Annotated in this window: 52 protein-coding genes (1 of these 52 only partly in view); 28 read left to right on the top strand and 24 right to left on the bottom strand. The window is 57.5% G+C overall.

All coding sequences use genetic code 11. The annotated features are described in order from the left end of the window. Positions 1-200: 200 nt before the first annotated feature. Both MWU49_RS07155 and folE2 read left to right on the top strand, forming a co-directional pair. A complete protein-coding gene (locus MWU49_RS07155; protein ID WP_246969987.1) occupies positions 201-1103 on the top strand; it encodes a hypothetical protein in 903 nt (300 codons plus the stop codon). Between the two features lie 183 nt (positions 1104-1286). Further along, positions 1287-2246: a GTP cyclohydrolase FolE2 gene (folE2, locus tag MWU49_RS07150; RefSeq protein WP_246969985.1), complete on the top strand. Its 960-nt coding sequence runs from the start codon at positions 1287-1289 to the stop codon at positions 2244-2246. 234 nt (positions 2247-2480) lie between these two features. Here folE2 and MWU49_RS07145 read toward each other — a convergent pair whose 3' ends face one another. From MWU49_RS07145 to MWU49_RS07135, 3 genes are read right to left on the bottom strand one after another with little or no spacing between them, the layout of a single operon-like run. Continuing rightward, the gene (locus tag MWU49_RS07145) at positions 2481-4247 is read right to left on the bottom strand and encodes a GMC family oxidoreductase (RefSeq protein ID WP_246969982.1); all 1767 of its coding nucleotides are present in this window, start codon (positions 4245-4247) and stop codon (positions 2481-2483) included. A 49-nt stretch (positions 4248-4296) separates the two neighbouring features. Beyond that, entirely contained in the window at positions 4297-4722 is a 426-nt protein-coding gene (locus MWU49_RS07140; RefSeq protein ID WP_246969979.1) for a hypothetical protein, read from the bottom strand. Positions 4723-4742: 20 nt separating this feature from the next. Beyond that, positions 4743-5000, bottom strand: coding sequence for a twin-arginine translocation signal domain-containing protein (locus tag MWU49_RS07135; RefSeq protein ID WP_246969976.1), 258 nt, complete (start codon positions 4998-5000; stop codon positions 4743-4745). A gap of 433 nt (positions 5001-5433) precedes the next feature. Between MWU49_RS07135 and MWU49_RS07130 the strand changes: the two genes are divergently transcribed. The 11 genes from MWU49_RS07130 (at position 5434) to MWU49_RS07080 (ending at position 20995) form a co-directional block, all read left to right on the top strand. After that, complete coding sequence (locus MWU49_RS07130; RefSeq protein ID WP_246969972.1) at positions 5434-8064, top strand: LuxR C-terminal-related transcriptional regulator; 2631 nt, start codon at positions 5434-5436, stop codon at positions 8062-8064. Between the two features lie 302 nt (positions 8065-8366). Further along, positions 8367-11114: a peroxidase family protein gene (locus MWU49_RS07125; RefSeq protein WP_246969969.1), complete on the top strand. Its 2748-nt coding sequence runs from the start codon at positions 8367-8369 to the stop codon at positions 11112-11114. An 890-nt stretch (positions 11115-12004) separates the two neighbouring features. After that, positions 12005-12331, top strand: coding sequence for a hypothetical protein (locus MWU49_RS07120; protein WP_246969967.1), 327 nt, complete (start codon positions 12005-12007; stop codon positions 12329-12331). A 521-nt stretch (positions 12332-12852) separates the two neighbouring features. Continuing rightward, on the top strand, positions 12853-13305 hold the full coding sequence (locus MWU49_RS07115) for an ankyrin repeat domain-containing protein (protein ID WP_246969964.1): 453 nt from the start codon (positions 12853-12855) through the stop codon (positions 13303-13305). A gap of 55 nt (positions 13306-13360) precedes the next feature. Then, positions 13361-13804 (top strand): hypothetical protein, encoded by a 444-nt coding sequence (locus MWU49_RS07110; protein WP_246969961.1) that lies wholly within the window; start codon positions 13361-13363, stop codon positions 13802-13804. A gap of 113 nt (positions 13805-13917) precedes the next feature. Beyond that, on the top strand, positions 13918-14232 hold the full coding sequence (locus MWU49_RS07105; RefSeq protein WP_246969958.1) for a hypothetical protein: 315 nt from the start codon (positions 13918-13920) through the stop codon (positions 14230-14232). An 84-nt stretch (positions 14233-14316) separates the two neighbouring features. After that, positions 14317-15132, top strand: coding sequence for a hypothetical protein (locus MWU49_RS07100; protein WP_246969955.1), 816 nt, complete (start codon positions 14317-14319; stop codon positions 15130-15132). A gap of 116 nt (positions 15133-15248) precedes the next feature. Then, a complete protein-coding gene (locus MWU49_RS07095; RefSeq protein WP_246969952.1) occupies positions 15249-19073 on the top strand; it encodes a hypothetical protein in 3825 nt (1274 codons plus the stop codon). Positions 19074-19187: 114 nt separating this feature from the next. Further along, complete coding sequence (locus tag MWU49_RS07090; protein WP_246969949.1) at positions 19188-19511, top strand: hypothetical protein; 324 nt, start codon at positions 19188-19190, stop codon at positions 19509-19511. 368 nt (positions 19512-19879) lie between these two features. Continuing rightward, a complete protein-coding gene (locus MWU49_RS07085) occupies positions 19880-20458 on the top strand; it encodes an NAD(P)H-dependent oxidoreductase (RefSeq protein ID WP_246969947.1) in 579 nt (192 codons plus the stop codon). 153 nt (positions 20459-20611) lie between these two features. Then, positions 20612-20995: a hypothetical protein gene (locus MWU49_RS07080; RefSeq protein ID WP_246969944.1), complete on the top strand. Its 384-nt coding sequence runs from the start codon at positions 20612-20614 to the stop codon at positions 20993-20995. Between the two features lie 286 nt (positions 20996-21281). Here the strand turns inward: MWU49_RS07080 and MWU49_RS07075 are convergent, their stop codons facing one another. The 6 genes from MWU49_RS07075 to yidD form a co-directional block, all read right to left on the bottom strand. Further along, the gene (locus tag MWU49_RS07075; RefSeq protein ID WP_246969942.1) at positions 21282-21803 is read right to left on the bottom strand and encodes an outer membrane beta-barrel protein; all 522 of its coding nucleotides are present in this window, start codon (positions 21801-21803) and stop codon (positions 21282-21284) included. A 50-nt stretch (positions 21804-21853) separates the two neighbouring features. Next, positions 21854-22588, bottom strand: coding sequence for a metal ABC transporter permease (locus MWU49_RS07070; protein WP_246969940.1), 735 nt, complete (start codon positions 22586-22588; stop codon positions 21854-21856). Further along, the gene (locus MWU49_RS07065; protein WP_246969938.1) at positions 22585-23520 is read right to left on the bottom strand and encodes a zinc ABC transporter substrate-binding protein; all 936 of its coding nucleotides are present in this window, start codon (positions 23518-23520) and stop codon (positions 22585-22587) included. Before MWU49_RS07065 ends, MWU49_RS07070 begins: the two co-directional genes overlap by 4 nt. Positions 23521-23530: 10 nt before the next feature. Continuing rightward, the gene (locus tag MWU49_RS07060; RefSeq protein ID WP_246969936.1) at positions 23531-24838 is read right to left on the bottom strand and encodes a hypothetical protein; all 1308 of its coding nucleotides are present in this window, start codon (positions 24836-24838) and stop codon (positions 23531-23533) included. A 126-nt stretch (positions 24839-24964) separates the two neighbouring features. Then, a complete protein-coding gene (locus MWU49_RS07055) occupies positions 24965-25261 on the bottom strand; it encodes a hypothetical protein (RefSeq protein WP_246969934.1) in 297 nt (98 codons plus the stop codon). After that, on the bottom strand, positions 25258-25500 hold the full coding sequence (gene yidD, locus MWU49_RS07050; RefSeq protein WP_246969932.1) for a membrane protein insertion efficiency factor YidD: 243 nt from the start codon (positions 25498-25500) through the stop codon (positions 25258-25260). Before yidD ends, MWU49_RS07055 begins: the two co-directional genes overlap by 4 nt. Positions 25501-25933: 433 nt before the next feature. Between yidD and MWU49_RS07045 the strand changes: the two genes are divergently transcribed. Continuing rightward, positions 25934-26605, top strand: coding sequence for an START domain-containing protein (locus tag MWU49_RS07045; RefSeq protein WP_246969929.1), 672 nt, complete (start codon positions 25934-25936; stop codon positions 26603-26605). A gap of 606 nt (positions 26606-27211) precedes the next feature. Here the strand turns inward: MWU49_RS07045 and cysS are convergent. The 3 genes from cysS to thrS form a co-directional block, all read right to left on the bottom strand. After that, on the bottom strand, positions 27212-28594 hold the full coding sequence (cysS, locus tag MWU49_RS07040; RefSeq protein WP_246969927.1) for a cysteine--tRNA ligase: 1383 nt from the start codon (positions 28592-28594) through the stop codon (positions 27212-27214). Positions 28595-28607: 13 nt separating this feature from the next. After that, complete coding sequence (gene hisI, locus MWU49_RS07035; protein WP_246969925.1) at positions 28608-29033, bottom strand: phosphoribosyl-AMP cyclohydrolase; 426 nt, start codon at positions 29031-29033, stop codon at positions 28608-28610. An 88-nt stretch (positions 29034-29121) separates the two neighbouring features. Continuing rightward, on the bottom strand, positions 29122-31038 hold the full coding sequence (gene thrS / locus MWU49_RS07030; RefSeq protein ID WP_246969923.1) for a threonine--tRNA ligase: 1917 nt from the start codon (positions 31036-31038) through the stop codon (positions 29122-29124). A gap of 204 nt (positions 31039-31242) precedes the next feature. Here thrS and MWU49_RS07025 point away from each other — a divergent pair, with 204 nt between their 5' ends. Both MWU49_RS07025 and MWU49_RS07020 read left to right on the top strand, forming a co-directional pair. Next, on the top strand, positions 31243-32808 hold the full coding sequence (locus MWU49_RS07025) for an HD domain-containing phosphohydrolase (protein ID WP_246969921.1): 1566 nt from the start codon (positions 31243-31245) through the stop codon (positions 32806-32808). A 323-nt stretch (positions 32809-33131) separates the two neighbouring features. Then, positions 33132-33950: a M23 family metallopeptidase gene (locus MWU49_RS07020; RefSeq protein WP_246969919.1), complete on the top strand. Its 819-nt coding sequence runs from the start codon at positions 33132-33134 to the stop codon at positions 33948-33950. A gap of 439 nt (positions 33951-34389) precedes the next feature. On the opposite strand, the gene MWU49_RS07015 is transcribed toward MWU49_RS07020, so the two are convergent. Beyond that, entirely contained in the window at positions 34390-34815 is a 426-nt protein-coding gene (locus MWU49_RS07015) for an Rrf2 family transcriptional regulator (RefSeq protein WP_246969917.1), read from the bottom strand. A gap of 90 nt (positions 34816-34905) precedes the next feature. On the opposite strand from MWU49_RS07015, the gene hmpA reads away from it, so the two are divergent. Continuing rightward, positions 34906-36120 carry an NO-inducible flavohemoprotein gene (hmpA, locus tag MWU49_RS07010; RefSeq protein WP_246969914.1) on the top strand — a complete coding sequence of 405 codons (1215 nt, stop codon included), beginning with the start codon at positions 34906-34908 and terminating at the stop codon, positions 36118-36120. 519 nt (positions 36121-36639) lie between these two features. Here the strand turns inward: hmpA and MWU49_RS07005 are convergent. Further along, positions 36640-37869 carry a GGDEF domain-containing protein gene (locus MWU49_RS07005; RefSeq protein ID WP_246969911.1) on the bottom strand — a complete coding sequence of 410 codons (1230 nt, stop codon included), beginning with the start codon at positions 37867-37869 and terminating at the stop codon, positions 36640-36642. 80 nt (positions 37870-37949) lie between these two features. Continuing rightward, the gene (locus MWU49_RS07000) at positions 37950-38222 is read right to left on the bottom strand and encodes an Arc family DNA-binding protein (protein WP_246969908.1); all 273 of its coding nucleotides are present in this window, start codon (positions 38220-38222) and stop codon (positions 37950-37952) included. 311 nt (positions 38223-38533) lie between these two features. Here MWU49_RS07000 and MWU49_RS06995 point away from each other — a divergent pair, with 311 nt between their 5' ends. Then, positions 38534-39481 carry a LysR family transcriptional regulator gene (locus tag MWU49_RS06995; protein WP_246969905.1) on the top strand — a complete coding sequence of 316 codons (948 nt, stop codon included), beginning with the start codon at positions 38534-38536 and terminating at the stop codon, positions 39479-39481. Positions 39482-39594: 113 nt separating this feature from the next. Here the strand turns inward: MWU49_RS06995 and MWU49_RS06990 are convergent, their stop codons facing one another. After that, positions 39595-40503, bottom strand: coding sequence for a 6-carboxytetrahydropterin synthase (locus MWU49_RS06990; RefSeq protein WP_246969901.1), 909 nt, complete (start codon positions 40501-40503; stop codon positions 39595-39597). 213 nt (positions 40504-40716) lie between these two features. Between MWU49_RS06990 and MWU49_RS06985 the strand changes: the two genes are divergently transcribed. Both MWU49_RS06985 and MWU49_RS06980 read left to right on the top strand, forming a co-directional pair. Next, positions 40717-41055 carry a histidine triad nucleotide-binding protein gene (locus MWU49_RS06985; RefSeq protein WP_246969898.1) on the top strand — a complete coding sequence of 113 codons (339 nt, stop codon included), beginning with the start codon at positions 40717-40719 and terminating at the stop codon, positions 41053-41055. A gap of 31 nt (positions 41056-41086) precedes the next feature. Continuing rightward, positions 41087-41701, top strand: a complete 615-nt coding sequence (locus MWU49_RS06980) for an ACP phosphodiesterase (RefSeq protein ID WP_246969895.1) — start codon at positions 41087-41089, stop codon at positions 41699-41701. On the opposite strand, the gene MWU49_RS06975 is transcribed toward MWU49_RS06980, so the two are convergent. The 3 genes from MWU49_RS06975 to MWU49_RS06965 all read right to left on the bottom strand — a co-directional run bounded on the left by MWU49_RS06975 (position 41683) and on the right by MWU49_RS06965 (position 45102). After that, entirely contained in the window at positions 41683-42987 is a 1305-nt protein-coding gene (locus MWU49_RS06975) for a sigma-54 dependent transcriptional regulator (RefSeq protein WP_246969892.1), read from the bottom strand. The two genes, MWU49_RS06980 and MWU49_RS06975, sit on opposite strands and share 19 nt — an antisense overlap. Positions 42988-43261: 274 nt before the next feature. After that, positions 43262-44095: an SDR family oxidoreductase gene (locus tag MWU49_RS06970; RefSeq protein WP_246969889.1), complete on the bottom strand. Its 834-nt coding sequence runs from the start codon at positions 44093-44095 to the stop codon at positions 43262-43264. 59 nt (positions 44096-44154) lie between these two features. After that, positions 44155-45102: an alpha/beta fold hydrolase gene (locus MWU49_RS06965; RefSeq protein ID WP_246969885.1), complete on the bottom strand. Its 948-nt coding sequence runs from the start codon at positions 45100-45102 to the stop codon at positions 44155-44157. 27 nt (positions 45103-45129) lie between these two features. Between MWU49_RS06965 and MWU49_RS06960 the strand changes: the two genes are divergently transcribed. Beyond that, positions 45130-45567 (top strand): 3D domain-containing protein, encoded by a 438-nt coding sequence (locus MWU49_RS06960; RefSeq protein ID WP_246969882.1) that lies wholly within the window; start codon positions 45130-45132, stop codon positions 45565-45567. Positions 45568-46051: 484 nt separating this feature from the next. Here the strand turns inward: MWU49_RS06960 and MWU49_RS06955 are convergent, their stop codons facing one another. From MWU49_RS06955 to MWU49_RS06945, 3 genes are read right to left on the bottom strand one after another with little or no spacing between them, the layout of a single operon-like run. Continuing rightward, entirely contained in the window at positions 46052-46810 is a 759-nt protein-coding gene (locus MWU49_RS06955) for an SDR family oxidoreductase (RefSeq protein ID WP_246969878.1), read from the bottom strand. Continuing rightward, positions 46807-47739 carry an alpha/beta hydrolase gene (locus MWU49_RS06950; RefSeq protein WP_246969875.1) on the bottom strand — a complete coding sequence of 311 codons (933 nt, stop codon included), beginning with the start codon at positions 47737-47739 and terminating at the stop codon, positions 46807-46809. Before MWU49_RS06950 ends, MWU49_RS06955 begins: the two co-directional genes overlap by 4 nt. Beyond that, entirely contained in the window at positions 47723-49180 is a 1458-nt protein-coding gene (locus MWU49_RS06945; protein WP_246969872.1) for an NAD(P)/FAD-dependent oxidoreductase, read from the bottom strand. The genes MWU49_RS06950 and MWU49_RS06945 overlap by 17 nt, the downstream gene beginning before the upstream one ends. A 102-nt stretch (positions 49181-49282) precedes the next feature. Between MWU49_RS06945 and MWU49_RS06940 the strand changes: the two genes are divergently transcribed. After that, positions 49283-50311: an AraC family transcriptional regulator gene (locus tag MWU49_RS06940; RefSeq protein ID WP_246969869.1), complete on the top strand. Its 1029-nt coding sequence runs from the start codon at positions 49283-49285 to the stop codon at positions 50309-50311. Between the two features lie 128 nt (positions 50312-50439). On the opposite strand, the gene MWU49_RS06935 is transcribed toward MWU49_RS06940, so the two are convergent. Then, complete coding sequence (locus MWU49_RS06935; protein ID WP_246969866.1) at positions 50440-50901, bottom strand: LEA type 2 family protein; 462 nt, start codon at positions 50899-50901, stop codon at positions 50440-50442. Positions 50902-51424: 523 nt separating this feature from the next. On the opposite strand from MWU49_RS06935, the gene MWU49_RS06930 reads away from it, so the two are divergent. The 3 genes from MWU49_RS06930 to MWU49_RS06920 are packed head-to-tail and all read left to right on the top strand — an operon-like array spanning position 51425 to position 54456. Further along, the gene (locus MWU49_RS06930) at positions 51425-51922 is read left to right on the top strand and encodes a hypothetical protein (protein ID WP_246969863.1); all 498 of its coding nucleotides are present in this window, start codon (positions 51425-51427) and stop codon (positions 51920-51922) included. A gap of 3 nt (positions 51923-51925) precedes the next feature. Further along, positions 51926-53809 (top strand): tetratricopeptide repeat protein, encoded by a 1884-nt coding sequence (locus tag MWU49_RS06925; RefSeq protein WP_246969861.1) that lies wholly within the window; start codon positions 51926-51928, stop codon positions 53807-53809. After that, positions 53806-54456, top strand: a complete 651-nt coding sequence (locus MWU49_RS06920; protein ID WP_246969859.1) for a hypothetical protein — start codon at positions 53806-53808, stop codon at positions 54454-54456. Before MWU49_RS06925 ends, MWU49_RS06920 begins: the two co-directional genes overlap by 4 nt. Positions 54457-54471: 15 nt before the next feature. Here the strand turns inward: MWU49_RS06920 and MWU49_RS06915 are convergent, their stop codons facing one another. After that, positions 54472-55446, bottom strand: a complete 975-nt coding sequence (locus tag MWU49_RS06915; RefSeq protein WP_246969857.1) for an FAD:protein FMN transferase — start codon at positions 55444-55446, stop codon at positions 54472-54474. Positions 55447-55577: 131 nt separating this feature from the next. Between MWU49_RS06915 and MWU49_RS06910 the strand changes: the two genes are divergently transcribed. From MWU49_RS06910 to MWU49_RS06900, 3 genes are all read left to right on the top strand, one after another. Then, complete coding sequence (locus MWU49_RS06910) at positions 55578-56441, top strand: sigma factor-like helix-turn-helix DNA-binding protein (protein WP_246969855.1); 864 nt, start codon at positions 55578-55580, stop codon at positions 56439-56441. Next, positions 56425-57399, top strand: a complete 975-nt coding sequence (locus MWU49_RS06905; RefSeq protein WP_246969852.1) for a hypothetical protein — start codon at positions 56425-56427, stop codon at positions 57397-57399. Before MWU49_RS06910 ends, MWU49_RS06905 begins: the two co-directional genes overlap by 17 nt. Before the next feature lie 208 nt (positions 57400-57607). Then, on the top strand, positions 57608-57671 hold the start of the coding sequence (locus tag MWU49_RS06900; RefSeq protein WP_246969850.1) for a VWA domain-containing protein. 1577 nt of this gene lie beyond the right edge of the window; only the first 64 of its 1641 coding nucleotides appear in the window; its start codon is at positions 57608-57610; its stop codon lies off the right edge, out of view.

Genomic DNA, 57671 nt, shown 5'->3' with positions numbered 1-57671 from the left:
CAAAGTAACTGACGGGTGCAGGTTGGGAAATCAGGCTGAAAGGCCCGTCAGCAAAGGGCTTCAGGGTGATGCAGGTGCGTATCGGGATTGGTGGTTTTTTGATCAGCGACACGCTCTTCACTCTGGTAGTGTTTCCCTTTATGGCGAGGTTTGATTCCCCGCCGAGATCATTGTCAAACCTGGTAGGTGGAGGAAAAACCTTGCGGCAACTGGCCAAGCGAATTCTGGTAATTGCAGCGCTGCTGGTATCGGCAGCTACCGCTCATGCTGCCACTGAGGCAGAACCTGCCCCCCGTGAGGAGGCGCAGAGCGAGATCGAGAAGGGCCCGGTGATATCCCAGTTTCGGGAAAACTGGATCCTCAGCGAGCTGCGTACCCTGCGTCAGGACATGATGGAGTACCGCAACCAGATGAACCTGCTGGTCACGGATCGGGAGCTGGAAGTGGCTGACAAGGCCATGGGGTATGCCACCAACACAGTGACCTACTTCTTCTACCTGATTGCCGGTGCGGCTTCGATTCTGGCCCTGGTGGGCTGGTCCACCATTCGTGATCTGAAAGACAACGTGCGGGTGTACGCGGAAAAGGAAATGGCGCGGCTGACCAGTGAATATGAAGCACGTCTGGCCGATCTGGAGCGCGAGCTGCGCAAGAAATCCCGCACCATTGCCGAAAACCAGGAAGAGATCGAGCGCACTAACGAGATTCACAGCCTGTGGCTCAAGAGTACCAAGGAGCCCAGCGCCCAGGCCAAGATCGAGATGTACGACCGCATCCTGGAGCTGCGCCCGGATGACGCCGAGGCGCTGGCCTGGAAGGCCGATGCTGCGCTGGAACTGGGCGAGCAGCGCTGGGCCCTGAGCCTGTGTGACCGGGTGCTGGAAGTGGATGAAGAAAATTCCCATGCCCTGTATCAGCGCGCTTGCGCCTGGGCCGGGCTGGGGGAAATTGATAATGCCCTGCAGGATCTGGAGGCCGCTATTCAGGCCTCGGAAACCCTGGTGCGCCATGCCCGTGTGGAGGAGATGTTCCGTCCACTGCGCGAGCTGGAGCGTTTTCAGGCCCTGGTGGGAAACGACAGTGATCCGGCGGTTTCCGTCTGATAGGCCCTTGCTTTCAACACGATAGGCGCGCTGGCGCCGGTAAATGGTCAATTTGCCGACGACTTTCTGCTAGACTTGCGCCCCCTTGTAGGAAAGGGTGATGACCCTCATATGAAGAGGGTGTGACTTCGGCGGCCGGTTCGACTGCCCTGAAGCATAGTTGTCGCCCCTGTGGAGAATCCCATGACACGTGAAAACGGTGCTGGTGGCACCAAGCAAATGCCCGACGTGGCCTCCAACTCCATGGTGGATCACATCCATAGCACCCTGGACTGGGTGGGCATGAGCGAGATCCATCTGCCTGCCCGGGTGAGCGATACCCTGGCTGGTGAGCGCCCGGTAAGCACCTCCATCCAGGCTTATGTGAATCTGGCGAATCCGGATGCCAAGGGTATCCACATGTCTCGCCTGTTCCTGATGCTGGAAGAAACTTTCGGGGATCACTCCGTGAGCGCCGGCTCCATCGAGCAGCTGCTGCGCAATTTTCTGGAAACCCACGAAGGCCTCAGCACCCGCGGTTTCGTGCAGCTGGATTTTGAATACTCCATGCGACGCCCGGCGCTGAAGAGCAGCTATTCCGGCTGGAAGAGCTATCCGGTGAGCATCAAGGGCACCCTGTGTGAAGAAGGCATGCGTATTGAGATGTACGTGGAAGTGCCGTATTCCTCCACCTGTCCGTGTTCCGCCGCCCTGTCCCGTCAGCTGATCCAGGAGCAGTTCCGCAAGGATTTCAAGGAAGGCAAGATCGACGCCGATGCAGTGTTTGAGTGGCTGGGTACCGAAGGGGGTATTGTTGCTACGCCGCACAGCCAGCGCTCTGTCGCACAGGTACGTGTGCTGCTGGACCATACCGAAGGTGACGCCTTCCCGATCACCGCCCTGATTGATTCCATCGAAGGCGCCCTGAAGACGCCGGTGCAGACTGCGGTGAAGCGTGTTGATGAACAGGAGTTTGCCCTGCTCAACGGTCAGAACCTGATGTTCTGTGAAGATGCGGCGCGCCGCCTCAAGCAGGCCATCGATCCACAGTCCTGCTACAAGGATTTCTGGCTGCGTGTAAATCACCTGGAAAGCCTGCACGCCCACAACGCGGTGGCCATCGTCACCAAGGAAGTGGACGGCGGCTACCTGCCGATCCCCTGATCCTGGGGAGTGCAACAAGAGCATCGAGAGAGGCGGCCAATGGCCGCCTTTTTTGTGGGCCTGGAGCGAGAAGCGAGTAACGAGTTTCGAGTTGCGAAAACCAACCGTCACCAGCTTCCGGCTTTTGCTCTTCGCAACTCGTCACTCGTTACTCGCTTCTGACTCTTCGCAAGAAAAAGGGACGCCGAAGCGTCCCGTTTTTTTTTGCGTGTTGCCTGTTGCGTGAAGCGGCGCTTACAGGCCTCGCTTCTCGCACGCCAGGGTGATGCGCGGATCCACCGAAGTGATCGGCTGCCCCCTGGCATCAACCCAACCGCTGCCGCCGAAGTGCTTCTGCATGATTTTCTCTGCAGTGCGGGTGGCGATGGCCTGGGTGGTCAGGGTCGGGTTGGGGCCGCCCACTGCGTTAGCCAGGGAGGAGTTGTCGGCGATGTACAGGCCCTGTACGGCACGGGCTTCACCGTTTTCATCCACCACGGAATTGGCTGGATCACTGCCCATGCGCATGCTGGATTGCATGTGAATCAACGACGGTGGTGCCTTGGGGCGAATCACCTGGGTGGCGCCGGCTGCCTTCAGTAGTTCCACCGCCTTTTTGGTCAGGTACTCGCGGTTGCTGCGGGTGCGTGCGGTGAAATTCTGGGTCTGCGCGTTCACCAGTGGCACAGGGCCATTCTCATCCGCCGGTTGGCTGGACAGGGACACGCTGTTGCGAGGATCCACATCGTCATCGGTAAGGATCACGATACTGGCCAGGCGATCGATATCGCTCATGGTTTCCTTCAGTGCCGGGCCCACCAGGCGACCGACTACATCGGCGCCGGACTGATCCACCTCGCCACTGTGGTCGTAGATTCCTGCAATACCGGCTTCACTGCCCAGGAAAGCGTTGGCCGCATAGGCGCCGGGCATGCCGCCAAAGGATTCAAAGGAGCCATATCCGGGGAAGTCCGCGCGTACCGCAGAGGCCGGACCCTGGCTGCCTTTGGTCTCGAATGGCATCACACCGGTGACCACATCGGTGGCGTGGGTGGTGAGACCCTTGCCGACCCAGCCGTTGTCATTGGGCAGGCCGCTATTCAACCACAGACGCGGGGTTTCAATGGCGCCGGCGGCCATCACGACGACCCTGGCGGTTTCCACATGGGTTTCGCCGGTGGCGCCAATACGGAAGCCGACACCAACCGCCTTCATGCTGGCGCCGCTGCCTTCGGTCAGTACCTGGGTAACAAAGGCATCATCGACAATCTCGGCGGCCTTGCCATGCCGGGACCACAGATCGGCGGTCAACGCCATGGGCGCATAGCTGTTATAGGTGGAGCGTTTGGCTTTCAGGTTGCGCGGAGCCCGGCGAGGCATGCTACAGCCCTGATAGCAGTGACCGCAGTAGGTGCAGCCGCGAGCCTGGGGGAATTGCAGGCGTTGCGGGTCATCGGTACGACCGGCATGGCCACCGGGCTGCAGAATGGCATTCTGCTGCGGGCGGAAGCTGGCCTGGTCCACATCCTTGCCGCGCTCGTAATGCAGGCCAATGCCCTCGGCGCCGCGAATAAAGACTTCTTCCTTGGTACCCAGGGCAGCGGTCTGCACTGGCAGGATCTTTTCTACCCAGCGGTAATAGGGTTTCAGCTCGTCATAGCTGAAAGGGAAGAGGTAATTGTTGTCGTAAAGGTTCTTGTCGGCACCGTTGTAGCCGGCAAAGCTGCCCGGCATGGCTCGTGGAGAGTTGCCGAAGTATTGCAGTGTGGTGCCGCCGACGCCGGCGGTCTGAAAAGCGGTGGAGGCCTGGGCGTACTCGCGACGCCACGGGCCCATGGCCGGATTGGTCGGGCCCCAGCGCAGAACCCCCTGGGAAGCGCTTTCATACAGGGGCCATTCCTGCTCAGCGTCGCCGGTGTGGCGGCCCGCTTCGAGCATCAGTACGTCCAGGCCCTGTTCAGCCAGTTCCTTGGCGACTACGGCGCCACCACCCCCTGCACCGATAATAATTACGTCACGCATGGCGTTATTCCTTCTGAATTTTTATTGGTTTGCTTGGCTAGCGTGTCAATCAATGTTCGTGGGCGCGGCGCTGGCCACGGTAGTAACCCTGATAATCGTTACGGCCCACCGACACCCCCTCATAACCGGAAATCTGCCAACCCACTGGCTCGGCAATCAGCTCGCCGGTGAGCGGATTGAGTACCCCGGCATCGGAATAGCTCACCAGGCCGGTATAGAGCAGCAGTGCATTGGCCAGCGTGACCATCTCCGGCCCGGCCAGGCCGCTTTCCATGGCGCTGAATACCGCCACTTTTTCGTTCCAGGTCAGGTTGGCGAAGCGGCCCGCAAACGGCCCGGTGGGGGCGGGGTTGATAAAGCCGGTGACATTATCCAGAGCAAAGGTGATCAGTTCGGAGAGAGAATCGAACGGTGGCGGCGCCAGCCCGGCGGTGTTGAGGCCGAACTCCAGTGGAAGCTGGCCATTGGCTTCCACCCCGCCCGGCCGGGTGTCGGTCAGCTGTTGTTGTACGAGTAAGGGTCGCCTCCGGGCACCACAAAGGCGAGCACCGCATTTAGGGTATCGGTGATCATCGCCTGGGGCAGCACTCCGGCATGGGCGGTGCGGCTTTTCAGCAACGCCGGTGCGGCGGCCACGGCGGCGGTGACCACCGCCGAGCGGGCAAGAAACTGACGCCGGGAGAGGGCCGGTTGGGCATCGTCGGGTGACGCTGCTGCATCGTCGTGAGTGATATTATTATGATGCTTTATCATTATTTTTTTCTCCGAGAAAGGAAAAAAGTCGTATCCCTGATGACTGAACCTGATGAAAAAAATTGTCCAAAAAAAGGAAATTATTTTCTGCTCTTTGTTGATGTGAGTAACCACTCATGGACTGTCAGAAGCCCATTTTTTCAGTGTTTTCGAGGGCCAGGGCGAAAAATGCTGCGGTTTGGTGGAGAAAAAAAAGCAGAAAAAAAGCGGACGGGTGCCGGTAAATGTGACGTGTCGCACAGTTGGTGGTCGGTCTGGATTCGGTTTTTCACGGCACGAAAGTGCAAAAAGGAAACAGTTGCAGGGTGTATTGTGACCTTGTGCAACGAATGGCACTATCGTGTCGATTACATTGGCGCTGGCTCTGGGCGCTGCTACTTCCGCCGCAGTGCGGCTATAACAATAACAACGGATTCCCAGGCAGGGAGACGAGATGAGTTCGGGACGAACGATACGTCAGTTGTCCGGCCAGTTTTACCGGCGGGAACTGGTGGAACACCTCAATGGCTGCCATGACTTTCCCCTGACCTTGCTGATGGCGCCCGCCGGTTCCGGCAAGTCCACGTTGCTCAATCAGTGGCTGCAGCAGTTGGCCGCGCCTCAGGTCGTGTTCATGTCGATACAGCCCTCCGATGATGACCCGGTGCGCTTCCTGCGTCGTTTTGCCGAGCAGACCCGTGCCGTGGTGCCGGCCTTCGATACTTCCTGGTTCATGCCCTTCGATGTGTCCGAGTTGCCGCCGTCGTCTATTGCGGAAGCCTTGCAGGACGCCCTGGAGCAGATCCCTGACCCCCTCTATATCGTTTTCGATGATTTTCAGCACATCAGTAATGCGGAAACGTTGAAAGTACTGGATGTGATGTGTGCCTATCCGCCCACGGATGTGCACCTGGTGATAGCCAGTCGTACCCGGCCGGCCTTGAGCCTGGCATCCCTGCGGCTGGATGAGTCATTGCTGGAACTGGATGCAGGGGCGCTGCGTGTTACCCGGGATGAGGTAATCGATTTGAATCAGCGGCTTGGCGGAGAACCGTTGGAAGACAGCGCGCTGGCGCACCTCATGGACATCACCGAAGGCTGGGTGGCCGGGGTCAAGATTGCCCTGATGGGGGCGATAGGCTCCGGGGTGAATACCCTGCATGATTTTCACGCCAGCCAGCCTGAAATCATGGATTACTTCGGGCATGCCGTGCTCAAGGGGTTGCCGGACTACGCCCGTAAACTGTTTCTGGAAAGCAGCCTGCTGGACCATTTCAACGCCGACATTGGGGACGCCGTGCTGGAAACCACCCATTCTGCTGCCTTGATGGAAGAGTTGTCCCGCCGCGAGTTGTTCATCATTCCGGTGCCCGGCCGTCCCGGCTGGTATCGGTACCACGCGCTGCTCAGGGAGTTTCTGCAGACCCGGGTCGCCATCGATATGCCGGAATGCATCGCGCCTATCCATGCCCGCGCCACCGCGTACTTTCTGCATCAGGGGGATTACGAGCAGGCTCTCTGGCATGCCCTGCGTGCGGACGATGTGGAGCTGTTGCTGGATGCGCTGGCCCGGGCATTCGATTTCTGGCTGCGTGAGGGCTACGCCAGCCAGATTCTGGAATGGGCGGAGCAGATTCCGGATGAGGAACTGTTGGCGCGCCTGGATCTGGCGGCGCCGCTGATCAGTACCCTGACCCTGTCGCGACGATTCTTTCGCGCCCGTTTCTATCTGGATGCTTATCGTGATCAGGTCGCCTCGTCATCACGACAGGAAGAGGATGCAGCGCAGACCCTGACGTTTCTGGAGCTGCATTTGCAGTTGTTTCAGCACGATACGGATTTCATGGAAGGGGCCAATCTGTCGTTGCTGATGGAGACCAGCAGCCACCGGGATGTGCGCGCCTTCTCGCTGGCCATGGTGGCCTATTACCACCTGCAGCACGGTCGTCTGCAATCGGCGTTGGCGTTTTCCACCCAGGCTCGTGAAGTGCTGTTGCAGCTGGAGCAGCACTTCACGGCCGGTTATGCCGGGCTGATTACCGCGCTGGCGCATCATCAGCTGGGCAATATTGCCGATGCCGTGAGCCTGGTGAATGAACAGTTCAGTGTCACCCCGCGGGACTGCCCCACCTGGACCTTGTGGGCCACCGGCATGGTGGTAGTGCTGTATGACCAGAACCGCCTCGAAGAAGCGCGCCAGTTGTGCGAAGACTTGCTGCCGGTGGTGTCTTCCGCGTCGGCCACCGAAGTGATCTATACCGTTTACCTCATTCTGTCGCGGCTGCAGCATCACAGTGGCAGCCGCAAGAACTCCATTCGCATGCTGGACAAGCTGCACAGCATTCTGCAGCTGGGCAACTACGAGCGGTTTGTGAATGGGGCGGTGCTGGAAATGGTTCGCCAGGCCTATGTGAACGGCGAGTGGGCTCGACTGGAAATGGTGGCCGAGCGGTTCCAGTTGGGGCAGTGGGTAAATGACAATCTTGGCAGGGACCATGCGGATTACAGCCAGAGCTGGGAGCGATTGGGGCTGGCAGCGGTGTACTGGCTGATGGCATCCGGTCGCAGCGCGGATGCCGAATCGGCGTTGTCCTTGTTGCGCGATGTGGTCAACCGGGCGGGGATCCGCAGCCGCGGCGCCATCATGGAAGCCAATCTTCTGGTGCTGGCAGGCAAGCAGGCCCGGGACGCAGAGCAGGTGCGAGGGATCGAAACCCTGATCAGCCGGCATGGCTTGATGAATATCAATCGTTCCGTATTTGACGAAGCGCCGGGCCTGGGTGGGCTGATGAGCGATCTGTGGCGACGCGGTTTGCTCAGCCTGCCGGATTTTTACACCGAACTTTTTTGCGGTGTGTTTGATCAGGAGCCGGAGCAATCGCCGCTGGAGGTCGACCCCGCCTCCGTGCTGACACCCAAGGAACTGGAAATTTTCCAGCTGCTGCAGAGTGGTCTGAGCAACGCAAAGATCAGCGATCAGACCGGCGTCTCCGTCACCACCACCAAGTGGCACCTGAAAAATATCTACAGCAAGCTGGGCGTCTCCAACCGTACCGAAGCGGTACTGCGCGCCACGTCGAGATAAAAAAGCTACAAGCTACAAGCTACAAGCTACAAGGCGCGGACCAGGCTTTGCTGTTCTTGTTGGCCGTGCCCGCGGCAGTTCGCTTAAACGCGGGCAGAGCATGGCAGTAAACCCCCACTTTATTCGCGCCTTGTAGCTTGTAGCTTGCAGCTTGTTCCTGCTCTCCAAACCTTGAACCGGTTCGCGATTTCTCGCATCCCCTACCCACCCCCTCCCGGAGGAGGGGGTGGGTAGGGTGGTGGCATTGCTAGAGTCCCGTCGTTGTCTGGATTACCCCATAAAAACAATCTCGGAGACTACTCATGGCTATGTCCCCCTGGGTCACCTGGCCGGCCCTTACCAAATTCGGCTCGCTTGGCGTCATGGTCGCACTGCTGGTGCTGGCGGCTGAGCGTCAGGAATTGCTCGAAAACAACATGTTCGACACGGAAGACTGGCAGGAAAAGAATGCCGACATCGTCTGTGACGAGCGCAGTCTGACCGCCCGTATGGAAGACGGGACCTGTAACATTCTCGAGAATCCCGCAGAGGGTTCCGTGCACGTTAATTTTGGTCGCAACGTGGACCCCAGCGCGGTGTACGCAGAGACCAACAGCGGCAACCTGCTCAACCCCAACCCGCGCGAAGTCAGTAACCTGATCATGTCCCGCGGCGGTGATTTCAAGCCCGCCACCACCCTGAACTTCATCGCCACCAGCTGGATCCAGTTCATGGTGCATGACTGGTTCGATCATGGCCCCCGCACCGACGCCAACCCCATCGAGTTCCCGCTGCCGGCCGGCGATGTGCTGGGTGGTGGCACCATGTCCGTACAGCGCACCCGTCCTGATCCGGATGTGAGTGGCGATGAAGGCATCATCACCTACGAGAACATCAACACCCACTGGTGGGATGGCTCGCAGCTGTATGGCAGCAGCAAGGAAAAGAACGACGAAGTGCGTTCCTTCGTGGACGGCAAGCTGGAAGTGGATGGCGATGGTCGCTTGCCCACCGAGTTCTTCAGTGGCAAACCGGTGACCGGTTTCAATGAGAACTGGTGGGTGGGGCTGAGCATGCTGCACCACATCTTCACCCAGGAGCACAATGCCATTGCCGACATGCTGGTCGCCAACTACCCGGGCCAGACCGATCAGTGGTACTTCGACAAGGCACGGCTGATCAACTCCGCGCTGATGGCCAAGATCCACACCGTGGAATGGACCCCGGCGATTCTCGCCAACCCGGTACTGGAACGTGCCATGTACGCCAACTGGTGGGGCCTGGGTGGTGATCGCGACAAGCGTGACAAGTACCAGGATGACCTGGACATGCTCAACAACAACCTGGGTGAGATCGGTGGCCTGCTGGATCTGGTCGGCATCAACAACGACCTGGGCGACAACCCCACCGGCTCCCTCGAGCACGCTCTGGCTGGCCTGGTCGGTTCCCGCACACCGAACAACTACAACGTGCCCTACACCCTGACCGAAGAATTCGTGTCCGTGTACCGCATGCATCCGCTGCTGCGTGACGAGATCAAGGTGTATGACATCGGCTCCAACGTGGTGGATCAGGAAATCGCCCTGGAAGACACCCGTAACGGCAACGCCGAAGATCTGCTTGGTGATCTGGGCCAGGATCGTCTGTGGTACTCCTTCGGTATCACTCATCCGGGCGCGCTGTCGCTGAACAACTACCCGGACTTCCTGCGTAACCTGTCCATGCCGCTGATCGGTGACATCGACATGGCTGCCATCGATATCCTGCGTGACCGCGAACGTGGCGTGCCCCGTTACAACGAATTCCGCCGCCAGATCGGCCTCAAGCCACTTACCAGTTTCGAACAGCTGACCAGCGATCCGCAGCTGCTGGCAGACCTGAAAGCGCTTTACAACAACGATATCGAGCTGGTGGATACCCTGGTGGGCCAGCTGGGTGAAGAGACCCGCCCGGAAGGCTTCGGCTTCGGCGAAACCTCCTTCCAGATCTTCATCCTCAACGCGTCCCGTCGTCTGATGACTGACCGCTTCTTCACCACCGACTACACCGATGAGGTTTATACCGCTGAAGGTATCGACTGGGTGGAAGAAAACACCATGGTGGACGTGATCCGTCGTCACTTCCCGAGCCTGGCCACCAGCCTGGTGGGTATGGATAACGCCTTCAAGCCCTGGGGCCTGAACATGCCTGAGGAATATCAGGACTGGGATGCGCAGACCAAGCAGAACCACCTGTGGGTGAACGGTGCCCTGCGTACCAGCTACAACGAAGGCGAAGTACCGGCCATCGAGCCCATCGATATCGGCGGCCTGATCGATTCCATCCTGTGGAAGAAAGTGCAGGATGTCACCGACGTGGCACCTCCGGGTTACAGCAAGCCGATTCACCCCCGTGGTGGCTTGGCAAAAGTGAAGTTCGTGCCGAGCGCCGGTCACGATTTCACTGGCCTGTTCCAGGGCGCCGATCACGGCCTGCTGCGACTGTCGGTTACCGGTGATCCGTCTGACCGGGGTTTCGCGCCTGGCCTGGCACTGAAACTGTTCGTGGATGGCAAGCGATCCGAGAACGTCTCTGCGCTGTACACGCTGAGCGGCCAGGGCAGCAACCACAATATCTTCGCCAACGAACTGTCCAACTATGTTCAGGCCGAAGTGAACGAGACCCTGGGCACCACCACCCTGTTCTCACTGGTATCCACCAAGCCGACCCTGCTGGTGATGAGCGACATGGCCAAAGTGAATCAGGATGGTTCTGCCGTAGGTAGCCCGAAGACCCCGTCGCAGATCTACTTCGTGCCCAACAGCACCCTGCGCAACAACATCACCACCGGCGCCCATGATTTCCGTGACGACCTGACCGCCATTCCAGCCGGCACCAAGGTCTACGATATCTACGGCACCACCCAGAGCATCAAGACCTCCATCTGGCCCTGGGTCACCGCCCGCTATGCCCGTGAGCGTCGGGAGAGTGCAGTGAAGATTGGTGAGCTGGTGACCGATTCCGAATTCACCCTGTCCCAGTTCGGTGACACCGGTATCTTCTTCAAGCACCAGCGCTACGAAGACCGCTAAGCGCGACAACAAAAAAAGAGTGGGAGAGCTGCTTTGCAGCTGATTGATGCCCGGACAGCGCACGCTGTTCGGGCTTTTTTGTGCCGCTCCGCAGCAGCATCACGCTTCACGCAGCATGCAACACGCCAAAAGCTGTTTTACCACAGAGGTTACAGAGATCACTGAGTAAAAAACTCTCCATTCGGAACCTTCTGTGGCGAAGATCATCATTGTGAGAGTTTGCTTGCAAACGAAGCTCGGCCCAGCCATAAGCGCTGGCTTCGTCCATGGACTGGCCCGTGCTCAACAGATGGGGGCGTTCTTTTGTAGGATATGGCTTACAGAAAAAGCTAACTGATTGATATAGGGTGGATTAATTCAAAGGGGAAATCGGCATAACGGTACGATCGTACCGGGACTATGTCGAACCATTCGAGTTTTGTCGGATGGGAAGGATTATTGTTTGTTGGTCAACTTATTGGTAGGTAAGGGTTTTTCTTCGGGGTGATGTGTTTCCTCCTCAGAAATATGTCGAAAAAAGTTATGTCGAACCGTTCGACTGAATACGCTGTTATGAGTAGGTGGTCATGCCAGTAATGTTTCCTGATGCGGGTTGTGAAAAGTGCAGAAACTACTGGACTCATCCATTTATGGAAGGCCGAGCTAAAGTTATGGAACTGCTTCAAACAAATATGAAGCTTCAGGCGCGTCTATATAAGTGCAATCATTGTTCTGCATTTTGGGAAGAGTCGAATGGTGCATATCCATGTGGGCTCACCATTGAAGAAGTCGAAAATTTATATGGCGTCAAGGACTCATAACAAGCGGCAGCAAGCGGATCAAGTTTTCGCTCGTTCCTCGCTCCAATTTGCCCGCTGTGCCGGGCGTTATGCCTGAAAAAAGGAGGGATTGTGCAATTGCTTAATGGTCTTATTACGGCCGCATTCTTTGGGGCTGTGGTTTATTTTCTTGTGACGCTTAATCAGATAGCGAATATGTCCGGAGATGCGGGTAGAAAAACACTTAAAAGTGCGCTGTTATTCTTGGTTGTGATTCCGACGGTTGCTGGGTTTATTACTGGGTTCTATGGTATGTCTAACAAGACTGCTCTTGGCCTTTATATCGGTTATTTCGCATACATCTCTGGTATTGCCGGTGTGTTCTATCTGGCAAAGGGGTTGAAGCAAGCCTTTAATGAGGCTGCGAAGGGAAAAGAGAGCAAAGCAGAAGAAGCATAACAAGGCGCTGCTGCCGACAAGCGGCAGAGCGTAGCGTTAAATGGCTCTGCTCTTTTATGGCAGCGCAAGATTCCAAGTCGGTGCCATAAGTGACCATTCGGGTGCCGTTAGAAAAATAAGAGGTTGTGGCTAGGTTATCCCGTTCGTTGTGGGCGGCCACATTTCAGGTTGGGGGTGTCTTCAAGTCTTCATTTCTTGCGGGTGCCAAAATTTAGGTCTGGTTCGCAGGCTCACATCGTGGTCTTTGGGTAGGCTGGTGTGTCGCCACTTAACCAGGCAAGGCAGCGGACGCAAAAACACGCGCCGCTGCTCGCGGCGTTAAATGGCTCTGCTTTATTTATGGCATAGCAAGATTCTGAGTCGGTCCCATCATCAAAGTTTATGGTGCCGTTAGAAAAATAAGAGGGTGTAGCGAGTCGTTCCCGTTCGTTGTGGGCGGCCACATTCCAGGTTGGGGGTGCCTTCAAGGTTTGAGTCCTTGCAGGGTGCCATAAATGTAGTCTGGTTCGCAGGCTCACACCTTGGTTCTTGGTTGGGCTGGTGTGTCACCACTTAACCAGGCAAGGCAGCGGACGCAAAAACACGCGCCGCTGCTCGCGGCGTTAAATGCTATGAGAGACATCGAGGCCATACTCAAAGAGATAGAAGCAGTGCCTGATTTCTTTGGGCATAAAGTCATCTCTGTCACATATAAGAATGGGTATGGTGACATGCCGCTGCATATTGTTTCTGGTTGGGGTGATTGTGAGGCAATACAGGTGCTTTTCCGTGCTGGTGCGCCAATCGATGCTCAAGGGGAAGGTGGTTTCACTCCTTTGCATTATGCTGTTGAGCAGTCTAAACCGAATGCTGTGGCGTTATTGTTAGATCTTGGTGCAAAAATCAAAAGTAACAGCGACGGTCTTAATCCAGTTCAGTTGGCAGAGGCTCTTAAAGATAAGGCGTGTTTGGATCTACTTAGAGCACGCATTTAACAAGAAGCAGCAGGCCGACCTTCGGCGGCTGTGCCAGGCGTTATGAGAATCAACCATGAGACAGGAAGATGTTGTTTGGATTGACCCCCGAGACAAGCCCGGTCTCCTTAGGGCTGTAATGGAGGAATATGCAGCCAACTCAAAAATCTCGTTTGAAGGAGACTTGAAAGGCTTGTCTTTCTGCACTTGGGTGGATGCCACGCACGGAGAAACATCTTCTCTTAAGCGACAAACTAAGGAGCCGGAGTTGGATTTTGTTGTTCTTCCTTTGAATCCTTCTACGTATCCAGAGATATGGAACGAGCTTATTGAGAAGGACCACTTGGTTAATGAAGGCATCATTCATGTTCAGATTGAAATGGATGGGAAGCTCCTGTTTGGAGGTTATGATAACTTCCATCGCGAATGCACGGTGGCCTATTCGGGAATGCAGCAAGATTTTTTAGAGAAACTTAAAAGAAAAGGCATCATTCGTGGCTATCGAAAGAAGTGCTCATAACAATCGGCTGCACCGGATAAATTTCCGCTGTCACCCTTTGTGCATAAGGCCGCACAAAGGCCGCCATCAAAAATTTACCCGGTGAGCCGGGCGTTAGCTGCCTTAAGGAAGTTATGTACGATAAAACTAGAAAAGATCTAATCCTGATGATTGAGTTGCTTGAGCAAGATGAAAGTCGGTGGTCGCAATTTTTTCAAAAGGCTTTAGCGGCCTTTGATAGTGGTGAGTACCAGCGCTGTGCTGAAACCATACTTTCAGGTAGCGGAGGCATGGGAAGCCTTAATGATCTGGTTCTAGGTCAAACCACAGATCAGAGTGGTAAGTTTCAATGGAAACCAAATCACGAAGAAATTAACAATCAATTTCAAGAGTTGCTGTCTTCGTTGTATGCATTTGCTCAGGGTATGCGGCGTGCAGCTAACAAGTAAAGGCACCGGACGTCAAAACCGCCGCTTCGCTCTGGTTTTGCCGCCGGTGCTTTAGGCGTTATACGGGGTGCGAAAGGGGGAGTTGTGTCGCAATTTCTACGTGATATTAAGATAGCGAATATCAATGTTACAGAGCAGACCTTGGAGTCCATCAATCATTTTTTGATTGACAGGCTGGTTACCGCAAATTCTGCAATTGACGCCAAAAGTATATCAGAGAAAGAAAAGGCGGATCAGAGGCTGGCACTTTTCTATGTTATCCGATTCGATAACCGGGGCTACCGTCTCTATGACGCACAAGAAGCGTTCCGCTTTTACCAGCAAGCCGCCAAGGTTGAGAGAGTGATTTTTACACTTGATTCGGCTCAGAGCGAAAGAACCAACCGGATGTACGGAACCTATTGCGAGGTCAGATTCGACGCAAATGATCCCAATAACTGCAATATTCAGGTTTCATCGGATGATGGCGATGCTGTTGATGCGATCTATAACGGCATTCTTGAGATTGTAGGGAAGAGCAAAAGCCTAAGCGGATTTGCTCGCACAACCTGGACACAATTTCTGGTTCAAATATTGGGTGTCGCAGGCGGATTTATCTTGAGCCTAATCACGGCCATAAAGGCATCGCCGCATCTTAAATTCGAGAACTCTTTCGTTCTCACGTTCCTGTTCGCGTTTCTGATATTTTCCAACTCTTGGGGGTTCATTAATCAGCAAATCCTCCGCCTTATAAATTACTCGTTCCCAAATATTCGATTTTCACGCGAGGGAAAGGGGTCATTCACCTGGCTATTTCAGGCGCTTGTCGGCGGCATATTGGTTGCCTTGTTCTTGCTCATCTTCTCAGAGCTTATGGATTGGGTGGGAAATATATTGGGCGGGTTTATTGGTGACAATTAAGGTGTATAACAAGGCCAAGCAGTCAGGGACTCGCTACGCGAGCCCCTGTTAGCAACGTTATACGCTCTTTCAGTGTTACCGATATCAATTGGCAATATAGGGACTTTTGAAACCTAATGATATTTTTTGAACTTGAACCTTCTGATATTTCAAATCTCAATGATGCTGATCTAAGAGAAATGGTCGCTAGATTGTGTGAAGCAGAATTGATTCGCCAAGAAATTCAGACATCTTGTGTTCTGTGGGGAGGGGCGCAGGAAGCTGCTGACGGCGGTCTCGATGTTCGAGTTGTCAATGCTATCCCTTTACTAAAGCCAGGCTTTGTAAGTCGTGAAAATACTGGTTTTCAAGTAAAGAAAAACAGTATGAGTAAAGCGGCCTGCAAAAAGGAAATGCTTGATAAAGGAACGCTAAAAACTGTTATTGGGGATCTCTTAGAAAAAAAAGGCGCTTATATAATTGTTAGTGGCAAAGATGATTGTTCTGACAAAATGCTATCAGAACGACTTCTGGGAATGAAATCTGCGCTCGAAGGCTTACCAGATAGCGAAGATCTTCTCCTTGACTTTTATGGTAGGGATCGGCTCAGCGCATGGTTGAGACAATTTCCTGGGGTTGCCTTGTGGGTTCGCTCTAGACTAGGCAAGCCATTATCCGGATGGCGACCGTTTGGGAGATGGGCATCCACCCCAGTCGATAAAGATGATGAGTTTTTGCTTGACGAACACCCTTGCGTCATCGATATGAATTCACATCACAAAGAGCCTATAGCGATTTCGGATGGAATCAGGCTTGTGCGTGAAAGATTACAAAGACCTGGCTCGGTGGTACGAATAACTGGTTTGTCAGGGGTTGGAAAAACGCGCTTTGCTCAGGCACTTTTTGAAAGTGACGTATGCGATAACTCTCTGCCGAGAGCGAATGTAATATATGCAGATCTTGGTGATGATTTAACTCCAACAGCATCTGAGCTTGTCTCATACTTGATAGCCAATGATTTTTTAAGTTATTTGGTATTGGATAACTGCCCACCAGATGTTCATAGAAAACTGCAAAAGCAGGTTTCGTCAAATCAAGCAAAATTGAGTCTTCTTACTATCGAATATGATATTTCGGATGATCGCCCAGAAGAAACAGAAGTAATACACCTCGAACCATCAAGCGAGCAGACCGTCTCTAAACTTATTCAAAAGAGGTTTCCGTCTCTAGGACGCGTTAATGCCGATAAAGTTGCAGAGTTTTCCGGAGGGAATGCACGTGTTGCGATCGCATTGGCGAGTCGAGTGGGTGCAGATGAGACCTTGGCAAATTTTTCTGATGAAGACTTGTTCCAGAGGCTCTTCAATCAAAGAAAAGGGACAACCGAGAATTTGCTTGAAAGCGCAGAGGTCCTATCCCTAATTTATTCGTTCAATGTTTCCCCGAAAGAGTTCAATGATGAATTGAGCGCTCTTTCTAGAATTGGCGGATTTGAACGTGACAGGTTGAATCGCAATCATGCAGAGCTATTGCGGAGGCAGCTATCGCAAAAGCGGGGAAACTGGCGAGCAGTGCTACCGCATGCAGTAGCTAACCGTCTCGCACGACGAGCTCTGCAGAACATCGAGCCTGATAAAATTAATGCTGAGTTGTTAAAGGCTGATAATTTTCGCTTATTCAAATCATGCGCTCATCGACTAGGATATCTGCATGACTACGAACCTGCTAGATATCTCGCCCATACATGGATGAGGATTGATGGGCCATTCCATAACATTGCACGGTGCAATGCTGAGTTGCTTACGGCACTAACTCACATCGCACCTGTGTTTCCAGATGTAGTTTTAATCGCTATAGAGAAAGCTTCGGAAACTCGAGATTTTTGCTCAAGAGATAATCAAAGTTTTTCTACGTTCGTTCGGTTACTTAGAAAAATAGCATATGATGATCAGTACTTCGACCGTGCTGCCGGACTAATTCTTCGCTTTGCGGAAACAGAAAAAGCTGGCGAGAACAACAATAGTATCGCTAATCAATTGGCGAGCCTTTTTTCATTATACCTCTCTGGGACACAGGCTACTCCAACGCGAAGACATTCCTTTGTGAATAGAATGCTAAATTCTGGCAGCTTGAGACAGCTTGAGATTGCGCAGGAAATTCTTCGATCTGCGTTTGAGGCTTCTCATTGGAGCTCAATTGGAGGGTTTGATTTTGGTGCTCGTAGCAGGGACTTTGGGTGGGAGCCTACAACGAATAAAGAGAAATTAGACTGGTACGTAGGTTATATTGAGCTGTTAGTGCCGTTTTTAGATTCGGACGATGAATCCATTTGTAATTGGGCAAAGGTGTTACTAGCAAATCATTTTGTAGGATTATGGAGCTATGCAGGCTGCTTTGACATTCTCGAAAGCATAGTGAGCAAATATGGCGCTGGCGGTAAATGGCCAGACATGTGGATGGCCATTAAGCGGACAATACATTACAACGGGAAGAAACACACACCTGAGTTATTCAAAAGGATTGAAGCACTTGAACATTTAGCCGCACCGGCTGATCCCTATTTCGAAATCGAGGCATATGCTCTGACTAACACATGGGATCACGTAGAAGTTAGAGGTGGGGATTACACAGAAAATTCTGAAAAAATTCATCAGAAGATAGAAAAACTAGGCGAGCTTGCGTCATCTGAACCTGATTACCTTGAAAGATTGGCGCCAAGGTTATGGGAAAAACATATCGATGCGCTTTGGTCATTCGGCAAAGGGTTGGCCAAAGGTTCATCAGGCCAAGCTTTAACCTTTGATACGCTTGTCCGCCTGATGAAAAAGCAAGAGCTAGAAGTAGTACAGCCTATCCTCTTTTGCGGTTTTATTGCTGGCGTACATTCCGGCGACCCTGGTTTGTCTCGGAAGCTTCAGGAGTCTGTATTAGGTGTGCCTGAGCTTAAACAGTATTTTGTTAATATTTTGTCTGCAACGCCAATAGCCCCTTGGGGTGCAAAAAAGCTTATTGAGCTGGCGAAGGCTGGTGAACTGGAAGCATGGAGGTTTCAACATATAAGTTACGGTCGAGTTCATGAATCCATTCCTGATGATGATTTATCAGAATTACTTGCCGCAATTAATGGTTTAACCGATGGGATATTTTCAACCATTGAAATTCTGAGTATGCGACTCTTTACTGAAAAGGGTAGCAACTACAGTCCTAGCGATGACCTACGATCTGTCGGAAGGCAGGCCATTTTGAAACTGTTATCAATGCACAGGGACGAGATTAGCAGGCGACAGCTCCATGGAATGGATCGTGTTATTGCAGAGTGTTTATCAGACCCAGCACCGGAGAATGAAATTCGCGATATTATTAACTTGCTCTGCAATGGCGTTGAGACATATCGCTTATATGGCTTCGAATTAGAGACTGTCATAGCCTATCTAGTAGAAAATTATCCTGAATTTGTATTAGATAGAGTGTTAATAGATAGTGAGAATAGCGAACAACTTATATATTTGCTTTTTAAAGATAGGGTCCATCGTAGTAGCTCGCCATTAAACTTAGCGCCTATAGAGCGCGTGCTGAATTGGTGTAATGGAAATCAAGATAGGATTCATAAAGTAGCAGGTGCCGTTTCGGCATACACGTCCTTAGACAAGGAATCACAGGCACTAGACAATCCAAAGAAAGTAGTTCTCAGTCATCACATTACATCACTTTTAGATGCCGCAGAGAACAAAGTCGCGATAGTCGAAACTATTTTCTCTAGATCTTTTCCTAGTGGGTGGTCAGGATCACTTGCCGATATTCTTGAAGTTCGATCGGAGGCATTCGCAGAACTATTAAATCATGTCTCTCCTGAGGTTCGAGAGATAGCTAGGACCAAGCTTTCACTTCTAAATAGGTCTATTAGAGAGAATAGAGAGCGTGAGGCTGAGGAGTACAACCGGCGGGAGCAAAGATTTGAGTAAACATTTTGCTTCTGGTCAGGGTACGTATAACAAAGCGCTGCTGTCGGACAAATTCTCCGCTGCGCTCCGAATTTTCCGCAGAGCGCGGCGTTATAGAGTGAGCCGGGAGGGCAGGTGCGTAGGTTCCTGAAATGGATTCCGCTAATACTAATAATTGCTTTTGTCGGCAGGGCAGGGGTTCTTGTCTGGCATCAGAATGATATTGAGGGCGAGAGGAGCAGGGAATTTATTCTTTCTAATGAAGAGGTAGGCCTGGCATCAGGCGGGGTGTCAGAGATAATTTTTAGAAGAAAAGTTTCCTACAATGGCTCTTCGTCAGACCCATCTTATGTTGAGTTTCGTTATCGTGTCATTGGTAACAGGAATGATCTAATTGTAGTGATCAGAGGCTACGGCGAGCCGCCGAAGTATTCGGTTCGTGAAATGGAAACTCTATAACAAGCGACTGTGATCCCAAATCAACCCTGTAGCCGACTTTATTTTATCCCATCTGCCATGGTCTCTGGTCGGGAGCCGGGGTCCGGTCTTGCATCGTGCACTTAGGCAAAGACAATTTAAGATCCACTGCCGGGTTTTATCGTTGAGGTGTGACAAAAACCAGCGCGATGTTTCTTCTATTATTCCGATCAGGCCAATAGCGGTTTTCCTTTCCTGTTTCAGCACGATCTTGTCCTGTCATACCTTGCGATAACGGCAGGGCTCCCCATCTTCTTCTCGACGCGTTAACGCGTCGCCTCTGGTAACAGGATGGATGTCGTTGTGGTGACATCGCCTGTGCGACTTTTTCAATGCAGGGATAGCAAGGAATGGGAAAACGTATCGCAGTGATTCTGGGGAGCCCGGATCCGTCCAGTTTTTGTCGTGGGCTGGCTGATGAGTATGCGCAGGCTGCGGAGCAGGCTGGTAATGAGGTGCGCTACTTTCGCTTGGGGGAGATCGATTTTGATCCGGTGTTGCGCCTCGGCTATAACCAGCGCCAGGAGCTGGAGCCGGGGTTAAAGGAGGTTCAGGAGGCGATCAGTTGGTCGGAGCATCTGGTGTTGGTGTTCCCGGTCTGGTGGGGTTCCATGCCGGCGATTCTGAAGGGCATGTTTGATCGGGTTTTTCTGCCGGGCTATGCCTTCAAGTACCGCAAGGGTTCCCAGTTCTGGGACAAGTTGCTGGCCGGGCGCTCTGCGCAGGTGCTGATCACCATGGACACGCCGCCCTGGTATTTCAGGTTGGCTTACCGCAATCCTGCGCATAACCAGATTCGCCGGACCATCCTGGAATTTACCGGGATCAAGCCGGTTGAGATTACTACCTTTGGGCCGGTGCGATATGCAAATGATGCCAAGCGCCAGCGCTGGTTGGAGAAGGCGAGGGCCTTGGCCCGGGGGCTATGATCCTTTCTTCCTACCCTATTTGGGGGAAGACACAGACGCTCTGGCTTGGTTTACTACAGGCTCTGCTTGAACCTGATTCCGTTCTTGCTGTGCCCAGGATGGGACTGACGCAGGACGGAGTGATGACCGAACAATCGTTTCAGGATGGGATGAATGGAACAGCAAATCCAGGGCGACATGATGCTCGCCGCTTGCACTCGTGTGGCGCAGTTACTCCTCGCAGGCAAACCGGATCAGCAGATCGTGAACGACCTGCTTTCCAGAGGTATCGATAATGCTTCGGCCTGGGCGCTGATCGCCCGGCAGAAAGCGGTGATACAGGAACACAAGGCGGCCAAAGCGAAAAAGAATGTGGGCCTCGGTGCGCTGTGGCTGGTGGTGGGCCTGGTGGTGGTGGTTGCCACTTTCCTCAGTTCCAGCGCGGTGGGCCATTACATGGCCACCTGGATGGTGGTCTGGGGAACGATCCTGTTTGGCTGCATTCAGATGCTGTCTGGCCTGGGGCAGTGGATGTCGGTTCAGCGATCGGCTGAGTGAGGCAGGCTTCGCGCTGGGCCGCATTGTGCTGGTGCAGCATCCTGCAGACGCACGGTTCGCGGCCGAACGTTCGCTCCTGCGGTGAGTTCTGTTCGCCCCTCCAGTGGGGCTCCTAGAGCAAGAACAGTACTACTTCGCAGTCCGATCACTGTGACCGCTTTGCACTGTGTGGTAAATCCGCTTTTGATCTTTGCGTGATGCATGTTGCGTGAAGCGTGTTGCAGCCGCAGAGCGGCCATAAAAAAACCGCGCCGGGGCGCGGTTTTTTTTCGGCGATCCATAAGGCTTAGAAACGGCCGTTCAGGCCCAGTGCCAGGTTGGTCACTTCGTCGCCGCTGCGGTCTACCACGCGCATGTATTCCACGCTGACGAACATGTTGTGGGTCACGGTGATGTCCACACCCAGACCGAGGGAAAGATCCTTGAAGTTCTCGCCGTCGCTGCCGCCGTTGTCGTATTCCACGGTGGTTTCCATGTAGGTCAAACCGATCAGGCCGTAGGGGCGCACTGGCAGGGTGTTGGGGAACTGGCCGCGGAAGTAGGCGCCGTAATAACGGTCGATTTCCAGATCGGCAAAGCGGGACAGCTCGTCATCGCCCACACCCAGACCCAGACGCACTTCGCCGCCCAGGGTTTCGTCCTTGTTGATCCAGCTGCCGAACTTGAACTGCAGGGCCTGGGGCTTGGCGGAGGCATTGGTGTTGTCCGGTTCGATCTTGCTGCTGACATAGTCGAGACCGGCGAAGCCGCCAGCGTTGGCCAGCAGGGGCAGGCTGCCAAGGGCAGCGATGAGCAATTTCTTCATCATTATCGGGGTGATCCTTTCGCAAGTGTGCAATGCCATGGATTGTAGCCAATTCACCGTCTGGCTGCGACGGCCCGTGTCACAGCGGCGAGAATGGCCGCGCAGGCCAGGGTGGTGACGACGGCCGGGCCGCTGGGCCAGTCCAGCCACAGGCTGGCCGCCAGGCCGAACAGATAGCCGGTGACGCCGACGGCGGCGGCGATGAGCAGGGGCCGCTGGCTCTGGTAAGCGGACAGGGCCGGGAAGATCAGCGATGCGAACACCAGATAGACTCCCACCGCCTGTACCGAGGCGGTGATCGCGATGGCAAAGGGCAGGTAGAAGGCCAGCAGGGGATGACGGAACAGGGCCATGGCGGCGAGGGCGGCGAGGGCGCTGGCGGCCAGGCCCAGCAGTTGTGGGGTATCGACCCAGAGGATCTGTCCGGCCAGGCTGGCACTGAGGTGTTCGCCGCCGTGGGGATCGTTGGCGAGCATCAGTACACTGGCGCTGGCGAGCACCACAAAGGTGGCGCCGATCAGGGCTTCCTGTACCCGGTTGCCCAGTCTTTCCAGTTGGTGCAGCACCAGGGCAAAACCCAGGGCGGTGGCGATGGCGGCCAGCTGCAGCAGCCATTCGGTTTCCACATGGGCAAAGTGACGTGCCGCAAGGAGACCGGTGGCGGCGGCTTGCGCCACCGCCAGGTCGATAAAGATGATGCCCCGCTCCAGTACCTGCCGGCCCAGCGGAATATGGCTGGCCAGTACCAGCATGCCGGCGATGAACGCCGGCAGCAGGATATCGATCATGCCTTGCCTCCTTCACATGCCTGAAGCGCATGGGTGAGGCGCTGGATCAGGGTGTCGTACAGGCTGGTCAGGGTGTCGGTTCCCTCCTCCCCGGGGGAGAAAGGTAGCTCCACGGCACAGGCGGCGGTGCGGCTGGCCAGCCAGTTGGGCGCCTTGTCCCCGTTGATGGGCTGGTAGAGGATCAGGCCTACCTGCTCCTTGCCGGCCTTGTCCACCAGACTGGCCAGATGGCCCGGGGTGGGCGGCAGGCCGGGCTTGGGTTCCAGCTCATCCACGCGGGTCATCTCCAGCCAGTCCAGCAGGTAGGCCCAGGTGCGGTGGTAGGAAATGACCTTGAGACCTTTCAGGCTGGCGGCTTGTTTTTCCCAGGCGTCAACTCTGGGCTCGAGTGCCGCTTGCCAGGCTTGCTGCTGCTGACGGTAGCGGTCGGCATGGTCCGGATCCAGGGTGGCAAAGCGTTCTGCCAGCTGTTGCGAGATGGTGATCACGCGGCGCGGATCCATGTGCACATGGGGATTGCCCATGGCGTGCACATCGCCATCGGCCCGGTCCAGCGTGACAGGGATCTCCAGCCGGTCTACCTGTTCGGCAGCCATGAACAGGCCCGGGGCCTGGCGCACATCCGGGTTGCCGCCGCGGTTGAGCAGCACCGGCAGCCAGCCGGTCTCCAGCCCGGCACCGGTACACAACACCATGTCGGCACGGCGCACCTGGGCGAGCAGGCTGGGACGGGCCTGAATGTGGTGGGCATCCTGCCCCGGCGCGCTGGCGGTCTTGACGGTGACCAGGTCGCCGCCGATCTCTGTGGCCAGCTGGCCCCATTCCGGTTCACAGGCGAGGATGCGAAGGTCCGCGTGGGCGCTGAATGACGCCGCGCAAAGCGCGGCGATCAACAGACCACGAACCCGCAATGTCGTGCTTTGCAGGGTCATGTTTGCCTCCTCAGAATGAGTGCGCGCCGTGGGCGCCCAGGCTCAGGTTGTATTGCAGGAATACCTGATTGTACTCCTTGTTGCCGTCATGACCGTGTACGTCATTGCGGTTGAACTGCAGGCGCAGCTTGGAGAACTCGGTGGCATACCAGGTGAGGGCGGCGCTGTGTTGACGGGACAGTCGCACTTCCTCGGTTTCGTCACCCTCACTGAACTCGCCACCGATGCCGCTGGCGGCGGTGCGCAGACCGAACTGCCAGCGCGGGGCAAAGCCGTAGGTGGCTTCCACATAGGCCGCGCCCTGTTCACTGGTGACCGGCAGGCCGAGCTCATCCGCTTCACTGTGGAACACTGCTTCCTGGTCGGAATCGGCATAGAAGTATTCACCAGTGAGGCTCCAGCCTCCCTTGCCGTACTGGCCGGTGGGGAAGTGCTTGTAGACCGCCTGGGCACCGTAGACATCGGTATCGCCTTCGGTGACGAACAGCTCACCGCCTTCTTCTTCGTGGAAGGCCTGGCTGTCCTGGTGGCGAGCTGCGGACAGGCCCAGCTGCAGGGCGCGGCGGGCGCCAAGGTCCGGGGCGTAGCGCAGGGTGAAGATACCCAGCTGGGGACCATCCTGCTCGGCCAGATTGAGGTCCTCTGCGGTGACATCGACGCCCAGCTCGGCGCTGATATCTTCGGCGACATGCTCGGCATCAATCACGCTGCCTGCCCGCTCCAGGTTGTCGCCCTGGAGGATTTCCAGGCCCAGCTGCAGGTAGCTGTCGGTGGGGGCCAGCCAGGTCAGCTGGAGGCCGTCACCGCTGACGCCGTGATCCCCGAACAGGCTCAGGTAGGCCAGGTTCTGGTCGGCGAAGTTCCAGCTGTGGGGGTGCTTTTCATTGTGGTAGCCGATGGCGCTGAGGAAGCGGCCGGCTTTCACCTGCAGGCCGGCGGGCAGGGATTGGCTGCGCACCCAGGCTTCTTCCAGCTCGAAGTCGCCATCGCTGCTGATGGCGGCTGACAGCCAGGCATCAAAGTAGCTGTCGACGGAACCGCTCATGGTCAGCTCGGTTTCGTTCAGGTTGAAACCGCGCTTGAGATCGCCGTGTCCATGTTCTTCATGGCCGCCGTGACTGTGGAAGGCGCTGTCGGCGTCCTCCAGCAGGGCTGCACCTTCACCCTTCACGTTATCGCTGTAGTACATGCCGTCGAAGATGACGGAGAAGGCCGGATTGAAGGCGGCCAGGGGATTGTTGCTGGTGCTGTTGCCTTCAGCAGCAACCACGGAGGAAGACAGGGCCAGCATGGCGCCGGCGGCATAAAACTTGTTCATGTTACGTCCTGAATAATGACTATGAATCAGTGACGGGCACGGGAGACTGGCGCACAGTCCCTGAAGAAAAAGCAGGGGTTCAGGCGCTCACCATGACCGTCGCAGTTGAATCTGATCTTGGGTATTTCAGGCGTAATGCGGAGGGGCCCGGGCTTGCGCGGGCAGGGCTGAAGTGGGGATAAAGCTGGCTTGTGGCTGGTCGTCACCCAGTACCGGGGCCACCGGTGGGGCGATTGGCACACTGGCTACCGGCAGAGCCACAAATCCATGGCCGTGGGCACAGGCATCGCAGTCGGCTACCAGCAGGGCCTGCTGGTGGGGGTCGCCTTGCGTATCGATGTGGCTGGGACCGTGCCAGGCCAAGAACAGCTGGGCACAGAGCAGCGAGAGCACCAGGGTGAACGAGAGACGGGAACGCATCATGCGCTGGTCTCCCGATCGTGGGGCTCGGTGCCGGGAACATAATCAAACCCGCCGGGGTTGCCCGGGTGGCACTTGCAGATCCGCTTCGCCGCCAGGGCACTGCCGCGCAGGGCACCATGCACCTCTATCGCCTGCTTCGCGTAATGCGAGCAGCTCGGATAGAAGCGGCACTGGTTGCCTGTCCAGGGGCTCAGCACTTTCTGATACAGCCAGATGATGCCGAGCAGGAGCGGTTTCACGATGGAAGCCCTGCGTGGTGGTATACGTTTGGGGATGATAAAGGGAATCCGGGGGGGCTGGCTAGGGTTGGCTGATGGATGGCCGGCTTGCAGTGGGCAGGGCAGGGCAGGGGGGAGAGGCGAGTTACGAGTTACGAGTTACGAGGAGCGAGTTTCGAAAGGCAAAAGCGAGGCTGGGGGCAGGAGGCTATTCGTGACGCCCGGTGGTGATTTGATTCCGGGGCAGAATCAAAAGCTTTTTCACCACAGAGCTCTCGGGGTTCACAGAGATACAAACCTTCTTTCCCTCAGTGATCTCTGTGTCCTCGGTGGTAAATATTTCTATAAGTGGGTTGGGGGAACGTGCCGGTTGGGTCAATTTCCCGTGGGGCCTTGAGTCCGGGGGGAGTGGGTGCATACTGCGCGCTGTTGATGCACTGCATTGGAGAGAGACATGAAAGCGCTGATTTTGGCCCTGTTGATGGTGGCCAGCCCGGTTTGGGCGCAAGTGGATGCGAGCTGGGAGACTACCCGTGAGGGCGGTGCCCGTGGCGAAGTGACCACCTGGGCCAAGAAAGTGGACGGCAGTCCGGTGAAGGCTTTCAAGGGGGTGGTGGAGCTGCAGGGAACCATGACCTCGGTGCTGGCGGTGATTACCGCGGTGGATACCTTCCCGGAGTGGATTTTCCAGAACCAGGACGCCGAGCGCCTCAGCAGTGAACACAAGGAGCGCATCCTGATGTCCTTTCACGGCATCTGGCCGGTGTCGGACCGGGATGTGGTGCTGGCCAATACCCTGAGCCAGGATGGCGATAGCCGGGTGATTACCCTGCACAGCGTCAATGCGGCCGGGTTTATCGACAAGCGTGATGGCTTTGTGCGTATTCCGGCGCTGGACAACCAGTTCACCATTACCCCGTTGGCCGATGGCTGGGTGCGGGTGAAGTTCGAGACCTTCGTAGATCCGGGCGGCAGTGTGCCGGTATGGCTGGCCAACCTGGTGGCCACCAGGGCGCCCTATGTGACCCTGGAAGGGATCAAGGAACAGCTGCAGAAGCCGCGCTTTGCCAATGCCACGCGGGAAGATCTGCCGAAGCTGCCGGGGATGGATCAGCTGGAGTTGTAAGGCAGCTGTGAGCTTTGAGCTGTCAGCTGTGAGGAAAAGCGACAAGCTTCAAGCCTCAAGCTGCAACGCGGGTTGGGCTTGGAGTGAGCGGCGGGCCACGATGCCGCGCTTGGGCGAGGTAAGGATTCCAGAAGCGAGTTTCGAGTAACGAGTTTCGAAAATCAAAAGACAACAACCAGGCACTAGGTTTGAGGTTTTGTCTTTCGAAACTCGCTTCTCGTAACTCGAAACTCATTTCCTCGCCCAGGCTCGGGATCGCCATGCGAGCATGGCTCCTACAAAAATCAGGAGATGCTTCAGCCCTTGTGGGAACGGTCGTTCGACCGCGATGCCTGTTTGAACGTGGCGAATCGCGGTGGAACCACCGCTCCTACGGTTTCAGAAAGGGGCGGGGTTCTGTTCGCAAGGCGGCGTTGCCATTGATGACATCGGCTACGATCCCGGTTTTGATTTTCGCAACTCGCAACTCGCAACTCGCAACTCGTTCCTCATTTCCCGCAAAACGCAAAGGCCGCGCCCATCATCCGGGCGCGGCCTTTTTGTTTGGAGCCACTGCAGCCTGTCCGTCGCGTTGTTGCGTGAAGCGTGCTGCGTGTTGCGTCTCTCTTACCGACTCCAGCGCGTGCCTTCGCGGGTGTCTTCCAGCTGGATGCCGGCGTCGGTGAGTTGCTGGCGGATTTCGTCGGCGCGGGCGAAGTTCTTGTCTTTCTTGGCCTGGGTGCGCTCGGCCACCAGCGCATCGATCTCGTCGTTGCTGAGGCCATCTTCGCTCACGTTCTTGTTCTGGAACCAGGCGGTGGGTTCCTCGGTGAGCAGGCCAAGCAGGTCGGCGGCGGCCAACAGTTCGGCTTTCAGTTTCGGCTTGTCGGCCAGCTCTGCCTTGTTCAGTTCGCCGGCGATGGCGTGCAGGGCGCTGACCGCTTCCGAGGTGTTCAGGTCATCTTTCAGGGCGGCCAGTACCGGGTGGTTGTCCGGTAGCTGGTAACCGGCTTCCGGTGCAACGGTTTCGCCACGGCCGAGCAGGGCGTAGTACAGGGTATCCAGGCCCTTCTCTGCATTCTCCAGCACATCGGCGGAGAAGTTCAGCGGCGAGCGGTAATGGCTGGAGACCAGCGCGAAGCGCAGGATCTCGCCGTGGTACTGGGTAAGCAGATCGCGCACCAGACGGAAGTTGCCCAGCGACTTGGACATCTTCTCGCCGTCGATGTTGATGTAGCCGTTGTGCATCCAGTAGCGCACATAGTCGGTGCCGTGGGCACAGCAGCCCTGGGCGATTTCATTCTCGTGGTGCGGGAAGATCAGGTCCTGACCGCCACCGTGGATATCGATCACATCCCCCAGGTGCTTGTGGATCATGGCGGAGCACTCGATGTGCCAGCCGGGGCGGCCACGGCCCCAGGGGGAGTCCCAGCCCGGTTGTTCATCCGTGGACGGCTTCCAGAGGATGAAGTCGCCGGGATGGCGCTTGTAGTCGGCCACTTCCACGCGGGCACCGGCGAGCATGTCTTCCAGCTTGCGACCGGACAGCTTGCCGTAGTCGGGCATGGATTCCACCGCGAACAGCACCTGGCCATCGGCCTCGTAGGCGTGGCCTTTCTCCACCAGGGTCTCGATCATTTCGATCATCTCGGGGATGTGATCGGTGGCCTTGGGGATGATGTTCGGGGTCTTGGCGTTGAGAGCCGCCATGTCTTCCAGGAAGGCGGCACTGAAGCGCTCGGTGAGTTCGCCGATGTCTTCGCCGTTTTCCGCCGCGGCATTGATGATCTTGTCATCGATGTCGGTGATGTTGCGGGCGTAGGCGACTTCCGGGTAGAGCCTTTGCAGCAGGCGGTACAGCACATCAAACACCACCACCGGGCGGGCGTTACCGATGTGGACGAAGTTGTAGACCGTGGGGCCGCACACATAGAGGGTGATGCGGTTGGGATCCAGCGGAATGAAGTCGTCCTTTTGCCCGGTGAGGGTGTTGTGCAGTTTTAGCGTCATGGCTTGCAGGGCTCTACTTGTAGAGTTCTTTGGGATCGATGATCGGTGTCTTGTCGATGGTCACGTTGTCGGCGTCGGCTTTCCAGTAGAAGCAGTCGCGGCGGCCGGTGTGGCAGGCGGGGCCGGTCTGGTCCACGAGCACCAGCACAGTGTCGGCGTCGCAATCGAAGCGCAGTTCTTTCAGCAGTTGTACCTGGCCGGAGGATTCGCCCTTGCGCCACAGCTTGCCGCGGGAGCGGGAGAAGTAGCAGACGCGGCCGGTTTGCAGGGTTTCCTCGATGGCTTCGCGATTCATCCACGCCATCATCAGCACTTCGCCGGTGTCGTGTTGCTGGGCAATGGCAGGCACCAGGCCCTCGCTGTTGTACTTGAGGTTGTCCAGCGCTTCCTTGAGGGAAACCTGAAAGCCTTCGGGCTGGTGTTCGTTGTCTTTGAACATGAGAGCTCCGCCGCTTCACGCAACACGCAACATGCAACACGCGCAGTGCCTGGCGTGTTGCGTGAAGCGTGCAGCGTGTTGCGTCTCTTTAAATCGGCAGGCGTGCGGCTTCAGCCAGTGCCGCTACCGCTTCGTCCAGATCCATGTTTTCAGTGGCCTGGGAGCCGAGGGTGCGCACGGCAACCTGCTTCTCTTCCGCTTCCTTCTCGCCCACTACCCAGATACGCGGGGTCTTGGTTCTGGAATGCTCGCGGACCTTGAAGCCGATCTTCTCGTTGCGGATGTCCAGCTCGGCAGGTACGCCAGCGGCAACCAGTTTCTGCTGGACTTCGCGGGCGTAGTCGTCGGCCGCATTGGTAATGGTACAGATGGCCACCGGTACCGGCGCCAGCCACAGGGGCAGGTGACCGGCAGTGGACTCGATCAGGATACCCAGGAAGCGCTCAAGGGAACCCAGTACCGCACGGTGCAGCATTACCGGGCGCTGGCGGGAGCCGTCCTCGGCCACGTATTCCGCATCCAGACGCTCGGGCAGCACGAAGTCCACCTGAAGGGTGCCGCACTGCCAGTCACGGCCAATGGCGTCACGCAGCACGAATTCCAGTTTCGGGCCGTAGAAGGCGCCTTCACCCGGGTTCAGTTCGCACTCCAGCCCCAGGGATTCCACCGCTTGGCGTAACGCGCCTTCGGCCTTGTCCCAGGTCTCGTCGGAGCCGGCCCGGTTGTCCGGACGGTCGGAGAACTTGATGCGGAAGGATTCGAAACCGAAGTCCTGGTAGACCTCGCGCAGCATTTCGATAAAGCCGGCGGTCTCCACATTGATCTGTTCTTCAGTACAGAAGATGTGGGCATCATCCTGGCTGAAGGAACGGGCACGCATCAGGCCGTGCAGGGCACCGTGAGCTTCGTTACGGAACAGGGTGGTGAATTCGCCGAGGCGAATCGGCAGGTCCCGGTAGCTCTTGATGCCCTGGTTGAAGATCTGCACGTGGCCCGGGCAGTTCATGGGCTTCACGGCCATTTCCTTGTGGTCGTGGGTACAGACGGTGAACATGTCATCGCTGTACTTGTCCCAGTGGCCGGATTGTTCCCAGAGGATGCGGTCCATCATCTGCGGGGTGGCTACTTCCTGGTAGCCGCCTTTTTCCATCTTGCCGCGGATGTAGTTTTCCAGGTTCTTGCGCATGCGCCAGCCTTTCGGGTGCCAGAACATGCTGCCCACCGCTTCCTGCTGGATATGGAACAGGCCCATTTCCTTTGCCAGTTTGCGGTGGTCACGCTTTTCCGCTTCCTCAAGCTGCTTGAGGTAGGCGTTCAATTCTTTCTTGTCGCGCCAGGCGGTGCCGTAGATGCGCTGCAGCTGGGCCTTGGAGGCATCACCACGCCAGTAGGCGCCGGCCACCTTGGTGAGCTTGAAGCCATCGCCCAGCTTGCTGGTGCTGGGCAGGTGCGGGCCACGGCACAGGTCGATGAAATCGCCCTGACGGTAGAGGCTCACTTCCTGGTCGGCGGGCAGGTCACGAATGATCTCGGCCTTGAACTCTTCACCGGCTTTCAGGAAGAACTCCACCGCTTCGTCGCGGTCCCACACTTCCCGGCGGATGTCCTCGTTGCGGCGCACGATGTCCTGCATGCGCTTTTCGATGGTCTTGAGGTCATCCGGGGTGAACGGTTCGGCACGATGGAAGTCGTAGTAGAAGCCATTCTCGATGGTCGGACCAATGGTCACCTGGGTGTCGGGAAACAGTTCCTGAACCGCTTCGGCCATGATGTGGGCCGCGTCGTGACGAATCAGCTCAAGGGCGTCGTCGGTGTCGCGGGTGACGATTTCCACCGTGGCACCATCGTCGATGGGCAGATAGACGTCGATCAGGTTGCCGTTGACCTTGGCGGCCAGGGCTTGTTTGGCGAGTTTTTTGCTGATCCGCTCGGCGATATCCAGTGCAGAGGCCGGCTGATCAAACTCCATGGTTGCCCCGTCGGGCAGTTGGTAGCTCACGCTCATGGGTGACAAGAGATCCAGGTGGTTGGCTCAGAACCGGAGGATGGTAGGGGCTGTTGGGGTTTCATTCAAGGTATCAGGCCTTTGGGGCAGGCTCCAGCGCGGATTATCGGACGTATGGCTAGATCCACCTGCAAAAGGTTTCCCGGGGAATCCTCACCGCCTATCCTTGTCTGAGAAGGACATCACATTTGGAGCCGGATGCTCATGAGTACACCTGAACCCGATACCGATCTCCGCGATGGCAAGGACGTGTTGCCGCGGTTGCTGCGGGTTGCCCAGCATCTGAGTGAGCAGAAGGATGTGCCACGGCTGATGGATGCCCTGCTGCGCGAGGCCCGATTCCTGTGCAAGGCGGACACTGGCTGGGTGTGGCTGTATCGGGATAATCATCAGGGTGAAGGGCTGTTTTGCCTGGCGTCACCCGAGCCTGGCATGGCGGTGCGCGAAACGCCTGCCCTGTTCCGGCCGCTGGATGGTAGCGGGCTGGTAGAAGCCTGTTTCGCCGACGGAGAGCCGTTGACGGTGGTGCTGGCGGATCGGCCCGTGCCCGAGGCTGACGCTGCGCTGCTGGAACAGCTGGCACCGGGTTGTCTGGCCACTCAGCTGTGGCCCTTGTATAACCACGAAGGCCGCGTCACCGGGGTGATGCAGCTGGCCTATCAGAGCGAGGTGCCGCGGCATCTTCAGCGGCTGGAGAACGGCCACCTGATTTTCCAGTCCCTGCTGACCTATGCCGGTACCGCGCTGAGCAATCTCACCCAGGTGCAGGATCTCAAGGGGCTGCTGGATGCCTTTATCAAGGTGCTGGCCCAGGCCATTGATGCCAAGAGCCCGCATACCAGTGCCCACTGCCAGCGGGTGCCGGTGATCACCGAGCTGCTTGCCCAGGCGGCCTGCGATGATCAGGATCAGTTCGCCGATTTCAGCCTGGATGAAGACGGCTGGTACGAGCTGCATGTGGCGGCCTGGCTGCACGATTGTGGCAAGCTGGCGACGCCGGACTCCGTGCTCGACAAGTCCACCAAGCTGCATACCCTGCATGATCGCATCGATGAGGTGGCCAGCCGTTTTGCTGTCCTGCGCGCCGAGATCTGTTTTCGTTATGAGCGCGAATGCCTGCAGACGCCACACTTGGAGCCGTCTCTGCGTGAGCGCATGGAGCAGGAGATCAGTGACCTGACCGGTGATCTTACCTTCCTGGAGCGGATCAATCGGGGAGGCGAGGCCATGGCAATGGAAGACCAGCAGCGGGTGAGAAACATCGCTGCCCGTCGCTGGACCGATGCCTGGGGTCAGAGCAAGCCGTTATTGACGGACAATGAGGTAGAGAACCTCTGTATTCCCCGTGGAACCCTGACCCCGGAAGAGCGTCAGATCATCAATGGGCATATGGATGTGACCCTGGATATGCTGGGCTCGTTGCCCTTTCCGCCCAAGCTGCGACAGGTGCCTGAGTATGCCGGCGGCCACCATGAGAAGATGGACGGGACCGGTTTCCCGCTGGGTCTCAAGCGTGAGCAGATGTCGATTCCGGCAAGGATCATGGCCATTGCCGATGTGTTCGAGGCGCTCACCGCCAAGGAGCGTCCCTACAAGACGCCCCTGAAACTCAGTGAGGCATTGGCGATCATGCAGCGCATGCGTGATAACGATCATCTGGACCCGGATCTCTATCAGCTGTTTATCCACTCCAGAGTGTGGCGGGAATATGGCGAGAAGCATCTGGATCCGGTACAGCTGGATGTGGACGACGGAGCGGGGTTTTTGTAGCTGCGAACTGCAAGCTACAAGCTACAAGCTACAAGCTACAAGCTACAAGCTACAAGCTACAAGCTACAAGCTACAAGCTACGCTCGATTTGATGAGAAGACCCGGAAAAGTTCCCGGGTTTTTCAGGCTTTCTGCGGAGCCGCTGTAGGAGCTTGCCTGCAAGCGATCCGAGCCTCGGCGAGGCAAGGATTCCAGAAGCGTGTTTCGAAAGGCAAAGCCCACCTTGCCATACCGGTTCGGACTTTGATTTTCGAAACTCGCTTCTCGCAACTCGCTGTGCCACGTTCCATTTTAGACGGCACCGTATTTTTATCTGAGGTGATATGTTGAGAACACTATTTCTTGCCGGGCTTTGTTTCCTGTCGACCACATCGCTGGCCAGCGACTGGTTGCTTTCCCTCAATGGTGAGCGCACCCAGGGCTCGCTGTTGCGCGGGCAGGTGGCGCCGGGTGTAACAGTGGCGCTGGCTGGCAAGCCGGTGCGTACCACCGATGCGGGTTTCTTCGCGGTGGGGTTTGGTCGCGATGCCGAACTGGAACAGACTCTGGAATTGACAAAGGGCGAGGAAAGTCAGCAGGTGGCTGTGTCGCTCGACAAGCGTGAATACAATATCCAGCGGGTGGAGGGTGTGCCGCAGCGCACCGTGGATCCGCCGCCGGAAGCGGTGCTCAAACGCATCCGTGCGGAGGTGGCCGAGATCAAGAAAGCCCGGGCCAGTGACACCGACCTGCAGGCTTTTCTCAGTGATTTCCAGTGGCCGCTGACCGGCCGCATCAGTGGCGTTTATGGCAGCCAGCGGGTCTACAACGGCAAGCCCGGCACTCCGCACTATGGTGTCGATGTGGCACGCCCCACCGGCACCGTGGTGGTGGCGCCAGCGGATGCGGTGGTTACCCTGGTTCAGGATGACAATTATTACTCCGGTGGCACGCTGATCATGGACCACGGCTTTGGCGTGTCCTCCACCATGATTCACCTCAGCGAAGTGCTGGTGACTCCAGGGCAGACGGTGAAGCAGGGCGAGCCGGTTGCCAAGGTGGGCGCCACCGGCCGCGCTACCGGCCCGCATTTGGACTGGCGTCTTAACTGGTATTCCGAGCGACTGGACCCGGTCACCATCGTGCCGCCGATGGAGGAATGATAGCTGTGAGCTACGAGCTACGAGCTACGAGCTACAAGCTACAAGCTACAAGCTACAAGCTACAAGCTACGCTTGGTTGGATAAAGAAACCCGAAAAGTTCCCGGGTTTTCAGCCTTTCAACGAAGCTGCAAGGAACGTAGCGCAGCGGAGTAACGCACGGAGTGCGGCCCGAAGGGTGAGCGAAGCGAATAACACCACTTAAGGTGCGAACCGAGCGACAGCGAGGAACTGAGATGCAGCTGGCACATGTCTTTGCTAGAACCTGTAGGAGCCTGCCTGCAGGCGATCCGAGCCTGGGCGAGGAAAGGATTCCAGAAGCGCGTTTCGAGTACCAAGTTTCGGAAATCAAAAAAACGGCGGCCAAGTGCAAGGTTTGAAGGCTTTGCGTTTCGAAACTCGTTTCTCGTTACCCGATGATCCGCACCTCAACCAGTTCCTTCACCGCCACAACACCCTCAACTCCTCCCCATTCCGGATCGCATCCGCCAGGGTGTAACCGTCCAGCACCTTCAGAAACGCCTGCTGCGCCTGCATGAACATGTTCTTCAGCTTGCAGGCCGGTTCGATGGCGCATTGTGAGTTCTCACCAAAGCAGTCCAGCAACTTCAGGTTTTCTGTCTCCCGCACCAGGGTGCCCAGGTTGATGCTGTCCGGGGTGCGGGCCAGTACCAGGCCGCCGCCGCGGCCGCGCAGGCTGTTGATGTAGCCCAGCTGGGTAAGCGTCTGTGCCACCTTGGCCACATGGTTGGCGGAGATGTCATAACGGCGGGCAATTTCCTGCACCGTCATGGGGGCATTGTCCGGCTGCAGGGCCAGGCAGATCAGGGTGCGCAGGGCGTAATCGGTATGGGTGGTCAATTGCATGTCAGTTTTTGTGCTTGCGCGTCGCTAAACAGGTAAATAATATGCCTCTTTAAAAGAGGCATGTAAAATACCTAATAAAGGAGAAAGCCGATGCTGAGTGAAAGCCAACTGGCCGTGATCAAGCAGACTGTTCCGATTCTTCAAGAGCATGGTGAAACCCTCACCCGCCATTTCTACCAGCGCATGTTCCGGGAAAATCCCGAAGTGCTGGCCTTTTTCAATCCGGCGCATCAGCACGCCGGGACACAGCAGCGGGCGCTGGCGGGGGCCATCTGTGCCTATGCACAACATATCGAGACGCCCGAGCTGCTGGCCGATGCGGTGGAGCTGATCGCCCAGAAGCATGCTTCTCTGCAGATCCTTGCCGAGCATTACCCGATTGTCGGTGCCAATCTGCTGGCGGCGATTCAGGAAGTGCTGGGCGAGGGGGCCACCGATGCGGTGATTGATGCCTGGGGTGCGGCCTACGGGGTGCTGGCGGATATCCTGATTGCCCGTGAGGGGCAGATCTATGCGGATCAGCAGAAGACCCATGGCTGGAATGGTTTCCGGCGTTTTGTAGTGGCCCGTCGAGAGCCGGCCAGTGACAACATCGTGTCTTTTTATCTTCGCCCGGAAGATGGTGAGCCGCTGCATGCTGCGTTGCCCGGCCAGTACCTGACCTTGCGGGTTGCCCCCGATGGCAGCGAACCGGTGATGCGAAACTACAGCCTGTCCGGCCAACCTGACCCTGATCTGTACCGTATCAGTGTGAAGAAGGAAGCCGGCAATGGTGCCGGACAGCCTGCCGGGGTGGTGTCTGCGTACCTGCATGAGCAGATTGGTGAGGGCGATGTGGTAGAGCTTGCGCCGCCCTGCGGTGAGTTTACCCTGCAACCGGCGCCAGCTGGGGAGGTGCCGCTGGTGCTGATTGCCGGCGGGGTGGGCATTACCCCGTTGCTAGCCATGTTGCATGGGGCGCTGGCGCAGCAGGCCGGACGTGAAGTGATCCTGATCCAGTGTGCCCGCAACAGTGCGGAGCGCCCTTTTGTGGAAGAGTTGAACAGCCTGCAGGGAATGCATGACAACTTGCGTTGTCATGTGCGCCTGAGCGAAGCCTCTGAAGAGGATGAGGGCTTTGACAGTGAGGGCTTTGTGGATGGTGAGCTGCTCGATGAGCTGGTCGGAAATCGTCGTGCCCAGTATTACTTCTGTGGTCCAGCACCGATGATGCGGATAGTGAACCAGTTGCTGGTGGGTCGTGGTGTGGATGCCGCTGACATTCACTTTGAGTTCTTCGGCCCGAAGGAGGAGATGGCGGCCTGAGGCGGCACGGCTACGAGCTACGCTCGATTGGATAGAACAACCCGGGAAAGTTCCCGGGTTGTTCAGCCTTCCTACGAAGCCGCTGTAGGAACGTAGCGCAGCGGAGTAACGCACGGAGTGCGGCCCCGAAGGGGGGAGCGCAGCGAATAACGAGCCTGCTCGCGATCCGAGCCCAAGCGAGGTAAGGATTCCAGAAACGAGTGACGAGTAACGAGATTGCGAAAATCTAAAACCGGCGGACAGGCCTTGAATTCCGGTTCTGCCTTTCGAAACTCATTACCTCGCTTAGGCTCGGATCGCTTGCAGGCAAGCTCCTACAGAGAGCCGCGGCACGCTTCACGCAACAAGCAACACGCCATTGCCATGCAAGCCTGGAGTGTTTTACCGATGCAAAAAGGCCCGCCCGGGTAACCGGGCGTGCCTTTTTGCATCAGGCATCAGGCATCAGGCATCAGGCATCAGGCATCAGGCATCAGGCATCAGGCATCAGGCATCAGGCATCAAGCATGCTGCGTCTCTTTACGTCAGCATCTCCACCTGACCCTGATTGTTCATCATGGCGACGCGGTTGCGGCCGGCGCCTTTGGCCTGGTAGAGGGCTTCGTCAGCCTGTTTCAGCAAGGCGTCGCCGTTATCTGCGCCGCCGTCGGAGCAGGAGACACCGATACTGATGGTCACGACCTGGTTGACGCGGGAGCCGCTGTGGGGGAGGCCCAGCTGTTCTACCCGGTTGCGCATGCGCTCGGCGAAAACCAGGGCATCATTGAAGCTGGAGTCGGTGAGCACGATGACAAACTCTTCACCGCCATAGCGGGCGGCAAAATCCTTCTCTGCCTGCACCATGGAAAGCGGTACCGCTGAGACTTTCTTCAGACATTCATCCCCGGCGGGGTGGCCGTAGGTGTCGTTGTATTGCTTGAAGAAATCGATATCGAAGAGCAGCAGGTTAATCCGCTCCGGCGCATCCGGACTGTTCTGTTTAAGCAGGTGATAAAGATGGTTGAGACGAGCTTCCATACCGCGGCGGTTGATGCAGCCGGTCATACCATCCACGGTGGCCTGGCTCTCCAGTACCTGGTTGGCGGTATGCAGTTCGTCCCGGTGTTGATAGAGCACATGCTCGGAGAGGAAGTGCTTGCGCAGCAACCGTTCATAAACGTACTGGCCAAACAAGCTCATGCTGACAAAGGCCAGGCTTAGCAGGGCCAGGGAGAGATGCTCGAATGGGGTAGATTGCGTCGAGATGAACAGCCCGGCGATCAGGGCGCAGGTCATCAGTACAGTACTGATAACAGTGCTGTACAGAGGTAGCCGAAACAGGGTGCTGATCATTACCACTGACAGCGGGGTCTGCAAAAAGAACACCCAGGACAGGGGATGATCAATGATCACGCCCAGGTAAATACCTGACAGGGACAAGGTAAAGGACAGTGCCAGCAGTGCGGGCTGCAGCCAGTCACGCCAGCGCGGCTGGTGGCAGAGAATCAGACAGCCGCCGGTGACCATCAGTGAAAACAGTCGGGGTCGCCAGGTCTTCAGCAGAATGTCGGTGCCGACCAGGGATTCCACCACCATGGCGGATACCAGCAGGATGGCGATCAGTATCAGTGCCGCGGAGGCGGCACCGGCGGCACTGTTGCGTGAATAATATCGGAAGTCCTGCTCGAGGGGGGCGGGCAGGCGAAGGTGCCAGGGCAGGCTGATATCATTGCCTGTGGGTAGCGGATTGTGAGTCTGGTTAGCAGTCACGCCGTGTAGGGCTCCCTGGGTCCTTGATCGAGCCGGAATCCATATACGTGTCCGGCCCTGAATCGCCTATTGTAGGGAGACTAGTCGAGCAGAGCCAATAACGCCTGCTGTTTGGCAGGGGAAAGGCGACGGAAGCGTTCCAGAAGGTAGGCTTCCTCGTTACCTGCCGGTACGGCAGGTGCTCCCTGGGGCATGGCCTCGGGCCAGTTGCTCAGGCTGTGCTGCAGCCGGGCAATGATTTCTGCATTCATGCTGCGGTGGCTAAACCGGGCCGCTTCTGAGACTTCTGCACGCATTCCGCAAGGAAAACGCACCACGAACTTCTCGGCTCGCGTGGTGACGTTACTGGTCATAATTACCTCTGATGCACTTTCAGCAAACTGAACCTCTCTGGCGATTGCGGCTCGCCGGGGTTCGACAACAGGGCCGAAAGGTTAGTGAACAGGGATGAACAAGGCTCACCTTACGCATTTTTATGCTCTCAGGCGATACTGGCACGTTGCCATTAATGCTAATTAGAGACGTTGTTAACACTGTTTGCGCTAACCAATTTTACTTAGCGGTTGTCCTGTGCCGGGAATGTGATCAGGGCCACATTAGGAGCGGGCCTGTGCCGGTGCTAGAATTCATCACATCAATGACAACCTCTTCGGCAATCTGATTGATGAATATAGCCTCTGCGGATCTCAACCTGCTCAAGTACCTTGATGTCCTGTTACGGGAGCAGAATGTCACCCGGGCTGCAGAACAGCTGGGTATTACCCAGCCCGCCATGAGCAATTCCCTCAAGCGGCTACGGGAGCTGTTCGGTGATCCGCTGCTGATTCGCACCAGTGATGGCATGACGGCCACCGAACGGGCCCAGGAGTTACGCCCGCTGGTGCGCCAGATTCTTGCCCAGACCGAGCAGTTGTTCACCCCGGAAGACGGCTTCCGCCCGGAGGAAAGCCGCCGGGTGTTCCGGATCATGACCAGTGACTATGCGGAAGGCACTCTGGTGCCGCATATCGTGCGCCGGCTGCGGGCGGAAGCCCCCCATGTGGTGCTTGATTTCCTGACCCCTTCAGACGTGAGTTATCAGGATATGGAGCAGGGTCGGGTGGACATGGCGGTGAACCGTTTCAATGAAATTCCCGGCTCGTTTCACCAGGTCAGCCTGTGGAAGGATTCCTTCTCCTGTCTGCTCAATCGCGATAACCCGATTGCCAAGGATTTTGATCTGGATAGCTACCTGTCGGCCCAGCACATCTGGGTGTCCAAGACCGGTTTCGGTGTGGGCTTCGGCATGAATCCGGAAAAGCTGGGTGGGCTGGGCTGGATTGATCATGCGCTGGAGCAATTGGGCAAGAGCCGCAAGATCAGTATCTTCACCCGCCACTATCAGATGCCCGCATTGCTGGCCATGAACAATGATCTGGTCGCTACGTTGCCTTCCCGGGTGGCAAAAATGCAGGCCCAGAATCCGCGCCTGCTGATCAAGAAGCCACCGTTTGATATTCCCGAGTTCGAACTGAAGATGGCCTGGTCATCGTTGCTGCATCACAACGTGGCCCATCGCTGGCTGCGCAGGCTGATTCAGGAAGAAGCGGAACGGATTCTGGACGAGGAATAATAGCTACAAGCTACAAGCTACAAGCTACAAGCTACAAGCTACGCTTGATTCGATAGGAAAACCCGGAAAAGTTCCCGGGCTTCTGCAGTGCTACGTTCCTACAGGGGGGCGCGTCAGATTACCGCCGCGCCACTCAGCCAGCCTGAATGCGCCTTGCCGGGCATGTCTTCGCCGGCTTCGGCGATGGCGCCCTTGCCGACGCCTTCGAAGGCGCGCACCCGGAAGTGTTTGCCGGGAGCTTCCGCTGCCAGTTGCTCAGCGATATGGGCTGCCAGTTGCTCCACGGTGGAATCGGTGTCGATCAGGTAGCAGTGATCTTCCGGAATCACCAGCTCGAAATGGCCCTGGGGCGCATCGTAGCGGAAGCGGTGATGGGGAATCTCGTCGATGTAGTAGGTGCCTTCCAGATCTTCACGGGTGCCCAGGTAGATGTCTTCCCAGCGATCGGCCCAGAGCTTTTCCCAGTAACGGCTGCGGCGGCCGTTCTCGAAGATATGGATGTTGGAGCGATGGCCATGGGCAATGCGCTGGCAGTTGCCGTCATGCTTCTTCAGGCCATGGGAGTAGTGATAGAAGGGGGCGGTACCGGTATCTTCTTCGCGAAGCACAACGCGGACTTCATGCACGTTGTCCGGTACCACGCCTTGCACCAGTTCCATCAGATACAGCGTCAGGCTGGCCTTGGAGACTTCCGTGCCGGGCATCAGCAGCAGGCTCTCACTGGGAACGACCATGCGAATGGTGCCGCCGCGGTAATTCCATTCCAGGCTGGTGTCATTGTCGCGTTCTGCCACGCTGGCCTGATCGCAGTCCACCGGGACCAGCAGGCGATGGTCGACGCTTTCATCAATGGCGTCCTTGATACGCTTCTTGATGTGGCCGAAGTCAAACACCATGCCCTGATTGTCCAGATCTCCGCTCAGTTCGAGATCTACCAGCCAGGATTCACCGACCATCCCGCGTTTGGGATGCAGGTAGGAAAAGTCGGCGACGGTCAAATTTTCAACGAAGAGTGTGGCCATGCTGTTCCGGTTGATCAAAAGTGGGTTCAGAGAGCACTATAATGCCACCATTCTGACCTGCCGCTAAGGCGAACGTCACCGTCTACGGACGAATTTGGTGCAATTATCGTGTGAGCTGTGAACCGTGGCACACACTATAGTCCGCAAAGTGCACATCTTGCGTCAAACCGTGCAGCCGATACTGGCATCGAGCCCCCAGGAGCCGCGATATCCATGTCTGAAACCCTGTTTTCCAAGATCATCGACCGTGAAATCCCTGCAGACATCATTTTTGAAGATGATCAGTGTCTGGCGTTCCGGGATATCAATCCCCAGGCCCCCACCCATTTTCTGGTGATTCCGAAAAAGCCTATCCCGAAGTTGTCTGACGCCGAGGGAGAAGATCAGGCGCTGCTGGGGCATCTGTTGCTGGTGGCCAGCCAGGTAGCCAGGCAGGAAGGTCTGGAGGATTTTCGCCTTAACGTGAACAACGGCGCCGGCGCCAGCCAGACCGTGTTCCACCTGCATGTGCATGTGCTGGGTGGTCGTTCTTTCAGCTGGCCTCCGGGCTGATCGCTGAGCGCCCCCGCGGGGGCGCGCTGTAATGAATTATCTTGCCCATCTGTGCCTGGCGCAGCCTTCGGTGTCCTCCAAGGTGGGGAACATGCTGGGCGACTTCATGCGTGGCGTGGAGGTGGCGACATTGCCGGTGGCGGTCCGTGACGGGCTGGAAAACCATCGCCTGGTGGATCGTTTCACCGATTCCCATGATTGGGTACAGGCCCAGCGACGCCAGTTTTCTTCTGCCCGGCGACGTTTTGCCGGCGTGGCCCTCGATGTGTTGTTCGATCATTTTCTGTGGCGCCACTGGTCTACGTTCTATGCGCAGCCTCGCAGCGAACTGATTGAACTGCATTACCGTCATCTGCAGGCGGGTGATGCGCTGATGCCGGATCTAATGCGGCAGCGAGTGCAGCGACTGGTTGAGCATGACCTGCTTAACCGCTATGCGCAGCTGGACCAGGTGGGTCAGGCGCTGGATGTGATTGCCGCGCGGATTCGTTTCGCCAACCATTTTGCCGGCATGGTAGACGAGATCGCGCCACGCTATGAGGCGCTGGAGCAAGGTTTTCTGGCGTTCTATCCGCAGCTTCAGCAGGCAGTGGCCGAGGCGGCTCTGGAACAGGAGTGGCAGCAGGTTCAGGGCAGTGGAATATGATGCTTTTCGATTAGTCGATAGAGGCTTGAGCGGCTGATCTGCAGGCGTTTAGCGGCTTCCTGCACATTGTTCTGACACTCCACCAGACACTGGCGAATGTAGTGTCTTTCCTGACGGTTACGGTATTGCGACAGGCTTTGTATGGCCTGGTTGGACTCGCTGGCCGGGGCCAGGCCGAGATCGACGCTGCGGATAATGCCGTTGCGATTGTTCACCGCCGCTCTCAACAGACAGTTTCTCAGTTCGCGCACATTGCCGGGGAAGTCATGTTCCATCAATGTGGCCATGGCGGAATCATCCAGTACCACCGGTGGCTCGTGGTGGCTGAGAAAGTGCTCGGCCAGCACCGGTATGTCTTCCTGGTGGCTGCGCAGCGGTGGCAATGTCAGGGCCAGAACATTGAGGCGATGAAACAGGTCCAGCCGGAAGTTGCCGGCGTCCACTTCGTCTTCCAGGCAATGGTTACTGGCGCAGATGATGCGGATGTCGGCATGCTGCGCGCAGCTGTTGCCCATGGGGGTGAACTGCTCCGATTCCAGAAAGCGCAGCAGGTTGGCCTGGCTGGTCTGAGACAGGTCACCAATTTCATCCAGAAAAAGAGTGCCACCCTCTGCCTCGCGCAGTTTTCCCGGGTAGCTGCGGGCAGCGCCGGGGAAGGCGCCTTGCTGGTAGCCGAATAGTTCGCTGCAGAACAGGCTGTCTTCAATGGCGGCGCAGTTCAGGGTGACAAAGGGCTGTTCGCGGCGGGGCGAATGCTGATGGATCCACTGGGCGGCGTATTCCTTGCCGGTGCCACTTTCCCCCTGCAGCAGCACCGGTAGTTCGGTGCGCCCGTAGATAGAGAGTTTATGGCGCAGTTCGGTCATGGCCGGCGACAGGCCGAGGATCAGCGGCGGAGTCGGCAGGTTGTCGAAGCGGGGGCGGCTTTCCGCCAGCAGTCGCTCCAGGAAATCCGCAATGTGCCGGGTGGGAGCGGTATCCTCACAGTAATCGTGAAAGGCGGTGCCGATCAGTGCCTGGATTTTATCGCTGCCCAGGGCTTCCTTGCTGCACAGGGCAATATAGCTGCCATCCTGTAGACGGTCGCTGACAGCGTTGAGGCATTCCCAGGATTCCGGGCCGGGCAGGTGAATGATGCCGACCCCGGGCCAGATGGTGGTGTCCAGGGCGTCGAGTTTCTGGACAACAAGTTGCCATCCCCGAGCGGCCAGGCGCTGGGGCAAGGCAAGGCGTGAGTCGCGGTGGTCTACCACCAGGACTTGCAGTAATGGATGATCCAGGCTCACGGCAGTCCCTTCCGTGATGATGTCTTCAGTCCCCTCCTTTCCCGGGGGGAGTTTGGACCTCTATCTGTGTCACCGGGCGATCATCAGGCGTCCTGCCTGAAGGGCCTGGCTGGTAAACAGGGATTCAGAGGTACCCTCGTCCTAACATTAGCGCTGTTTGCTCCCTTCGGCCAATCCATAATGCAAAGTTGCGTAGCCATTGCGTTACGGTGTTTTACCGTGCCAACGGGGCAAAGTGCAGCCCCGGGCGGGGCTGCCTGACTCAGGGAGAGGCTCAGAGCGCCGGCAGATCCAGCTCTGCCATGGTGTCGTAATAGAGGGTTTCAGCCAGTTGCGGGTTGCGCGCCAGGGGCGAGCGCATGGCGGGCTTGAAGTTGGCGAAGTATTCCCCGCTGACCCCGGCATACTGTGGATCCAGGGCCAGGCTGACGGGCAGGCGGGCGGCTTTTTCCGGTGTGGTCAGGGTGGGGCGAATCAGTGCCATCAGGGCTTTCGGGGCATAACGGAATATGGGCGTGTCTACGCCGCCGGGGTGCAGGGCATTACTGGTAATGCCAAGTTCCGCCAGGCGGTCTGCCAGCACATTGCTGAACAGGATATTGGCCAGCTTGGATTGTCCGTAGGCATCCATGACCAGATAGGGCTTGCGGCCTCGCCAGGTCTTCTTGTTGATACGGCCCAGCCAGTGCGCCACGGATGCCAGATGCAGGATGCGCGGCTGTTGACCTTTTTGCAGCAGTGGCAGCATCAGGTGGGTGAACAACACCGGGCCCAGGTAGTTCACCGCAAACTGCATTTCGTAGCCATCCTTGCTGAATTGCTGGCGGGTGGGGACCACGCCGGCGTTATTGATCAGCACATCCAGTGAGTCCAGCTCCCGGTTGATGATGGCGGCGCTGTCTCGCACGTTTTCCAGATCAGACAGGTCCAGTTGGAACAGGCGGACCTTGGCAGACGGGTGGGCGTTCTTGATCCGGGCAACGGCGGCCTGGCCCTTGTCCAGATCCCGGCAGGCGAGAATGACCTCGGCGCCGCGGCCGGCCAGTTGCTCTGCGGTACAAAAGCCGATGCCGGAGTTGCCGCCGGTGATCAGAACCCGTTTGCTCATGATACGTCCTCCTGGGGATGGCTGTGTGTTGCCACTATGGGTTGGGTGCACACAGGGTATCAGTCTGAGCGGGCCTGTAACTGGCCTGGTGGGCCAAATGCGGTGTCTGCGGAGTGCGAGGCTGGCCTGCTCTGCAGCACCTGCAGTGTGTCTTGCTGTTGCTTTACCCAGTCGATGATCAAGTTGCCGGTGGTTTGCCACTGCTTGCCTTGCAGGAGCAGATGAGGTCCCTGGGCAATGGCGTGGTACGTGAGTTGGCCCTGCAGATGTTGTCTTAGCGCGACGATGCCGGCTTCGGGAACGCTGGTGTCCCTTTCTCCGTAGAGCAGCAAGACCGGCGTGTCGTTATGGTTGAGGGTGGGGGCAAGATCACTGGCGCTGTCGGCGAGCTGAATCAGCCCCCAGTAGCTGTCTAGTCGTACCTGGCGGATGATCTTGTCGTCTTGCGCAAGCCGTCGCGCCTGGGAGGGGGCGAGCAACGGGTCTTGCGGATCTCGTTCCACCTTGACGCGATAGCCCGGCGCCAGCGCGGCGGCACTGGCGATGGCGGCATTCCAGGTATACCGAAAACGGATGCCCTCACGCACGGCCGGGCCGGAAAGAATGATGCCCGCCACACTTTGTGGATGCTCCAGTGCGGCCAGTATGGCGACGGCGCCGCCCAGGCTTTCACCCATTACAAACACTGGCTGGTGATAAACTTCTGATAAATACGCTATGCGCCGGGCGGCTTCCTTCACCAATAACGATTCACCCGCCCATCTGCCTTCTATTTGGCGCTCGCCAAATCCGGCCTGGTCATAACTCTCCAGATAGATGCCGGCATTGGCGAACAGGGGACCCAACTGGGTAAACGCAGCGGAATAGTCGCCAAAACTGTGCAGGCCGAGTACCACTGCCCTCGGTGAAGAGACGGGCTGCCACTGTCGCAGTGTCGGCGAGAGCGGGAGTTTTTCAGCATCAAAAGGCTGCCGCGCGCCGCAGGCGTTAAGAAGAAAAGTTATCATCACGATCATTATTGTCCGGAGCATTGAATGACTGTACCGATCTCTCTGCAAAGCAAGGTGAAAGCCCTGGGGCTGGCAGCCGTGCTGGTGATCATCACCTGGGCGGTGTCAGCGGGCGAATCCGGCCCGCCGCCGGTCACCCTGACGGTGACCGCCACCGCCTATAACTCCCTGCACGGGCAGGGGGCTGGCAAGGATCACGCGCTGGCGGCATGGGGAGACCGACTGGAGCCAGGCATGCAGGCCATCGCCGTTTCCCGGGATCTGATTCCGTTGGGGCTGGGGCATAACGCGGAGGTGGAGATTGAAGGACTGCCGGGTGTCTGGGTGGTGAAAGACAAGATGAACCGACGCTGGAAGCACAAGATTGATATCTACATGGGAGAAGATCTGGAGGCAGCCCGGGCGTGGGGCAAGCGGCAGGTGACGATTACCTTCGCGGCACCGGTGGAAGAGGCGCTTTGAGCTACAAGCTACAAGCTACAAGCTACAAGCTACAAGCTACAAGCTACAAGCTACAAGCTACAAGCTACAAGCTACAAGCTACAAGCTACAAGCTACAAGCTACAAGCTACAAGCTACGCTTGATTGGAAGGAAAAACCGGGAAAAGTTCCCGAGCTCCATCATTTCTACGAAGCCCCTGTAGGAACGTAGCGTAGCGGAGTAACGCACGTAGTGCGGCCCCGAAGGGGTGAGCGGAGCGAATAACGAGCCTGCTCGCGATCCGAGCCCAAGCGAGGTAAGGATTCCAGAAGCGGGTTGCGAGTACCGGGTTTCGAAGATCAAAAAACTGGGCCGGACACGCTATTTGAGGTTTGGCCCTTCGAAACTCGTTACTCGCAACTCGAAACTATTACCTCGCCCAGGCTCGGATCGCTTGCAGGCAAGCTCCCACAGCAGCCACTAGAGAGTGTTTTGCCGACGCAATAAGGCGTCAGGCGTCAGGCGTCACTCCCTGCTCATGAATTTCATCAGCAAACGGGTGGTGAAGCCGGGGAGCAGTTTGTCGCCCAGTTTCATCAGTTTGAACACGCCGCCCACCGGGTTGTGTACGCCGGTGTCATGATTGGCGGTGTGCCAGACGGCGTTGGCGATGTCTTCGGCATCCAGATTCACGCCCATGCGATCGATCACCGGGGCGCGGAAGTCAGCATCGGTGACCATGGGGGTGCTAACGAAGGGCGGCATGATGTCGGCAACCCGGATGCCCTGGCGCCCCCATTCGATATCCAGGGATTCTGTCAGCGAGCGAACCGCGAACTTGCTGGCGGAGTAGGAGGAAAAGTGCGGGGTGCCATACATGGCCGATGCCGAGCTCATGTTGATCACCACCGGCGCTTCGCTTTCCAGCAAATGCGGGTAAGCGGCCAGGCTCATGTAGATCAGCCCGGTCACGTTGATGTCGATGATCTGCTTGTGTTTGGCGGCCGGAATATCCTCGAAGCGCCCCATCTGCAGAATGCCGGCACAGTTGAACAGCACGTCCAGCCCGCCGTGGCTGGCGAAGTCGCTGGCAGCCTGATGGCAGGACTGTTCATCGGTCACATCCAGCTGACGGTACCAGCAACCACCCAGCTCTTCGGAGAGGGTCTGCAGTGCCTGCTCATTGATGTCGGTGAGCCCTACCTGCCAACCCTTGCGATGGAACAGTCTGGCCGTGGCGAGACCAATACCGCTGGCGGCACCGGTGATAAAGATGCGGTTCATGATTGTGCTTCCTTGCAGTGCTGATGAATAAACCGGGCGCAGGTCATCAGTGCATGATCAGCATCGGCCAGCACCCCTGCATGCAGTTGAAAATCATGCCAGCGCTGCGGGTGTACCTGCAATCGCGCATTGCTGCCTGCCTGATTCAGTGTGTCGCACAGGCGCAGGCTGTCATTCAGGAGAATCTCGTCGCTTCCGGCCTGAATCAGTACCGGCGGCAGACCACTCAGGTCGCCATTGATAGGTGAGCATTCGGGCCGGGCCGGGTCGATACCGGCATAGGCGGTGGCAGATTGCTGCAGCCACTCTCTGCTGAGCATGATGTCGCGGTCGGTATCGAACAGCTGGTTCAGGGTCAGGTCCGCCCAGGGTGAAAACAGAATCACGCAGGCGGGCAGGGGGAGCTGTTTTTCCTTGAGCATGAGCAGGGTGGCAAGAGCCAGCCCGCCACCGGCAGAGTCGCCCGCCAACGTCAGGTTCTGTGCTGCCACACCTTGATCGAGCAGGCTCTGGTAGACCGCCAGCGCATCCTCGATGGCGGCCGGGCAGGGATGCTCCGGAGCCAGCCTGTAATCCGGCACCACCACCCGGGCGTTGGCAAATCGAGCCAGATGCGATGTCACGGACTTGTGGCTGTCAGGGCTGCCGGCCACATAGCCGCCGCCATGCAGATACAGCACCGTGGACTGGACGTTCAGTGGTTGGTAATGGCGGCACGGTACGCCGGCAACAGGGGCGTCGTGGTCGGCAACATCGCGTGCGCGCAGGGTGCTGAGAGCCATGATGTCCAGCCAGCGGCGTTGTGCGTTCAGGCTCAAAAACCGGGTGGCAGGTTTGAACAACAGCGCCAGGGACAGGCGTAACAGTCGTGCCAGCAGTTGTTGCATGAACGATTGTGAACGGCTGACCCGATCAACGAACAAGCTCATAGTCGCTCCAGTTAACCTGACGGGTCAGGCGGCGATAATCGAAAGTGAAACCCGGCCAGTTGTTAGTGTTCTTGCCGGACTCGGTTTTGTACCAGCTGTGACAGCCCTTGTTCCAGACCGTATCGCGAATCTTGTGTTGTATGTCGGCGTTGAAGCGGGCCTGGACATTGGTGCGCACATCCAGCGCCTTGAGACCGTTGTCCTCCATGGCGGCGAGACATTGGCGGATGTAGTGAATCTGGCTTTCCAGCATGTAAATGATGGAGTTGTGGCCGAGGTTGGTGTTCGGACCATACAGCATGAACAGGTTGGGGAAGCCATGCACGGCGATGCCCAGATAGGCTTCGGCACCGTCCTGCCATGCCTGGTTCAGGTCCTGTCCGTTGCGCCCGGTGATCTTCATGGGGGTCAGGAAGTCGGTGGCCTGGAAGCCGGTACCATAGATGATGACATCGGCATCATGATGAATGCCGCTGCTGTCGGTCAGACCGTTGCCTTCAACAGATTGAATGCCGTGGTTGATGACCTCCACATTGTCTTGTGCCAGTGCCGGGTAATAGTCATTGGACATGAGAATGCGCTTGCAGCCCATGGGATAATCCGGGGTCAGCTTTTCGCGCAGCATTGGGTCGGCAATCTGCTTGTTGAGATGGCGTTTGAATAGCCACTCGTAAATCTTCATGGCTTGCTGCAGAGAGGTAAAGCCAAGCACCCGGGACTCGTTGCTGGCGTAGATGCGCAGCCGGTCCAGGGTCTGGGTAATCGGCAGGTGCTTGAGCAGCCAGTGCTCGAAGCGGGTATAGGCGCGGTCCGGTTTGGCAATTACATGAGCTGCCGAACGCTGGAACAGCATCACCTTGGCCGCCTTTTTCGCCACTTCCGGCACGAACTGGATGGCACTGGCGCCGGTGCCGACCACTGCTACCGTCTTGCCGGTCAGATCCAGATCGTGATTCCAGCGCGCACTGTGGAACTGCTGTCCCTGGAAGCCCTCGATGCCGGGCAGTGGCGGGTAGGCGGGTTGATTGAGCTGGCCGGTGGCGGTGATCAGCGCCTGGCAGGTGAGCGTCTCGCCGTTGCCCAGAGTGAGTTCCCAGATGCTGTCCTCTTCGCGAAAACGGGCCTCGGTCACTTCGGTATGGAAACGAATGTGGCGATAGAGGTCATATTTGCGCGCGCAATACTGCTGGTAGGCAAGGATCTCCTCCTGGGGGGCAAACCGGCGCGTCCACGGGTAATGGCGTTCAAAGGAAAAGGAGTAGAGGTGCGAGGGCACGTCGCAGGCGGCGCCGGGGTAGGTGTTGTCTCGCCAGCAGCCGCCCACTTCGTCGGCCTTTTCGAGGATCAGTAAATCATCCTGGCCCTGTTCCTTGAGCCGGATGGCCATGCCCAGCCCGCCAAAGCCGGCACCAATAATGATGACCTGGTGTGTGGTGTCCATGAGGTAAACATCTCTATTGTCATTATTGAGTCCACTCTAGCGAGACCCGCAGGCCATGTTTATGGCATTGTGGGACAGAAAATTGTGGAAAACGGACATGTCATGACGGCTCCCCGAACCCTCACCAGTGTGCGCCTGCAGGTGGCCTACGGTGTCGAGCAAGGACTCGATGCGGCTGCCTTGTTGCAGGGCTCGGGTATCCGCCTCGACAGCCTTCATCAGCAGGACGATGCGACCATCGAGGCCGAGCAGGAATTGCGGGTGATTCACAACCTTTGCGAGCGTCTGCAGGATCCGGTGGGCCACGGGTTGGCCATGGGGCAGCGTTACCATCTGAGCAGCTATGGCGTGTGGGGGTTTGCCCTGCTGACCAGTCCCACCTTTGGCGATGCGCTGCGTCTTGGGTTGCGGTATCTGGGCCTGACGTTCGCCTTCCTGAAGGTGAGTCTTCAGGAGCGCGGAGACGAGGCGGTGCTGGAGCTTGGCGATCGGCACTTGCCGGAATCGCTGCGTCCCTATCTGCTGGCTCGCGATGCCAGTGCGATCATGGTGATCCAGCGGGAACTGTTTTCCGAGCGGGTGCCACTTTCCTCTTTGCATCTGCGCTTGCCTTCCGGCAATGAAGAGGACTTTCTGCGTCTGTTTGGTCGCTGCCCTGAGTTTGACAGCGCCCGCAGCGAAGCGGCCTTTGCCATTGAGGCCCTGGGCCGATCATTACCCCAGGCTAACCCGATGACAGCCCGGCTGTGCGAAGAGCAGTGTGATCAGCTACTGGCCCGCCGCTTTGCCCAGGACAGTGTGGCGGCACGGGTACGGCGTCGTTTGCTGCAACAGATGGGACATTTTCCCTCCGCGGATGCGGTGGCGGCGGAAATGGCCATGACCAGCCGTACCCTGCGCAGGCATCTCAAGCAGGAGGGCACCAGCTACAGGGCGCTGCTGGATGAGATACGCCGGATGCTGGCGGAGCAGTGGCTGGAAATGGGGGTGCTGACGCTTGACGAAATCAGCGATCGCCTGGGCTTTTCGGAACTGTCGAATTTCAACCATGCCTTTCGACGCTGGACCGGGCAGACCCCGGCGCGGTTTCGGCGGGGGAGGGGAGAGGATTCAGTGGCGAGTAACGAGTAACGAGTTTCGAAAATCAAAAGACAGCTACAATCCGGGAAGAATTGGGTTTTGCCTTTCGCAACTCGCAACTCGCAACTTGTTTATCGCTAGTGGGCAGCCGTGGAAATCGCTGACGTTTTGAAAAAGCGTTATTGCATGGCCGGTAACTTCATTTCGCCTTTCCTGTCGAAGCTGAGCGGAATGGGGACGCCGGCGACCTTGGCTTTGCCCACCAGTCGGTAGGTCAGTGGTGTGCCGGGATCCTGCTGGATCTGCTGCAATTTCTGCAGGCTTTCCAGCAGGCTGGTGGTGATAGTGGTGGTCACGGTGGCATCGCCCATGGCCGGCAGGGTGACGCTGTCAGCGGTGAGGCCGCGACCAAACTTTTCGCCATTCACATAGATCTCGTAATCCATGCTTTTCAGTGTCAGCTCCCGATCATTGGGGTTGCGGGCGCGCAAGGTCAATCCCCACTCCTGCTCAAACAGAGTCACCTTGTTCAGATTGATCCCCGCCACCGTCACTTCCGGTGATTCCAGCGAACCCAGCGTCTGACAGCCGGAGAGAAAGAGGGCTGTCACAAGCAGCCAGACAGAAAGCAGTGTTTTCATGGGGATCCCGTTTCGTAATGTCCTGACATTGGAGCCAAGAATAACCAGAAGGTTCAATGGGTGCATGCCGGATGCTTGACGCTGGATGCCAGACGCTAAAAAAGCAAAGAACCAAACCCGCAACTGGACCGGTTCGTCTCTGATGCTGGAATGTGCAAGGGCGCGATCATGGCGCAAAGGGTTGTGCTTTATGGAAAGAGTTGATCAGTCTTGATGGCGTCAGGCGTCAGGCGTCAGGCGTCAGGCGGGAAGATAAGTGCATGCCGGACGGCCCGGACTCCTGTCGCGCCACCGCGCCCTTTGCAAGGCGCGCATGGCGCGACGTATGACCGGGCCGCCGGCACGGAGTCGATATCGCTATCGACCTTTTGATAATGGTACTCATGGCGAGGTTGTGGCAAGGAACATTTGACTGAAAAATGTATCACCCGACGGATATGGTCAATAAAGAGATGGAAGGTGGCAACAGCTACTGGCACAAAGGTGTGTTAGATTCAGCAAAAAATTGTTGTGAGAGGGATGGATGCGCCGTGTAGTCATCGTGCTCCTGCTGCTGGCCTTCGCGCCGCTGCAGAGCGCCGAGCTGGACAAGGATCTGGCGGATTTCAAGCGCGAAGTGCTTGAGGTCAACAAGCGTCTGCTGCTGCTGGAAGAGGAATTGCTGTTTCCTGCAGATACCCAGGTGGGGATTTACGTCTCCCTGGATGTGGGCCACTTCTTCGAACCGGACAGCATCACGCTGGAGCTGGACGGGGAAGTGATTGCCAGTCATCTGTACACCGAAAAGGAAGTGCGGGCCCTGCGCAATGGCGCGGTGCAGCGTCTGGCCCTGGCCAACGTGAAGAATGGCGGCCATGAACTGGTGGCCTTTGTCACTGGCGATGGCCCCCAGGGCACCGAAATCCGCCGGGGTGTGAATGGCCAGTTTGAAAAAGGCCATGGCCGGCATTTCGTTCAGCTGCACATCGAAGACGATGAGTCCAAGCAGCAGCCCCGTTTCCGCTTTCGTGACTGGCGCTGATCCATGCGACTACTGCTTGTCAGTCTGAGCCTGTTGCTGGCGGCCCAGGCCTGGGCCCGTCTTGATCAGGAACACAAGGTAGAAGATCCTGCCTATGGTGAAGTGGCGTACCTGTATTTGCAGGGAGACTACTTTGCGGCCCTGACCCGTGCGCAAATGGCGCTTGAGCGTGGTGAAGTACCGCATCACCGTAGCGATCTTCAGGTGCTGCTTGGGGCCATGTACAGCGCCTACGGCATGCCTGAGGATGCCGAGCAGGTATTCAGTGCCCTGCTGGATACCCAGGTCAGTGACGGGGTGGCCCGGCGGGCCTGGATCCATCTGGCCAGTCTCTATTATCGGCAAGGCAAGTATCGCGAAGCCCTGAAGACGCTGGATGACAAGGTCGGCCGCCCTGAGGCCGAACTGGCAGAAATCTATTACAGCCTGAAGGCCAAGGTGCTGATGCGCCTGGGCCGCTATGAAGAGGCGGCAGAATCTCTGGATGCCTTCGCCGCCGACAATCCTCTCAATGCCTACCTGCGCTACAACCTGGCCATCAGCTGGATCAATGGTGAGCACCCGTCCATGGGCCAGGAATGGCTGTGGCAGCTGGCTAATCTGCCGCCTGGCGAAGCAGAGACCGATGCGATCAAGGACAAGGCCATGCTGGCCTTGTCTATTTATATGTTGCGTAGCGATCAGGAAGAGCGAGCGCTGGAAGTGCTTTCCGCTGCCCGCGCGGAGGGGCCGTTTGCGGACGAGTCCATGATGCTCTACGCCCGCGCCCTGTTGATAGAAGAGCAGCCCGGCAAGGCCCTGCCAGCGCTACAGCGTCTTGACCAGATGTCGATCCAGCGCCCTGCGGTACAGGAAGCCCAGTTGGCGATCCCGCTGCTGTATGACCAGGTGGGTAGCCAGAAGCGGGCAAAGGCCGGGTTCGAGACTGCCATCAGTCGCTTTGCTTCGCTGGATGACTATCTTGAGGACCTGGAGGGGCGCATTGCCAGCGGCGAGTGGTTTGCAGAGATGGTGGGCGAGCCACAGTGGTCTACGGCCATGGATCCGGTGCCACCGTTTTTGCCGCAACGGGTGAGCAGCTTTCCCACTTTCTATAACTGGTTTGCCACCGCCGGCTTCCAGCAGGGCTGGAGCCAGTACCATGAGCTGATGCGCCAGCAGAACCTGCTATCGTTGTGGCAGCAGAAAATGCCGGCGCTGGGCAACATGCTGCAGGCTCAGGAGCGCAAGCAGCGGGCCATGCGTCCGGAAGCGCAGGCGTTGCTCGAATCCCTGTCCCATCAGGATTTTCAGGGCCGGCTGACTCGGCTGGAGCGACGTTACCAGGAGGCGCTCAAGGATAACGACCCGTTGCCTTTTGCCACCGATGAAGAGCGTCGGCTATGGCAGGCGCAACAGGAAGCCCGAGACCTGACAGGCCAATGGGGCGACAAGGCCCGGCCGGACATGAATGAAAAGCTGGATTTTTACCGTGGCCTGCTGCTGTGGGAAATGCAGGAGGATATCGTGCCGCGGCAGTGGCAGCGTGATCGCGCCCTGAAAGACATGGAGTCGCTGCTGGAAGAAAACCGTGCTCTGCGCAGCCGGGTGCTGTATGCGGCCAATCGTGTCGAACGACTGGATCATTTCAACCAGGAGCTGCCTGAGCTGCAACGGATGCTGGCCGAGCTGCAACAACGGGCCGATAGCCTGATGAGCCGACAGCAATATGTACTGCAGGCGGAAGCCGTGCAGCACCTGGCCCGTAACCGTCAGCGCCTGCGACGCTTCTCTGCTGCTGCCCATGAAGGGTTGGCGGATCTGGTTTATCGCTCTTTGAGAACCAGCCGAATGCCTGCCGAGCCTGCCCCCGAAGAGCAGCCAGCGCAGCCTGAGGCGATCCAGTGACCACTCAGTTGCAGCACGGGCTGTCTTACCAGGGGGAGGTCTTTGATGTCCGGGAGGGGCTGTTCTCTCCCGACGAGCACGGCCTGCACCCGGGTAATGACAGTTCGGCCTGTTGGCGAGGCTGGCAGGCGCATTACGAGATTCGTGATGGCCAGTTGTTGCTGACAACACTGTTGCTGGCGCAGCCAATGCAGTTTCTCGAGTTTGACGATGCGGGTAACGAGATCAGTAAACCGCCCCGCTACCCGGCGCTGAACGGGGTGGAGGCGGTGCGTCTCTCCGGCCACATGGACAGCAGCTGGGCGTTTGAAGATGTGGATCTGCCACTGGATTACAGCGGTACCCTGACATTATGTCGTCTGCCCCGCCATCTGGATGTGCCAGACTATTGGGAAGCCAGGGATAACCCGGATCTTGACGACTTCGAGCATGTCGTACAGTTGACTCTGGACAAGGGGCGGGTCACCGGTGAAGTGCTGGTCAGGGAGCCTGTCGACCCGGTTGCCGAAGAAGATGACCTGTTGCTGTTTGCGCCGGTGGATATTGACGCCCTGCCGGAGCCTGATCCCATTCCATCGACGGCAGAGGAGCGCTCCCTGGAAGATCTGTTCAATGATTTCCTGCTCCCCGGTGACGAGGACAAGTAGCCGTGTCTGGCCCGCTTACTGCGCCGGTGCCAGATCTTCCGAGTAATACACCTCCCCCCGTTTGTCGATAATGATCACCGAGGTACCAGGCAGTCGGTTGATCATGGCCAGACCTTTTTCCCGCCCCATCACAAAGACACTGGTGGACAGCGCATCGGCGTCCACGCTCTTGTCGGTGAGAATGGTGACGCTGACCAGTTCGCCGGCACTCTTGCCGGTGTCCGGTGAAATGATGTGATGGATGCGTTCGCCATCCTTGATGAAATAGCGCTGATAGTCCCCTGATGTAGACATGGCGGTATCGATCAGCGGCAGGCGCATGGCGATGGCCTCCCGGTCTCTGGGGTGCTGAATGCCCACCGTCCACGGTCGACCGTGATGGTCTCCCAGCACATAGCTGTCGCCACCCAGCGACAACCAGGCCTGGGTTACCCCGGCCTGTTTGAGAATGGCAATGCCCTGATCGATGGCGTAGCCCTTGGCGATACCGCCCAGGTCGATCACTGTGCCGGGATCGGTAAAACGTACCTGATGGTTGGGTAGCAGCTGGATGTTGCGGGCATCAATATGGCGAGTGGCGGCTTTCAGGGTGGGCTCGTCCGGGGCCTTGCCTTCGCGATAGTCATAGAGATGGCCGGCACTGGCGAAGCTGATGTCGAAGGCGCCATCGGTGAGCTGATAGTAATGACGTGAGCGTTCCAGCAGGGCGTAAAAATCGGCGCTGACGGTTTGCGCGCTGGTGGCCGCCTCGCGGTTCACCCGGGCCAGCTCACTGCTTTCAATCCAGGGAGAAAGCAGCTCGTTGAGGCGTGACATCTCCGCTTCCAGCGCCGCAAACAATGGCGCGGCATCCTGCTCGGCCCATAGTGTGACGCTGGCCCGGGTGCCCATCACATCCCACTCATGCTGTTGCCAGCGGTCCTCGGCAACCGCAGACAGCGGCAGCAAGCTGAGTATCAGCCACAGGGTCGGGGCGTAAATACGGGACATGTCGTGCTCCACAGAAAAATCTGCTGGCAGTGTAGCAGGCAAGGCGGTGGCGTCATCTGCCGTTTGCGAAAACTGGTATCGGTTCTGCAATTAGGCTACAAGTGAGGCAACCTGCAACTGACGATGTTTTCATGAGCAACCCTCAGGCTGGCGCTGATCCTGTGGACTGGCCCGCGATAATTTTTGATCCTGCCTTCATGGCCGGACTGGAACGCATGGCGGCGCGTCGCTTTGTGCAGCCGGTGCTGGCGGAGGAAGCCTGTACCGCTATGCTGGAAGCGCTCAGTGATAATGACTGGGCAGCGTTGCAGGGCTTCACCGGCAAGAGTGCTCCGGGAACCTATGCCCATGCGGTGGCCGGGCGCGCCATGGAAGATTATGCCCGCCGCAAGTTCGGCCGGCCGCGCCCGCCGCAATGGCTACAGGCCATGGGACAGGGCTGGGTGCGTTTATGGCGCATGCTGTGCCTGGAACGCCAGTGGCCGGAAACCATTCAGGCCCGGCTTGCTGAAGAGTTTCGTGATGGCCTCATTCAGGATGCCATTGGTGAGATCAAGCGGCGCATTCCTCGCTGTGGCGAACCCGGCTTCGCCGAGTGCTGTGTCACCGAGCTGGGGTTGGAGAACCTGCCAGACGACGCCGGCGCCTCCATGGATGCTGGCTTTGCCGAGGCCCAGCGTCAGCAGGCTCTCACGCTGATGTCTGTGCTGCTGCAAGGGCATGCCGGTGAGGCAGGGGGGCAGGGTTGTCCGTCAAAAGAAGAAGAGGCTCTGTCACAACTGGTGGCTTCCATGTCCCTGTCGGCAGACGACCGTCTGTTGCTGGCTCTGCATTATGAGGATGGTCTTGCCAGTCGCCGTATCGCGGAACTGACCGGCAGCAGTGCGGCCACGGTGCAGCGCCGCTTGCAGGCCTTGCGTCAGCGTCTGCATGGGGTGCTGGCAGAGATGGGCATGACGGATAACGGGGAGGTCACGTTTGAATTCGGACAATGAGAAAGCGTTGATGCAGTCCCTCAGGCAACCGGCGGAGGCTGGTGATGCCTTGCTGTCCTCGCCCCTGTTCACCGGCTTTGCCAGTGAGGACGAGATTCTTGCTGCCTGGCAGGAGGGCGCGCTCAATGCCGAGCAAGAGGGCGCACTGAAAAGCGCATTGGCCAGTAGTAATGCTCTGCGCCAGCAGTGGCTGGCGCTGTCTGCAGCGGTGCCGAAAGCCTCCCACGGGGCGGTTTGGCATAGCTTTTTCCGTTGGCACTGGGCGACGATAGGCATGACCGCCAGTGTGGCTCTGGTGGGCGTGCTGCTTTTCCGCCAAGGGCAACTACCGGTAATGCCGGAACAGAGTGCGGCCATGCACTCCCCCATGGAGGAACAGGCGGAGATGTCAGACGACAGCCAGTCTGATGAGCTGCCCCAGCGGGAACTGCTGGAGCGGCAGCGCCGTGAGCCCGAGGCAAAAAAAGCCCGTGACCTGCCCAGCCGTAGCGAGTCGGGCATGGCGGCGTCGTCGAGTTACCTCGCGGATGGGGTGGCAGGCGGTGCCGAGTTTGATAGTGCCATGGCGGAAAGTGCGCCAGTCATGAGTGAGCGAGCCATGGTGCAAGCCAAGCCCCGGCCGGCGCCGCTGGCACCTGCACCATCATCGTTGCCCTCAGCGGCGCAACTGGCACCAGAGCCGGTGGCAGAGGACGTGCCCTGGCAGGATTATCTGGCGGTGTATCAGGGCGATCCGGCTGCCACCAGCGACACGCAAATGGCGGCTCTGGCCGAGGCGGTGCTCGCGGTAGAAGCCAGTGATTGTGACCCTGCCGATGTGGCCCTTTTGCAGCAGGCCTTCCAAACGGTGAATACAAGATACCCGGCGACTTTTGCTCCCCTTGCCCCGGCGAGTCAGGACGGCTGGTGCGAACTCGGCCCGTTGCTTGAGCAAGAGGCAGAGAGTAGCGCCCGTTAATCCCGGGTTTGCGGGAACCTGCTGCTCCAGCGCTTTACTCCGTCCTCAGTGAACTCTGTGCCCTCTGTGGTAAATCCGCTTTTGATCTTTGCGTGCCGCATGTTGCGTGAAGCGTGTTGCAGCCGCGAAGCGGCATAAAAAATGAGGCAGTTCCCGAGCCTGTCCGTCTTACCTCCATGAAGGATAAAAAAATACCCAGGAGGTAACCGTGAAAACTCTGATTCGTACCCCGCTCGTACTGGCTATCGGCATTGCGCTGGGGGCCTGTTCCC

The sequence above is a fragment of the Alcanivorax sp. S6407 genome (assembly GCF_023016115.1).
Lineage (GTDB): Bacteria > Pseudomonadota > Gammaproteobacteria > Pseudomonadales > Alcanivoracaceae > Alcanivorax.
This window is presented reverse-complemented; position numbering and strand designations above follow the sequence as displayed.

Excerpts from the sequence above, each read along its gene's own strand:
- folE2 (WP_246969985.1), top strand. The coding sequence starts at position 1,287 with ATGACACGTGAAAACGGTGCTGGTGGCACCAAGCAAATGCCCGACGTG.
- MWU49_RS07145 (WP_246969982.1), bottom strand. The coding sequence starts at position 4,247 with ATGCGTGACGTAATTATTATCGGTGCAGGGGGTGGTGGCGCCGTAGTC.
- MWU49_RS07135 (WP_246969976.1), bottom strand. The coding sequence starts at position 5,000 with ATGATAAAGCATCATAATAATATCACTCACGACGATGCAGCAGCGTCA.
- MWU49_RS07130 (WP_246969972.1), top strand. The coding sequence starts at position 5,434 with ATGAGTTCGGGACGAACGATACGTCAGTTGTCCGGCCAGTTTTACCGG.
- MWU49_RS07125 (WP_246969969.1), top strand. The coding sequence starts at position 8,367 with ATGGCTATGTCCCCCTGGGTCACCTGGCCGGCCCTTACCAAATTCGGC.
- MWU49_RS07110 (WP_246969961.1), top strand. The coding sequence starts at position 13,361 with ATGAGACAGGAAGATGTTGTTTGGATTGACCCCCGAGACAAGCCCGGT.
- MWU49_RS07105 (WP_246969958.1), top strand. The coding sequence starts at position 13,918 with ATGTACGATAAAACTAGAAAAGATCTAATCCTGATGATTGAGTTGCTT.
- MWU49_RS07095 (WP_246969952.1), top strand. The coding sequence starts at position 15,249 with ATGATATTTTTTGAACTTGAACCTTCTGATATTTCAAATCTCAATGAT.
- MWU49_RS07085 (WP_246969947.1), top strand. The coding sequence starts at position 19,880 with ATGGGAAAACGTATCGCAGTGATTCTGGGGAGCCCGGATCCGTCCAGT.
- MWU49_RS07080 (WP_246969944.1), top strand. The coding sequence starts at position 20,612 with ATGGAACAGCAAATCCAGGGCGACATGATGCTCGCCGCTTGCACTCGT.
- MWU49_RS07075 (WP_246969942.1), bottom strand. The coding sequence starts at position 21,803 with ATGATGAAGAAATTGCTCATCGCTGCCCTTGGCAGCCTGCCCCTGCTG.
- MWU49_RS07070 (WP_246969940.1), bottom strand. The coding sequence starts at position 22,588 with ATGATCGATATCCTGCTGCCGGCGTTCATCGCCGGCATGCTGGTACTG.
- MWU49_RS07065 (WP_246969938.1), bottom strand. The coding sequence starts at position 23,520 with ATGACCCTGCAAAGCACGACATTGCGGGTTCGTGGTCTGTTGATCGCC.
- MWU49_RS07060 (WP_246969936.1), bottom strand. The coding sequence starts at position 24,838 with ATGAACAAGTTTTATGCCGCCGGCGCCATGCTGGCCCTGTCTTCCTCC.
- MWU49_RS07055 (WP_246969934.1), bottom strand. The coding sequence starts at position 25,261 with ATGATGCGTTCCCGTCTCTCGTTCACCCTGGTGCTCTCGCTGCTCTGT.
- MWU49_RS07045 (WP_246969929.1), top strand. The coding sequence starts at position 25,934 with ATGAAAGCGCTGATTTTGGCCCTGTTGATGGTGGCCAGCCCGGTTTGG.
- cysS (WP_246969927.1), bottom strand. The coding sequence starts at position 28,594 with ATGACGCTAAAACTGCACAACACCCTCACCGGGCAAAAGGACGACTTC.
- hisI (WP_246969925.1), bottom strand. The coding sequence starts at position 29,033 with ATGTTCAAAGACAACGAACACCAGCCCGAAGGCTTTCAGGTTTCCCTC.
- thrS (WP_246969923.1), bottom strand. The coding sequence starts at position 31,038 with ATGAGCGTGAGCTACCAACTGCCCGACGGGGCAACCATGGAGTTTGAT.
- MWU49_RS07025 (WP_246969921.1), top strand. The coding sequence starts at position 31,243 with ATGAGTACACCTGAACCCGATACCGATCTCCGCGATGGCAAGGACGTG.
- MWU49_RS07020 (WP_246969919.1), top strand. The coding sequence starts at position 33,132 with ATGTTGAGAACACTATTTCTTGCCGGGCTTTGTTTCCTGTCGACCACA.
- MWU49_RS07015 (WP_246969917.1), bottom strand. The coding sequence starts at position 34,815 with ATGCAATTGACCACCCATACCGATTACGCCCTGCGCACCCTGATCTGC.
- hmpA (WP_246969914.1), top strand. The coding sequence starts at position 34,906 with ATGCTGAGTGAAAGCCAACTGGCCGTGATCAAGCAGACTGTTCCGATT.
- MWU49_RS07000 (WP_246969908.1), bottom strand. The coding sequence starts at position 38,222 with ATGACCAGTAACGTCACCACGCGAGCCGAGAAGTTCGTGGTGCGTTTT.
- MWU49_RS06995 (WP_246969905.1), top strand. The coding sequence starts at position 38,534 with ATGAATATAGCCTCTGCGGATCTCAACCTGCTCAAGTACCTTGATGTC.
- MWU49_RS06990 (WP_246969901.1), bottom strand. The coding sequence starts at position 40,503 with ATGGCCACACTCTTCGTTGAAAATTTGACCGTCGCCGACTTTTCCTAC.
- MWU49_RS06985 (WP_246969898.1), top strand. The coding sequence starts at position 40,717 with ATGTCTGAAACCCTGTTTTCCAAGATCATCGACCGTGAAATCCCTGCA.
- MWU49_RS06980 (WP_246969895.1), top strand. The coding sequence starts at position 41,087 with ATGAATTATCTTGCCCATCTGTGCCTGGCGCAGCCTTCGGTGTCCTCC.
- MWU49_RS06970 (WP_246969889.1), bottom strand. The coding sequence starts at position 44,095 with ATGAGCAAACGGGTTCTGATCACCGGCGGCAACTCCGGCATCGGCTTT.
- MWU49_RS06965 (WP_246969885.1), bottom strand. The coding sequence starts at position 45,102 with ATGATAACTTTTCTTCTTAACGCCTGCGGCGCGCGGCAGCCTTTTGAT.
- MWU49_RS06960 (WP_246969882.1), top strand. The coding sequence starts at position 45,130 with ATGACTGTACCGATCTCTCTGCAAAGCAAGGTGAAAGCCCTGGGGCTG.
- MWU49_RS06955 (WP_246969878.1), bottom strand. The coding sequence starts at position 46,810 with ATGAACCGCATCTTTATCACCGGTGCCGCCAGCGGTATTGGTCTCGCC.
- MWU49_RS06950 (WP_246969875.1), bottom strand. The coding sequence starts at position 47,739 with ATGAGCTTGTTCGTTGATCGGGTCAGCCGTTCACAATCGTTCATGCAA.
- MWU49_RS06945 (WP_246969872.1), bottom strand. The coding sequence starts at position 49,180 with ATGGACACCACACACCAGGTCATCATTATTGGTGCCGGCTTTGGCGGG.
- MWU49_RS06940 (WP_246969869.1), top strand. The coding sequence starts at position 49,283 with ATGACGGCTCCCCGAACCCTCACCAGTGTGCGCCTGCAGGTGGCCTAC.
- MWU49_RS06935 (WP_246969866.1), bottom strand. The coding sequence starts at position 50,901 with ATGAAAACACTGCTTTCTGTCTGGCTGCTTGTGACAGCCCTCTTTCTC.
- MWU49_RS06930 (WP_246969863.1), top strand. The coding sequence starts at position 51,425 with ATGCGCCGTGTAGTCATCGTGCTCCTGCTGCTGGCCTTCGCGCCGCTG.
- MWU49_RS06925 (WP_246969861.1), top strand. The coding sequence starts at position 51,926 with ATGCGACTACTGCTTGTCAGTCTGAGCCTGTTGCTGGCGGCCCAGGCC.
- MWU49_RS06915 (WP_246969857.1), bottom strand. The coding sequence starts at position 55,446 with ATGTCCCGTATTTACGCCCCGACCCTGTGGCTGATACTCAGCTTGCTG.
- MWU49_RS06910 (WP_246969855.1), top strand. The coding sequence starts at position 55,578 with ATGAGCAACCCTCAGGCTGGCGCTGATCCTGTGGACTGGCCCGCGATA.